Origin of the sequence: Streptomyces sp. AK010 (assembly GCF_014207295.1) — a bacterium.
GTDB classification, from domain to species: Bacteria; Actinomycetota; Actinomycetes; order Streptomycetales; family Streptomycetaceae; genus Streptomyces; species Streptomyces massasporeus.
Genome location: NZ_JACHCX010000004.1, coordinates 57,672 through 114,391 on the forward strand (window position 1 = coordinate 57,672; position 56,720 = coordinate 114,391).

General features: G+C 72.2%; 51 protein-coding genes, 2 pseudogenes and 1 riboswitch (2 of these 54 cut by a window edge). Of the genes and pseudogenes, 18 read left to right on the plus strand and 35 right to left on the minus strand.

What is annotated here, in order from left to right; translation table 11 throughout:
• Nucleotides 1-1,621, plus strand: the 3' portion of a protein-coding gene (locus HDC93_RS09025; protein WP_185008996.1) for a hypothetical protein. 77 nt of this gene lie to the left of the window's left edge; the window shows 1,621 of its 1,698 coding nt (coding positions 78-1,698); its start codon lies beyond the left edge, outside the window; its stop codon occupies nt 1,619-1,621.
• Nucleotides 1,622-1,678: 57 nt separating this feature from the next.
• On the opposite strand, the gene HDC93_RS09030 is transcribed toward HDC93_RS09025, so the two are convergent.
• Nucleotides 1,679-3,178, minus strand: a complete 1,500-nt coding sequence (locus HDC93_RS09030; protein WP_185008998.1) for a PLP-dependent aminotransferase family protein — start codon at nt 3,176-3,178, stop codon at nt 1,679-1,681.
• Nucleotides 3,179-3,242: 64 nt separating this feature from the next.
• On the opposite strand from HDC93_RS09030, the gene HDC93_RS09035 reads away from it, so the two are divergent.
• The 4 genes from HDC93_RS09035 (at nt 3,243) to HDC93_RS09050 (ending at nt 6,737) form a co-directional block, all read left to right on the plus strand.
• Nucleotides 3,243-3,932 carry a YitT family protein gene (locus HDC93_RS09035; protein ID WP_185009000.1) on the plus strand — a complete coding sequence of 230 codons (690 nt, stop codon included), beginning with the start codon at nt 3,243-3,245 and terminating at the stop codon, nt 3,930-3,932.
• Entirely contained in the window at nt 3,929-4,696 is a 768-nt protein-coding gene (locus HDC93_RS09040; protein WP_185009002.1) for a glycerophosphodiester phosphodiesterase, read from the plus strand. Before HDC93_RS09035 ends, HDC93_RS09040 begins: the two co-directional genes overlap by 4 nt.
• Before the next feature lie 53 nt (nt 4,697-4,749).
• On the plus strand, nt 4,750-6,096 hold the full coding sequence (locus HDC93_RS09045) for an MFS transporter (protein ID WP_185009004.1): 1,347 nt from the start codon (nt 4,750-4,752) through the stop codon (nt 6,094-6,096).
• 266 nt (nt 6,097-6,362) lie between these two features.
• On the plus strand, nt 6,363-6,737 hold the full coding sequence (locus tag HDC93_RS09050; protein WP_030247095.1) for an RNA polymerase-binding protein RbpA: 375 nt from the start codon (nt 6,363-6,365) through the stop codon (nt 6,735-6,737).
• Between the two features lie 192 nt (nt 6,738-6,929).
• On the opposite strand, the gene fxsA is transcribed toward HDC93_RS09050, so the two are convergent.
• From fxsA to HDC93_RS09070, 4 genes are all read right to left on the minus strand, one after another.
• A complete protein-coding gene (gene fxsA, locus HDC93_RS09055; RefSeq protein ID WP_185009006.1) occupies nt 6,930-7,502 on the minus strand; it encodes an FxsA family membrane protein in 573 nt (190 codons plus the stop codon).
• 89 nt (nt 7,503-7,591) lie between these two features.
• Complete coding sequence (locus tag HDC93_RS09060; RefSeq protein ID WP_185009008.1) at nt 7,592-8,395, minus strand: polyprenol monophosphomannose synthase; 804 nt, start codon at nt 8,393-8,395, stop codon at nt 7,592-7,594.
• A 520-nt stretch (nt 8,396-8,915) separates the two neighbouring features.
• Entirely contained in the window at nt 8,916-10,517 is a 1,602-nt protein-coding gene (locus HDC93_RS09065; protein WP_185009010.1) for an amidohydrolase, read from the minus strand.
• Nucleotides 10,518-10,612: 95 nt separating this feature from the next.
• Complete coding sequence (locus HDC93_RS09070) at nt 10,613-11,053, minus strand: Lrp/AsnC family transcriptional regulator (RefSeq protein ID WP_004002750.1); 441 nt, start codon at nt 11,051-11,053, stop codon at nt 10,613-10,615.
• Nucleotides 11,054-11,256: 203 nt separating this feature from the next.
• On the opposite strand from HDC93_RS09070, the gene HDC93_RS09075 reads away from it, so the two are divergent.
• Complete coding sequence (locus HDC93_RS09075; protein WP_031108160.1) at nt 11,257-11,691, plus strand: hypothetical protein; 435 nt, start codon at nt 11,257-11,259, stop codon at nt 11,689-11,691.
• A 165-nt stretch (nt 11,692-11,856) separates the two neighbouring features.
• Nucleotides 11,857-12,105 carry a hypothetical protein gene (locus HDC93_RS39595; protein ID WP_078615159.1) on the plus strand — a complete coding sequence of 83 codons (249 nt, stop codon included), beginning with the start codon at nt 11,857-11,859 and terminating at the stop codon, nt 12,103-12,105.
• Here the strand turns inward: HDC93_RS39595 and HDC93_RS09080 are convergent.
• On the minus strand, nt 12,068-13,240 hold the full coding sequence (locus HDC93_RS09080) for an acyl-CoA dehydrogenase family protein (protein ID WP_185009011.1): 1,173 nt from the start codon (nt 13,238-13,240) through the stop codon (nt 12,068-12,070). The two genes, HDC93_RS39595 and HDC93_RS09080, sit on opposite strands and share 38 nt — an antisense overlap.
• Nucleotides 13,241-13,572: 332 nt before the next feature.
• On the opposite strand from HDC93_RS09080, the gene HDC93_RS09085 reads away from it, so the two are divergent.
• Entirely contained in the window at nt 13,573-14,838 is a 1,266-nt protein-coding gene (locus HDC93_RS09085) for a glycoside hydrolase family 18 protein (protein ID WP_185009013.1), read from the plus strand.
• Between the two features lie 49 nt (nt 14,839-14,887).
• Here the strand turns inward: HDC93_RS09085 and HDC93_RS09090 are convergent, their stop codons facing one another.
• The 3 genes from HDC93_RS09090 to HDC93_RS09100 form a co-directional block, all read right to left on the minus strand.
• Nucleotides 14,888-15,544: a TetR/AcrR family transcriptional regulator gene (locus tag HDC93_RS09090; RefSeq protein WP_185009015.1), complete on the minus strand. Its 657-nt coding sequence runs from the start codon at nt 15,542-15,544 to the stop codon at nt 14,888-14,890.
• 75 nt (nt 15,545-15,619) lie between these two features.
• Nucleotides 15,620-15,760 (minus strand): SCO1431 family membrane protein, encoded by a 141-nt coding sequence (locus HDC93_RS09095; protein ID WP_107426733.1) that lies wholly within the window; start codon nt 15,758-15,760, stop codon nt 15,620-15,622.
• A gap of 92 nt (nt 15,761-15,852) precedes the next feature.
• Nucleotides 15,853-17,232, minus strand: coding sequence for a peptidase C39 family protein (locus HDC93_RS09100; protein ID WP_185009017.1), 1,380 nt, complete (start codon nt 17,230-17,232; stop codon nt 15,853-15,855).
• 194 nt (nt 17,233-17,426) lie between these two features.
• Here HDC93_RS09100 and HDC93_RS09105 point away from each other — a divergent pair, with 194 nt between their 5' ends.
• Both HDC93_RS09105 and HDC93_RS09110 read left to right on the plus strand, forming a co-directional pair.
• Nucleotides 17,427-18,083 (plus strand): uridine kinase, encoded by a 657-nt coding sequence (locus HDC93_RS09105; protein WP_185009019.1) that lies wholly within the window; start codon nt 17,427-17,429, stop codon nt 18,081-18,083.
• A 430-nt stretch (nt 18,084-18,513) separates the two neighbouring features.
• Nucleotides 18,514-20,373: an AAA family ATPase gene (locus HDC93_RS09110; RefSeq protein WP_185009020.1), complete on the plus strand. Its 1,860-nt coding sequence runs from the start codon at nt 18,514-18,516 to the stop codon at nt 20,371-20,373.
• A 107-nt stretch (nt 20,374-20,480) separates the two neighbouring features.
• Here HDC93_RS09110 and HDC93_RS09115 read toward each other — a convergent pair whose 3' ends face one another.
• From HDC93_RS09115 to HDC93_RS09160, 10 genes are all read right to left on the minus strand, one after another.
• Entirely contained in the window at nt 20,481-21,566 is a 1,086-nt protein-coding gene (locus HDC93_RS09115; protein ID WP_185009022.1) for a hemolysin family protein, read from the minus strand.
• Nucleotides 21,563-22,897: a hemolysin family protein gene (locus HDC93_RS09120; RefSeq protein WP_185009024.1), complete on the minus strand. Its 1,335-nt coding sequence runs from the start codon at nt 22,895-22,897 to the stop codon at nt 21,563-21,565. The genes HDC93_RS09115 and HDC93_RS09120 overlap by 4 nt, the downstream gene beginning before the upstream one ends.
• 246 nt (nt 22,898-23,143) lie before the next feature.
• A complete protein-coding gene (locus HDC93_RS09125; protein WP_185009026.1) occupies nt 23,144-23,599 on the minus strand; it encodes a PH domain-containing protein in 456 nt (151 codons plus the stop codon).
• A 14-nt stretch (nt 23,600-23,613) separates the two neighbouring features.
• Nucleotides 23,614-24,462: an ATP phosphoribosyltransferase gene (hisG, locus tag HDC93_RS09130; protein ID WP_185009028.1), complete on the minus strand. Its 849-nt coding sequence runs from the start codon at nt 24,460-24,462 to the stop codon at nt 23,614-23,616.
• 45 nt (nt 24,463-24,507) lie between these two features.
• Nucleotides 24,508-24,780, minus strand: a complete 273-nt coding sequence (locus HDC93_RS09135; protein ID WP_019983911.1) for a phosphoribosyl-ATP diphosphatase — start codon at nt 24,778-24,780, stop codon at nt 24,508-24,510.
• Nucleotides 24,781-24,814: 34 nt separating this feature from the next.
• A complete protein-coding gene (gene ribH, locus HDC93_RS09140) occupies nt 24,815-25,300 on the minus strand; it encodes a 6,7-dimethyl-8-ribityllumazine synthase (protein WP_185009030.1) in 486 nt (161 codons plus the stop codon).
• Nucleotides 25,301-25,320: 20 nt separating this feature from the next.
• Complete coding sequence (locus HDC93_RS09145) at nt 25,321-26,610, minus strand: bifunctional 3,4-dihydroxy-2-butanone-4-phosphate synthase/GTP cyclohydrolase II (RefSeq protein WP_185009032.1); 1,290 nt, start codon at nt 26,608-26,610, stop codon at nt 25,321-25,323.
• Nucleotides 26,607-27,248, minus strand: a complete 642-nt coding sequence (locus tag HDC93_RS09150; RefSeq protein ID WP_185009034.1) for a nicotinamide mononucleotide transporter family protein — start codon at nt 27,246-27,248, stop codon at nt 26,607-26,609. The genes HDC93_RS09145 and HDC93_RS09150 overlap by 4 nt, the downstream gene beginning before the upstream one ends.
• Nucleotides 27,245-27,853: a riboflavin synthase gene (locus tag HDC93_RS09155; protein ID WP_185009036.1), complete on the minus strand. Its 609-nt coding sequence runs from the start codon at nt 27,851-27,853 to the stop codon at nt 27,245-27,247. Before HDC93_RS09155 ends, HDC93_RS09150 begins: the two co-directional genes overlap by 4 nt.
• Nucleotides 27,854-27,997: 144 nt before the next feature.
• Nucleotides 27,998-28,128: riboswitch (FMN riboswitch) on the minus strand.
• A gap of 303 nt (nt 28,129-28,431) precedes the next feature.
• The gene (locus HDC93_RS09160; protein ID WP_185009038.1) at nt 28,432-29,853 is read right to left on the minus strand and encodes an ROK family transcriptional regulator; all 1,422 of its coding nucleotides are present in this window, start codon (nt 29,851-29,853) and stop codon (nt 28,432-28,434) included.
• Nucleotides 29,854-29,989: 136 nt separating this feature from the next.
• Between HDC93_RS09160 and HDC93_RS09165 the strand changes: the two genes are divergently transcribed.
• On the plus strand, nt 29,990-31,195 hold the full coding sequence (locus HDC93_RS09165; protein WP_185009040.1) for an MFS transporter: 1,206 nt from the start codon (nt 29,990-29,992) through the stop codon (nt 31,193-31,195).
• An 88-nt stretch (nt 31,196-31,283) separates the two neighbouring features.
• Nucleotides 31,284-32,663, plus strand: a complete 1,380-nt coding sequence (locus HDC93_RS09170; RefSeq protein WP_185009042.1) for a uracil-xanthine permease family protein — start codon at nt 31,284-31,286, stop codon at nt 32,661-32,663.
• Here the strand turns inward: HDC93_RS09170 and HDC93_RS09175 are convergent.
• Nucleotides 32,642-33,769: a glycoside hydrolase family 6 protein gene (locus HDC93_RS09175; RefSeq protein WP_185009638.1), complete on the minus strand. Its 1,128-nt coding sequence runs from the start codon at nt 33,767-33,769 to the stop codon at nt 32,642-32,644. The two genes, HDC93_RS09170 and HDC93_RS09175, sit on opposite strands and share 22 nt — an antisense overlap.
• A gap of 175 nt (nt 33,770-33,944) precedes the next feature.
• On the opposite strand from HDC93_RS09175, the gene HDC93_RS09180 reads away from it, so the two are divergent.
• Nucleotides 33,945-34,655 carry a DUF5995 family protein gene (locus HDC93_RS09180; protein WP_185009044.1) on the plus strand — a complete coding sequence of 237 codons (711 nt, stop codon included), beginning with the start codon at nt 33,945-33,947 and terminating at the stop codon, nt 34,653-34,655.
• Nucleotides 34,656-34,762: 107 nt separating this feature from the next.
• Here the strand turns inward: HDC93_RS09180 and HDC93_RS09185 are convergent, their stop codons facing one another.
• Together HDC93_RS09185 and HDC93_RS09190 are read right to left on the minus strand one after the other, a co-directional pair.
• The gene (locus HDC93_RS09185) at nt 34,763-36,460 is read right to left on the minus strand and encodes an NAD(P)/FAD-dependent oxidoreductase (protein ID WP_185009046.1); all 1,698 of its coding nucleotides are present in this window, start codon (nt 36,458-36,460) and stop codon (nt 34,763-34,765) included.
• Nucleotides 36,461-36,512: 52 nt separating this feature from the next.
• On the minus strand, nt 36,513-37,301 hold the full coding sequence (locus HDC93_RS09190) for a carbon-nitrogen hydrolase family protein (RefSeq protein WP_185009048.1): 789 nt from the start codon (nt 37,299-37,301) through the stop codon (nt 36,513-36,515).
• 199 nt (nt 37,302-37,500) lie between these two features.
• Here HDC93_RS09190 and HDC93_RS38255 point away from each other — a divergent pair.
• Nucleotides 37,501-37,655: pseudogene (locus HDC93_RS38255) on the plus strand (Repetin); the annotation flags it as partial.
• On the opposite strand, the gene HDC93_RS09195 reads toward HDC93_RS38255, so the two are convergent.
• The 5 genes from HDC93_RS09195 to HDC93_RS09215 form a co-directional block, all read right to left on the minus strand.
• The gene (locus HDC93_RS09195) at nt 37,624-38,820 is read right to left on the minus strand and encodes an MFS transporter (RefSeq protein ID WP_185009050.1); all 1,197 of its coding nucleotides are present in this window, start codon (nt 38,818-38,820) and stop codon (nt 37,624-37,626) included. The pseudogene HDC93_RS38255 and the gene HDC93_RS09195 overlap by 32 nt on opposite strands.
• Nucleotides 38,821-38,956: 136 nt before the next feature.
• The gene (locus tag HDC93_RS09200) at nt 38,957-39,409 is read right to left on the minus strand and encodes an Lrp/AsnC family transcriptional regulator (protein WP_185009052.1); all 453 of its coding nucleotides are present in this window, start codon (nt 39,407-39,409) and stop codon (nt 38,957-38,959) included.
• A 10-nt stretch (nt 39,410-39,419) separates the two neighbouring features.
• Nucleotides 39,420-40,889, minus strand: a complete 1,470-nt coding sequence (locus HDC93_RS09205) for an amino acid permease (protein WP_185009054.1) — start codon at nt 40,887-40,889, stop codon at nt 39,420-39,422.
• Nucleotides 40,890-41,166: 277 nt separating this feature from the next.
• Entirely contained in the window at nt 41,167-41,337 is a 171-nt protein-coding gene (locus HDC93_RS09210; RefSeq protein WP_185009055.1) for a hypothetical protein, read from the minus strand.
• A gap of 239 nt (nt 41,338-41,576) precedes the next feature.
• Entirely contained in the window at nt 41,577-43,043 is a 1,467-nt protein-coding gene (locus tag HDC93_RS09215; RefSeq protein ID WP_185009057.1) for a GuaB1 family IMP dehydrogenase-related protein, read from the minus strand.
• Nucleotides 43,044-43,511: 468 nt separating this feature from the next.
• Between HDC93_RS09215 and HDC93_RS09220 the strand changes: the two are divergent.
• Together HDC93_RS09220 and HDC93_RS09225 are read left to right on the plus strand one after the other, a co-directional pair.
• Nucleotides 43,512-43,802: pseudogene (locus HDC93_RS09220) on the plus strand (MFS transporter); the annotation flags it as partial.
• A gap of 271 nt (nt 43,803-44,073) precedes the next feature.
• Entirely contained in the window at nt 44,074-44,463 is a 390-nt protein-coding gene (locus HDC93_RS09225; protein WP_185009059.1) for a hypothetical protein, read from the plus strand.
• 28 nt (nt 44,464-44,491) lie between these two features.
• Here HDC93_RS09225 and HDC93_RS09230 read toward each other — a convergent pair whose 3' ends face one another.
• The 3 genes from HDC93_RS09230 to rpe all read right to left on the minus strand — a co-directional run bounded on the left by HDC93_RS09230 (nt 44,492) and on the right by rpe (nt 46,651).
• A complete protein-coding gene (locus tag HDC93_RS09230) occupies nt 44,492-44,839 on the minus strand; it encodes a barstar family protein (RefSeq protein WP_185009061.1) in 348 nt (115 codons plus the stop codon).
• Nucleotides 44,840-44,842: 3 nt separating this feature from the next.
• Entirely contained in the window at nt 44,843-45,886 is a 1,044-nt protein-coding gene (locus HDC93_RS09235; protein WP_185009063.1) for a sugar-binding transcriptional regulator, read from the minus strand.
• A gap of 78 nt (nt 45,887-45,964) precedes the next feature.
• A complete protein-coding gene (gene rpe / locus HDC93_RS09240) occupies nt 45,965-46,651 on the minus strand; it encodes a ribulose-phosphate 3-epimerase (RefSeq protein ID WP_030843203.1) in 687 nt (228 codons plus the stop codon).
• A gap of 163 nt (nt 46,652-46,814) precedes the next feature.
• Here rpe and HDC93_RS09245 point away from each other — a divergent pair, with 163 nt between their 5' ends.
• Complete coding sequence (locus tag HDC93_RS09245) at nt 46,815-48,956, plus strand: MMPL family transporter (RefSeq protein ID WP_185009065.1); 2,142 nt, start codon at nt 46,815-46,817, stop codon at nt 48,954-48,956.
• Here HDC93_RS09245 and HDC93_RS09250 read toward each other — a convergent pair.
• Entirely contained in the window at nt 48,937-50,355 is a 1,419-nt protein-coding gene (locus tag HDC93_RS09250) for a transcription antitermination factor NusB (RefSeq protein WP_185009067.1), read from the minus strand. The genes HDC93_RS09245 and HDC93_RS09250 overlap by 20 nt on opposite strands.
• A 152-nt stretch (nt 50,356-50,507) precedes the next feature.
• Nucleotides 50,508-51,440 (minus strand): methionyl-tRNA formyltransferase, encoded by a 933-nt coding sequence (fmt, locus tag HDC93_RS09255; RefSeq protein ID WP_185009069.1) that lies wholly within the window; start codon nt 51,438-51,440, stop codon nt 50,508-50,510.
• 337 nt (nt 51,441-51,777) lie between these two features.
• Here fmt and HDC93_RS09260 point away from each other — a divergent pair, with 337 nt between their 5' ends.
• Entirely contained in the window at nt 51,778-52,329 is a 552-nt protein-coding gene (locus HDC93_RS09260; protein ID WP_185009071.1) for a hypothetical protein, read from the plus strand.
• Between the two features lie 131 nt (nt 52,330-52,460).
• On the opposite strand, the gene HDC93_RS09265 is transcribed toward HDC93_RS09260, so the two are convergent.
• The 3 genes from HDC93_RS09265 to coaBC all read right to left on the minus strand — a co-directional run.
• Nucleotides 52,461-54,614 carry a primosomal protein N' gene (locus tag HDC93_RS09265; protein WP_185009073.1) on the minus strand — a complete coding sequence of 718 codons (2,154 nt, stop codon included), beginning with the start codon at nt 54,612-54,614 and terminating at the stop codon, nt 52,461-52,463.
• A gap of 473 nt (nt 54,615-55,087) precedes the next feature.
• On the minus strand, nt 55,088-56,296 hold the full coding sequence (gene metK, locus HDC93_RS09270) for a methionine adenosyltransferase (protein ID WP_185009075.1): 1,209 nt from the start codon (nt 56,294-56,296) through the stop codon (nt 55,088-55,090).
• 237 nt (nt 56,297-56,533) lie between these two features.
• Nucleotides 56,534-56,720 carry the 3' portion of a bifunctional phosphopantothenoylcysteine decarboxylase/phosphopantothenate--cysteine ligase CoaBC gene (gene coaBC / locus HDC93_RS09275; RefSeq protein ID WP_185009077.1) on the minus strand. The gene runs 1,016 nt beyond the window's last position, so 187 of the gene's 1,203 nt are visible here — the last part of the coding sequence; its start codon lies beyond the right edge, outside the window; it ends in the stop codon at nt 56,534-56,536.

The window sequence follows — 56,720 nt, forward strand, 5'->3', positions numbered from 1 at the left end:
GGCCGCCGACAGCGCCACGGACGTCCTTCACCCGCTGATCACGATCACGCGGGGTCTGCGCCGGCTGGCAGCGGCCGGGCGGCGCAGATGGGCCGAGACCCCCAAGGAGAGACGGGGGGCGCTGCTGTTCCTGGTGGCCTCCGTGGTCCTGGTCGTGGCACTGGTGCCGTACGGACCGCTGCTCGCCGCCATCACCCTCATGGCGGCGGCGGCCTGGCAGGGCCGGGACCGCTCTCCGGCGGCGTCCGACGGGCCCGACGAGTCGCAGACCCAGCGGCTGAAGTCGCTGTACGAGGCGCTCGTGCCCTACTTCTCCGCCGCCGAGGACCCCGAGCCGCTGTACTTCCACGGCGGCGCGTGGGACAAGGCCTTCCCCACCTACGCCTTCGACGGCGGGGGCCGGATCTCGCAGCTGGTGGTCCGCTACCCGGCGTACTTCACCGACGGCGAGGCCGAGGCCCGCGCCCGGATCGAGCACCTCCTCGCGGCCAAGTCGGGCCGGGGCCGCGAATACCACTTCACGTGGGACGAGGAGGGCAATCAGTTGACGGTCGGCGTGCTCCTGCCGCTGCCCGTCGACATCGCCGCGCAGCGTTTCGTCACCACCCCCGGCGAGACGGTCCTCGGCTTCACCGACCCCACCCGGGTCCAGCGCACCCTCCCCCTCACCATCGGGGAGAAGCAGCGGGACGTGCCGCCGGTCGTCTGGCGCACGGGCCTGCGCTCCACCGAGCCGCACCTGCTGGCGCTCGGCCAGCCGGGCAGCGGCACCTCCACCCTGCTGCGGTCCATCGCGCTGCAGGCCCTGCAGTACGGCGACGTGGTGATCGTCGACGGCGGGGGCACCGGCGAGTACGCCTGCCTGACCGGCCGGGACGGCGTCCTGGCCGTGGAGGCCGGGCTGGCCGGGGTCACGGCCAGTCTGGAGTGGGTCGCGACCGAGACGGAGCGCCGCCTCATCGCCGCCAACCGGGCCCACCAGGCGGGCGACCCGCCGCCCGACGACACCAAGCGGCCCCTGTGGGTCCTCCTCGACCGTCCGACGGCCTTCACCCATCTGGCCACCGCGGACGGCCGAAAGGACCCGCAGTACCTCCTCCAGGTCCCCCTCCGGCACGGCCGCCCGGCGAACGTGACGGTGGTCGTGGCCGACCAGCTGGACAGCCTCGACGCGCTCAGCGAGCCGGTACGCCAGCACACCCGCGCCCGCGTGGTCCTGGGCCCCGCGACGGCGGAGCAGCTCGAGTCGGTCCTGGGCGCACCCCCGCACACGACACCGATCGACGAGGTCCCACCCGGCCGTGGCTACGCCCGGCTGGGCTGCGGCCCGGTCCACCGCCTCCAGGTCCCCGCCACCCCGAACCCCTACGACGACGCCACGCCCGACGCCCTGTGCGAGGCCGTCCTGGACCTTCTCCCGCCGCGCACGACCCCGGCGGACGGGGAGACGATCCCGGAGCAGGACCAGTCGGAGGGCGAGCCGGGGCGGGTAGCGGCCGAGGGGGAACCGGAATCCGTGCCAACGGCTCCGGAGGCGCCGGAATCAGAGCCGGAGGCGACCCCCGTCCTGACCAAGGAGCCCCTGCGGAACCCGGGACCGGTGCTGACCGAGGAGAAGTAGCCACGGGCCTCGGGCCGGCGGCGGGCACGCTCCCCCGGCGGCCACCCCCGTCGCCTCTCAGGCCACGAACGTACGCGGCGCCTCCGCGTTCCCCACCGCGCCGCTCTCCACCAGCCCCGCCGCCGCCGCCAGCCGCACCGCCGCCTCCTCGGCCACGGCCCCGCCGACGGTGAACGGCAGCCGCACATACCCCTCGAACGCCCCGTCCACCCCGAACCGCGGCCCGGACGGCACCCGGACTCCCACGCGCTCCCCCGCTTCGGCCAGCCGCGAACCGGACAGGCCCCCCGTGCGCACCCAGAGCGTCAACCCGCCCTGGGGCACCTCGAACTCCCACTCGGGCAGCTCCCGCCGCACCGCGGTCACCAGCTCGTCCCGGTTCGCCCGTGCCTGCGCCCGCCGCACCTCCACGGCCTGCTCCCAGCCCCCGGTCCCGAACAGCCAGTTCACCGCCAGCTGCTCCAGGACCGGTGTGCCGAGATCGGCGTACGCCCGGGCGGCGACCAGGCTGCGGATCACGTCCGGCGCGGCCCGCACCCAGCCGATCCGCATCCCGGCCCAGAACGCCTTGCTCGCCGAACCCACCGTGATCACGGTGGATCCGGCCGGGTCGAACGCGCACACCGGCCGCGGCATCTCCACCTCCGGATCCAGCCACAGCTCGCTCATCGTCTCGTCGGCGATCAGCACCGTCCCCGCGGACCGCGCCGCGTCCACCAGCCGTCGCCGCTGGTCCTCGTCGGCGAGCGCCCCGGTCGGGTTGTGGAAGTCGGCGACGACGTACGCGATGCGGGGCGCGGCGTCCCTCAGGACCTGCCGCCAGCGGTCCATGTCCCAGCCGGTGAGCCCCTCGGCCATGGCGACGGGCACGAGCCGGGCCCCGGCCTCCCGCATCAGCTGGAGGATGTTGGCGTAGGAGGGCGACTCGACCGCGATGCGCTCGCCGCGCCCGGCGAACAGATGACAGATGGCGTCGATCGCGCCCATCGCCCCGGTCGTCACCATGATCTGCTCGGGCATGGTCGGGATCCCGCGCGCGGTGTACCGCTCGGCGATCATCGCCCGCAGCGCGGGGAGTCCGGCGGGGTAGTCGCCGTGCGTGTGCGCGTAGGGCGGCAGTTCCTCCAGCGCGCCCTGGACGGCCCGGGTGAGCCAGGGCTCGGGAGCGGGCAGTGCGGCGCACCCGAGGTCGATCAGCGACCCGAGGGCCTCCGGCGGAAGGGGTTCCAGCCCCCGCGCGGGCAGCGGGTTCCCGGCCGGGACTGCGGTCCAACTGCCCGCGCCCCGCCGGGACTCCAGGAACCCCTCGCTGCGCAGCGCCTCGTAGGCGGCGGCCACCGTCGTACGGCTGACGGAGAGGGAGAGGGCCAGTTCGCGTTCGGCGGGCAGCCGGGCGGCCACCGGGACTCGCCCTTCGAGCACCAGCAGCCGGATGCCGTCGGCGAGCGCGCGGTACGCCGGCGGCCGGCGCGTGCCGGGCCCCGCCGGGCGGTCCTGCTGGGAGCTGAGAAGCCGGGCGAGCTGCGCCGCACCCACGGCCGAGGTCCACTCCGCCATCGAAATCAGTCCACCTTCCCCGGATTGGCCATGGATGGCCTCTCCATCCAAGCCACATGGTGGCATGCATCAGTCCACTACCACCACAGGGGGGCACATCATGTCCACGCGGGGGCGTCTCGCCCGGCGGCTCGTCCAGCTCTACGCCGGTCTCGCGCTGTACGGCGCCAGTTCGGCACTGCTCGTCCGGTCGGGGCTCGGACTGGAGCCGTGGAACGTGCTGCACCAAGGGCTCGCGGAGAAGACCGGGCTGTCGATCGGTGTCGTGCTGACCATGGTGGGCGCCGCGGTGCTGCTGCTCTGGATCCCGCTGCGCCAGCGGCCGGGCCTGGGCACGATCTCCAACGTGCTGGTCATCGGCATGGCGATGGACGTGACGCTGGCCCTGGTGCCCGACGCGCACGGCCCTGCGCCGCGCATCACGCTGATGGTGGCGGGGATCGTCCTGAACGGCGCGGCGACCGGTCTGTACATCGCGGCCCGCTTCGGACCGGGCCCGCGCGACGGCCTCATGACCGGACTGCACCAGCTCACGGGCGTCTCGATCCGCATGGTCCGCACGGGCATCGAGCTCACGGTCGTGGCGTCGGGCTTCGCGCTGGGCGGCACCGTCGGGATCGGAACGCTCCTGTACGCCCTGGCGATCGGCCCCCTCGCCCAGGCCTTCCTGCGCGTGTTCGCCGTCCCCCCGGCATCCGGCGGCAGCACGGCCGTTGCCACCGGTCAACCCCGAGGAGCGATACTGCGTCCGTGACCCCGCGGATACGCCACCCCTACCTCGACCATCCCGGCCCGATCGCCTTCGCCCACCGGGGCGGGGCCGCGGACGGCCTGGAGAACACCGTGCGGCAGTTCCGGTGCGCGGTCGAGGCCGGATACCGGTACATCGAGACGGACGTCCACACCACCCGGGACGGCAAGCTCGTCGCCTTCCACGACGCGACCCTGGACCGGGTGACGGACGGCGCGGGCGGGATCGCCGACCTGCCGTGGCAGGAGGTCCGGCAGGCGCGGGTGGCGGGCGGGGAACCCCTCCCCCTCTTCGAGGAGCTCCTGGAGACGTTCCCCGACGTGCGCTGGAACGTGGACGTCAAGGCGGAGGCCGCCCTCCTGCCCTTCCTGGACCTCGTCGGGCGGACGAACTCCTGGGACCGGATCTGCCTCGGTTCGTTCTCGGAGGCGCGCGTGGTGCGCGCCCAGCGGTTGTCCGGCCCCCGGCTGGCCACGTCGTACGGCACCCGGGGCGTGCTCAACCTGCGGTTGCGTTCCTGGGGGCTGCCGGCCGCGGTGCGCCGCTCGGCGATAGCCGCCCAGGTCCCCGAGATCCAGTCCGGCATCCAGGTCGTGGACCGGCGCTTCCTGCACGCGGCCCACGCACGCGGCCTCCAGGTGCACGTGTGGACGGTCAACGACCCCGAGAGCATGCACCGGCTGCTCGACCTGGGCGTGGATGGCATCATGACCGATCACATCGACACGTTGCGCAAGGTCATGGAGGACCGCGGCGTCTGGGTCTGAGCCTCCGCCGGGCCCGTCCCCGCTGCGCGTTCACGGGGAAGCGAGGGGCACGGGTGGGCCACGACACCGTGCGGACACCGCCGGCCGACGGGGCCGCGGAGCGCAGGAGCGAGCAGCGCGGCTGGTACGTCTACGACTGGGCCTGCTCGGTCTACTCGACGAGCGTGCTCACCGTGTTCCTGGGCCCCTATCTGACGTCGGTCGCCACGTCGGCGGCCGACGCCGACGGATACGTCCACCCGCTCGGCATCCCGGTGCGCGCCGGCTCCTTCTTCGCGTACTCGGTGTCCCTGTCGGTGATCGTGGCCGTGCTGGTGATGCCCCTGGCGGGCGCCGCCGCCGACCGCACCGGCCGCAAGAAGCCCCTCCTCGCGGCCGCCGCCTACACCGGGGCCACGGCCACGGCGGCCATGTTCTTCCTGGACGGCGACCGCTATCTGCTGGGCGGTGCGCTCCTGGTCGTCGCGAACGCCGCGCAGTCCGTGGCGATGATGCTGTACAACTCCTATCTGCCGCAGATCGCCCCGCCCGAGGAGCGGGACGCGGTCTCCTCCCGCGGCTGGGCCTTCGGTTACGCGGCGGGTTCGCTGGTCCTCGTCGTCAACCTGATCCTCTACACCGGGCACGAGGGCTTCGGCCTCTCGGAGAGCACGGCGGTCCGCATCTGTCTGGCGTCGGCCGGCCTGTGGTGGGGCGCGTTCGCCATCATCCCGCTGCGGCGGCTGCGCGATCGCAGAACCGCCGGGCGCGAGGCGGCCCTCCCGGGCTTCCACCAGCTCGCGGCGACCGTCCGCGACATGCGCCGCCACCCCATGACGCTCGCCTTCCTGCTCGCCTACCTCGTCTACAACGACGGCATCCAGACGGTGATCTCCCAGGCCTCGGTCTACGGCTCCGAGGAGCTGGGCCTGGAACAGTCCACCCTCATCGGCGCCGTGCTGCTGGTGCAGGTGCTGGCGGTGGCGGGCGCGCTGGCCATGGGCCGGCTGGCCCGGGTGTACGGGGCCAAGCGCACGATCCTCGGCTCGCTGGTCGCGTGGACGGTGACGCTGGCGGCCGGGTACTTCCTGCCGACCGGGGCGCCGGTGTGGTTCTTCGTCCTGGCCGCCGGGATCGGCCTGGTCCTCGGCGGCAGCCAGGCGCTGTCCCGCTCCCTGTTCTCCCATCTGATCCCGCCGGGCAGGGAGGCCGAATACTTCTCGGCGTACGAGATGAGCGACCGCGGGATGAGCTGGCTCGGGCCGCTGCTGTTCGGGATCACCTACCAGCTGACCGGGAGCTACCGGGACGCGATCATCTCGCTGGTGGTCTTCTTCGTGCTCGGCTTCGCCCTGCTCGCGCGGGTCCCGGTGCGGCGTGCGATCGGCGAAGCGGGGAATCCGGTTCCTGACAGGATTTAGCACTCGGAGCGAAAGGGCTGTAGTGTACGCGTTTGGCCTGCCAGGCGGACCGTTACTGCGCGTCAAAGATGCCGAAATGCTGGGTTATATCTGCTATCAGATGTGACAAACCGGGCGCTGGTGGGTACAACAAGGGCGGCTACGACGGCGACGCATGACCCGGAACGGGACTCGGAACGGGAATTTTTACCGCCGACCGGACGTTGACCGGATGACGACGACAGCGACACCTGTCCTGTGGGCGACAAGCCCGGGAGGCACGATTCATGAGTGAGCGAGCTCTTCGCGGCACGCGCCTCGTGGTGACCAGCTACGAGACGGACCGCGGCATCGACCTGGCCCCGCGCCAGGCCGTGGAGTACGCATGCGAGAAGGGGCACCGCTTCGAGATGCCCTTCTCGGTCGAGGCGGAGATCCCGCCGGAGTGGGAGTGCAAGGTCTGTGGGGCCCAGGCACTCCTCGTGGACGGCGATGTCCCTGAAGAAAAGAAGGGCAAGCCCGCGCGTACGCATTGGGACATGCTGATGGAGCGGCGCACCCGTGAGGAACTCGAAGAGGTCCTCGAGGAGCGCCTGGCGGTTCTGCGCTCCGGTGCGATGAACATCGCTGTTCATCCCCGAGACAGCCGCAAGTCGGCATAGTCCCTCACAGGGTCTGGCCGAAGTAACAGCGCAGCAGAAGACCGCGGGCGCCGTACGAGAAGTACGGCGCCCGCGGTCTTCCGCATGTCCACGGCCCCGGTGCGGCTCGTGCCGGAAGGCTCGCCGGATGGGCGAGCCCGGGAAGGCTCGCTGTGGACGCGTCCCGGGACGGCTCCACGTGCCCCGGCCGGCTCAGTGCGTCAGCGGCGGGCGCGGCGGCGGGGTGTCCCCCGGCTCGTCCCTGATGACCTCGCCCTGGACGACCTTGCCGTCGGGCTGGTGCATACGGGCCTGCTGGAAGGCGCCGCCGAGGGTGCCCGGGCGTGCTTCCCGGAGCTTGCGCTCGAAGGTGCGCTCCGCCGAGCGGCTCACGATCTTCTGCACCGGCGGCAGCAGCAGGAGCAGGCCCACCGCGTCCGAGGCCAGGCCGGGGATCATCAGGAGCAGACCGCCCAGCATCATCAGGCCGTTGCCCTCGCGGCCCGGCCGGGCCGCTTCCGGCATCATCCCGCCCTGCTGCTGTTGCAGCGCCTCGGAGAGCTTGCGGAAGGCCCGCCGGCCGGCCCGCTTGATGACGACCGAGCCGGCCACCAGACCCGCCAGCAGGACGAGGAAGACCACCAGCCCGCTGGTCGCCCCCGCGACCAGCGTGAGCAGCCAGATCTCCAGCACCAGCCACGCGGCGACGCCGAGCGGCAGGAACGTACGCAGCCGGGAGCGCTTGGGCCGGGCAGGGGGCAGCGGGGTCTGAGCGCCAGTCGTCATGCGTCCAGTGTGCCTGGCCCCGGCTCAGCACGGGATAAGGCCACCATCAGCTGCTTCTGTGAACGGCCGCCCCTGGAGCGGGTCCGCCGCTACGGCTTCGAGGGCTTGCCGCCGCGCCCCGTGACCTTGCCGACCCGCTCCCCCACGCCCCACGCCGTGACGCGCCACAGCGCCTCGACGAGGATGTCGCGGCTCATCTTGGAGTCGCCGAGTTCGCGCTCGACGAAGGTGATCGGCACCTCGATGACGTGGTAGCCGGCCTTGACCGCGCGGCGGGCGAGATCGACCTGGAAGCAGTACCCCTGGGAGGCGACCTCGTCGAGGCCGAGCCCCTGAAGGGTCTCGCGGCGGAAGGCACGGTAGCCGCCGGTGATGTCACGCAGCGGCAGGTCGAGCGCCAGCCGCGAGTAGAGGCTGCCGCCGCGGGAGATCACCTCGCGGGACTTCGGCCAGTTCACCACCCGGCCGCCCGGCACCCAGCGCGATCCCAGCACCAGGTCGGCGCTCTTGAGGGCGGTGAGCAGACGCGGCAGTTCCTCGGGCTGGTGGGATCCGTCGGCGTCCATCTCGATCAGCACGCCGTAGTCGCGCTCCAGGCCCCAGTGGAAGCCCGCGAGGTAGGCGGCTCCCAGGCCCTCCTTGCCCTTGCGGTGCAGCACGTGGACGTGGTCGTCCTCGACGGTCAGCTCGTCGGCCAGCTTGCCCGTGCCGTCCGGGCTGTTGTCGTCGGCCACGAGCACGTGCGCCTCGGGGACGGCCTTGCGTACCCGGCCGACGATGCTCTTGATGTTCTCCGCCTCGTTGAAGGTGGGGATGATCACCAAGGCCGTGCCGAGCGGGCCGAACTTCCTCACCTGGGCTTCTGCCGCGAGGATTCCGTCGCCGTCGTTCACTACTGCCCCTTCATGTCCATACGCAGAGGTCCACCATAGTGGGCCCGGCCTGCGCCGACGTGACAGGACGTTCGAATCGTGGTGTCGAATCCGCAAGACGCGGGTAAGAGCGCGTGTCCGGCGGATGGGGGCCCGGCGCCCTTCGGGCCGACCTGGGATCCGCCGGCTGCGGATCGACCTGAGGCCGTTGTCTACTGAGCGCGCGGGCCCCTCCCGGGTCGCACCTCCCCGACCAACCGGAACGTTCCCTCGGCGCTGCGCCGGCCTGAGCCTGGCTCCCAGTGGCGGTGCCCCGGTGCGGCACACCGTCCCTGACCCGGCGGCGCCGCGGCGAGTGCTCGGACGTTCCCCGGTCGGGCCTCCGGTGGTGGACTCGGCAGAACCTACCGGCCTCCTGCGGCCGCCTGTCAACAGCCGTTTGACCTGCGCATTCAGCGGCAAAGCCCTGGTCAGAGCCGAGGATGCGCAGGTCGCGCGCCGGGGGCGCGGCGCACGACTTCATGCGCGCCACCCCCGTAGATCACTCGCCCGGCCGTACGAAGACCGTGCGTCCGCCCACCACGGTGCGCAGACAGACGGGCAGGTCGCGGCCCGGAGTGAGGTCGGGCAGACCCGGGGTGCCGGAGCGGGGATCCGTCGACCAGCGGGCGACGCGGTCGTCCGGAGCCTGGACGACGAGTTCGCCGGTGCGCCAGACGGCGTAGTCGGCGGGGGCGCCCGGGACCAGAACGCCCGCGTCGTCCCGTCCGACGGCCCGCCAGCCGCCGCGGGTGTGCGCCGTGAACCCGGCGCGCACGGAGACGCGGTGCTCCGGCGTGCGGTGGAAGGCGGCGGCCCGGACCGTGCCCCACGGGTCGAGCGGGGTGACCGGGCTGTCGGAGCCGAAGGCGAGCGGGACACCGGCGCGCAGCAGGGCCGCGAAGGGGTTCAGGGCCCGGGCCCGTTCCTTTCCGAGCCGCTGGGCGTACATGCCCTCCTCACCGCCCCACAGGGCGTCGAAGGCGGGCTGCACGGAGGCGGTGAGGCCGAGTTCGGCGAAGGCGGCGACGCTCTCCGGGGTGAGCATCTCGGCGTGCTCCACGCGGTGCCGGGCGGCCCGGATCCGGCCGAGCCCGAGCTTCTCGGCGGCGGCGCGCACGCCCTCCACCACGGCGTCCACGGCCGCGTCGCCGATGGCGTGGAAACCGGCCTGCAGGCCCGCCTCGGTGCACGCCACGACGTGCGCCGCGACCGCGTCGGCGTCCAGGTAGGCGATGCCCGTCTGCCCGGCGTCGGCGTACGGCTGGTGCAGGCAGGCCGTGTGCGAGCCGAGGGCGCCGTCGACGAACAGGTCCCCCGCGGCGCCCACGGCGCCCAGCTCCCGCGCCTTGGCGACGTCCTGCTCGGCCCAGTAGCCGACGACGCGCGCTCCGTGTTCCGCCGCGGCGAGGCGCAGCAGGCCGGTGAAGTCGTCCTCGGATGAGATCTCCGGCCCGGCGCACTCGTGGAGGGTGCCGATCCCCAGCGAGACGGCGTGGGCGAGCGCGGTGCGCTGCGCCTCGGCGCGCTGCCCAGGCGTCACGGCGGCGAACGCGGCGGCCCGCACGGCGTGATGGGCGTCGGCGGTGAGGGGGCCATCCGTACGGGTGACATCGGGAACCGCGTCGAGCAGGGCGGTGCTCACGACCGCCGAGTGGACGTCGATCCGGCTGAGGTAGAGGGGCCGGTGCCCGGTGGCCTCGTCGAGCTCGGTCCGCGTCGGAGGCCTCCCTCCGGGCCAGCGGGCGGCGTCCCAGCCGTGCCCGAGCAGCACCCGGTCGTCGGGCCGGGCGGCGGCGAAGTCCCGGACGAGGGCGAGGGCGGCCTCCAGCGTGGGGGCGCCGGAGAGGTCGAGCCCGGTCAGGGCCAGGCCCGTGGCAGTCGTGTGCACATGCGCGTCGGTGAACGCCGGGGTGACCAGCGCCCCGTCCAGGTCGACCACCTCGTCGACCCCGTCCGCGAAGGCGTCGGCGGCCCCTTCGGACCCCACCCAGGCGATCTGTCCCCGCTCCACGACCATCGCGGTGGCGAAGGGGTCGGCGGGGCTGTGGACCTCTCCGCGGCGGAGAAGGACGGTCTTGGGCGGGGCGGTGGACTCACTCATGGAGCACAGTCTCACAGGGGCGGGGGCGAGGCCCGCATCAGGGGCGCGGTGAGCTGCGGGAACATCCCCGCACGACCCGCGCCGGAAACCGGCGTTCAGATCCGCGGCGGCCGCGCCTCGTACGGCGTGGACAGCACCACCGTCGTCCGCGTGGACACCCCGGCCAGCGACCGCAACCGGGCCAGCAGCTCCTCCAGTTCGTGGGGCGTGGCCACGCGCACCTTGAGGATGTAGTTCTCGTCCCCCGCCACGCTGTGGCAGGCCTCGATCTCGGGCACGCCGGCCAGCCGGTCGGCGATGTCGTCGGGCGCGCTGGGGTCGAACGGCTTCACCGAGATGAACGCGGTCATGGGCAGCCCCACCGCCTCGGGGTCGACGACCGCCGCATAGCCGCGGATCACACCGCGCTGCTCCAGCCGCCGCACCCGCTGGTGCACGGCCGAGGTGGACAACCCCGTGGCCTTGCCCAGGTCGGTGTAGCTCATCCGCCCGTCCTTGACGAGCAGCTGCACGATCTGTCGGTCCAGCTCCTCCATGGCGCAAGAACCTACAGTGCGGTTGATCTCCTCGGATACCTGAGGAGCCCAGGAGGGCATCCGCGCAGGGCATGTGACGAACGCCACAGGCCTCGAACAGCCTCCGTGATGTTCTCGTGATTACCACCCAGGGGGGACGGGAAGTGCTTGCTGTGGCCGAGGCCGCAGTGCCTGTGACGGCCCAGTCCGAGGGGGAGAACCCAATGCAGAGTCTTAAGCGCCCTGGTCGCACCGCACCCAAGCGGCAGCAGCTCGTTGTCGAGCCCGAGCCGGAGGGTGTCGAACCCGACGCCTTCGACGACGAACTCGACGCCTACGACACGTTCGAGATGTTCCGGGTGGTCTGCCCGGACTGCGCGCAGCCCATCGCCCTGCTGGCGGACGAGGAGGTTCTGCCGGAGCACGCGATGTGCGCCTCGCCGTGGAACCCCTTCGGACTCACCGTCTGCGCCGGAACCGGCCGCAGGGCCACGGACGCCCGCCCCGCGGACGAGTCCGTGGAACCCCAGGAGCAGGACACCGCACTGCTGTTGACGCTCCCTCAGGGGCTCGACTGGCGGACCCAGCCCTTCTCGCACGTCGGCGGCCCGGGCTCACGCCCCATCAGGGTCCCCGTCATGCGCCGCCAGGCGGCCTGAGCGCGGGCTCTCCTCGCCCGCCGCTCCACTCCCGTAGCTGCCCCGCACCACGGCCCGCAGACGGCCGTGGTGCGGTTCGGTGTGTCCAAAGCCGTGTGCGGCACTGAACGAACGCCCGAATCCACCTTCCGGTGACCTGTCGGGGCTCTGCCGCGTTGCCCTGGTATGACCCCCATCTCCTCAGCGACCGGGCGTCAGCGCCTCCTGTACGTCCCGCCGCCCGCAGAATCGGTTCGGCCGGCTCCGCCCCGCTATCAGGACCCGCCGATCTACCGCGACTTGATGCGGACCTGGGCCGAGGGCGGCCGCACCCTCCCGGGCCGGCACGACCCGGAGTGGATGCGGCTCGCGGCCCCTTGGCGGGGCCTCGACCAGTTCAGCGTTCCTCTGGACCCACGAGATGGCGGGCGATGACCATCCGCTGGATCTGGTTGGTGCCCTCCACGATCTGCAGCACCTTGGCCTCGCGCATGTAGCGCTCGGCCGGGAAGTCGGCGGTGTAGCCGTAGCCGCCGAGGATCTGCACGGCGTCGGTGGTGACCCGCATCGCCGTGTCGGTGCAGTGCAGCTTGGCCATGGCGGCCTGCTTCGCGAACGGCCGGCCCGCGTCCCTCAGCCGTGCCGCGGCGAGGTAGAGGGCGCGGCCCGCCTCGATCTGCGTCGCCATGTCGGCGAGCATGAACCGCAGCCCCTGGAAGTCGGCGATCGGCTTGCCGAACTGGCGTCTCTCGGCCGCGTAGGTCACCGCCGCGTCGAGCGCGGCCTGTGCCACGCCGATCGCGCACGCCGAGATGCCGAGCCGCCCCGAGTCGAGCGACGACAGGGCGATCGCGAAGCCCTGCCCCTCCTCGCCGATGCGCCGGGCGTCCGGCACGCGGACGCCGTCGAAGTGGACCTGGGCGGTGGGCGAGCCCTTCATGCCCATCTTCTTCTCCGGCACGGCCGCACTCAGCCCCGCCGCGTCGCCGGGCACCAGGAACGCGCTGATCCCGCGCGGGCCCTCGTCGCCGGTGCGGGCCATCACCGTGTAGAAGTCGGCGATCCCGCCGTGCGTGATCCAGGCCTTGGTGCCGGTGATCACCCAGTCGTCGCCGTCCCGCACGGCCCGGGTGCGCAGGGCCGCCGCGTCCGATCCGGAGTGCGGCTCGGAGAGGCAGTACGCGCCGAGCATGCCGCCGCCGAGCATCGCGGGCAGGTGCTCGACCTGCTGCTCCTTGGTGCCGTAGGCGGCGAGCGCGTACGAGGCCAGGGAGTGGACGCTGACGCCGAGTCCGACGGTGAGGCGGGCCGCGGCGAGCTCCTCCAGGACCTGGAGGTAGACCTCGTAGGGCTGGTCGCCGCCCCCGTACTCGGAGTCGTACGGCAGGCCGAGCAGTCCCGACTGGGAGAGCAGGGTGAACAGCTCGCGCGGGAAGCGGCCGGCGTCCTCCTCCTCGGCCGCACTCGGGACGATCTCCTGCGCCGCGATGTCGCGGACGAGTGTGATCAGGTCCCGGGCCTCCTCCGTGGGCAGTTGTCGGTCCACCGGCTGCGGGGCGCGGTCGGGCATGGCGACGCTCTCCTCCCTGTCGGGCACTGGCGGACGGGCCCATGGGTGGGGGCGGCGCCGCCGGGTCGTTCTGGTGCCTTGCCGATGCTTGCAGTCCCGGGTCTCGGAAGCTGCTGACCAGCGGCTGTGCGCTGTGAGTATGCCCGATCGGAGGCACCCAGTCACCAGTTAACGACCGCTTACTTCAAGAAATGACCGAGCACGTACGGAGCGGCGAAATTGGTCCGAACCATTGACCCAACTGGTCTAGTCCTCCTACTGTTTCGCTCCACCGATTCACCGCGTTCATGCCAATGAGCGCGCGTTCCCCTCTCCGCACGAGGAGACACCGGATGCACACCCCCCACCCTTCCCGCTTCCGGGCCATCGTGTCGGCGGCCTGTTGCGCCGTCCTCGGCGCCGGTCTGCTGGCCGGCGCGGGCACCACCGCCACCGCGGCGACCCCGGCTCAGGAGGCCGCCGCAGACTCGAAGGCCGCCCCCGACGCCAGGGCCGCCGGCTCCAAGGTCATCGGCTACTTCACCGAATGGGGCACCTACGACCGCAAGTACTACGTCAAGAACATCGAGACGTCCGGATCGGGCGGCAAGCTCACCCACATCAACTACGCCTTCGGCAACGTCACCGGCGGCAAGTGCGCCATGGGCGACGGCTACGCCGCCACCGACCGGGCCTACACCGCCGCCGAATCCGTCGACGGCAAGGCCGACACCTGGGACCAGCCGCTGCGCGGCAACTTCAACCAGCTGCGCAAGCTGAAGCAGAAGCACCCGAACCTCAAGGTCCTGTGGTCCTTCGGCGGCTGGACCTGGTCGGGGGGCTTCGGCGAGGCAGCGAAGAACCCGGCCGCCTTCGCCCAGTCCTGCTACGACCTGGTCGAGAACTCCAAGTGGGCCGATGTCTTCGACGGCATCGACATCGACTGGGAGTACCCCAACACCTGCGGCGCCACCTGCGACACCAGCGGAAAGGCGGCCTTCCGGAACCTGATGCAGGCGCTGCGGGCGAAGTTCGGCTCGAAGAGCCTTCTCACCGCGGCGATCACCGCCGACGCCACCCCGGGCGGCAAGATCGACGCGGCGGACTACGCGGGCGCCGCCCAGTACGTCGACTGGTACAACCCGATGACGTACGACTTCTTCGGCGCCTGGGACGCCACCGGCCCGACGGCTCCGCATTCGCCGCTGACCTCGTACGCCGGCATCCCGAAGGCGGACAGCCACAGCTCGGCGACCATCGCCAAGCTCAAGGGCCTCGGCATCCCCGCCTCGAAGCTGCTGCTCGGCATCGGCTTCTACGGCCGCGGCTGGACCGGCGTCACCCAGGCGGCCCCCGGGGGCACCGCGACCGGCCCGGCGGCGGGCACGTACGAGCAAGGCATCGAGGACTACAAGGTGCTCAAGACCAGGTGCCCGGCGACGGGGACCGTGGCCGGCACGGCGTACGCCAAGTGCGGCGGCAACTGGTGGAGTTACGACACCCCGGCGACCATCGGCACCAAGATGAACTACAAGAACCAGCAGGGCCTGGGCGGCACGTTCTTCTGGGAGCTGAGCGGCGACACCGCGAACGGTGAGCTGATCAAGGCGATCAAGTAACGCCCGGAGCGGGGGGGCGGAGGTCCGCTGCGGACCCTCCGCCCCTCTCTCATGCGCCCCGGCACGCGGGCTGCGGAGCCGGGTAGGCCGGGTCGAGTTCCTCGATCGCGCGCAGGGCACCGCCGAGGGTCTTCACCAGCAGCTCGCACATGGTGTCGCGGGGCAGTTCGGGCCGGTCGATCCATTCGAGCGTGGCGCCCTCGACACTGCACACCCAGGCGAGCAGGGCCATCCGCGCCAGCGGGGCGATGTCGGCCCGCTCGTAGGCGCCTTCGGCGATGGTGGTCACGACGGCCTCGCGCACACCGTCGCGGATGGCGTGCACCTCGGTGTCGAAACCGACGCCGCCGCTCACGATCGTGCGGTACGCGGCCTGGTTGTGCTCGGCGTAGCGCAGATAGCTGTCGACGGTGCGCTGGACCCGGTCCACCGGGGGCAGTTCGAGACCGCTCGCCGCCAGGGTGACCAGCTCGGTGACCGAGTCCTGGATGATGGCCAGGTAGTAACCGCGCTTGGACTGGAAGTAGTAGTAGATCAGCCCCTTGGCGACGTGCGCCTGCCGGGCGATGTCGTCCATCGACAGGGCGTCGTAGGAGGTGTCGGCGAACAACCTCCGCCCGATCGCGATGAGTTCGGCGCGGCGCGCCATCGAGCGCTCGGTGCCGCGGGCCCGGGGACGGGCGGCAGGCTGGGGGCTGATATTCAATTTCGACCCTGGTCTCAACGGGCGGGGTGGGACCTCCGCAGTATGGCAGGCCTCACCTCCGCGCCGTGGGTCAGGTCACAGCAGCCCGAGCTGCGTCACGAGCATCGCGACGACCACGACGAGGGCCCACCCCATGACGTGCTCGACGATCTTCGGGCCGTCGTCCTGAGGGCCGCCGGTGCGGACGCGGGTGGCGGTGGCTGAGTGCACGGTCATGGCTTCTCGCTGGGTCGGTGGTGCGGACGGACTCCCCCCGGGCTTTCCGTCCACCTTGCCACCGGGCGCGGCTTTTGCGGCCGAGAGCTTGCTCACACGCGGACGCCCACGGCCGCCAGGGCCTTGCGCTGGGCCGCGCTCGGGCGTGCCGGGAAGTACAGGTAGCAGATGCCGCCGGTGCCCGAGGCGACCTTGCCGGAGGCGTTGTACCGCTTGGTCCTGAGCCAGATGTTCTCGAACTCGCGCCGCCGGTAGACGCGCCGCACGGCCTCGTTGCTCGCCGAGAAGGGGTCGTTGGCGATCACGTCGCCGTCGGCCGTGAAGCCGACGACGGTCATCAGGTGCCCGGCGGTGCCGTACCCGGCGCCGGTCAGCTCCTCCTTGAGGAACGACTGGGACGTTATGGCCGGGATGCCCGCGGCGATCAGCGTCTCCAGATCGGTGAGCGAGCCGAGCCGGGTGACGACGCCCTGGAGGTCCTTGAACGTGGCGGCGTAGGCCGCGTTGAAGGGCCAGTTGCCGCAGCCCGCGTACTGGTAGTCGTAGGTGAAGCGGGCCGCGTGGCACACCTGCGGGTCGGCGTACGCGGGATCGACCCAGTCCAGCTGCCCGTCGGTGAGCCGGCCGCCCCAGTACTCGACGATCATCTGGGAGGACGTCGGGCTGCACCAGGCCTCGCCGCCGTTGTCGTACTCGGGGTACTGGCCCTTGTGGATCTCCTGCGAGTAGCGCGGGACGGCCAGTTCCTTCGCGAGGCCGGGCTCGGACGCCGGGACGGTGAACCGGTCGGGCACGTCGGAGCCCATGGCGCCGAGCCGCCACACGGTGGGTGTGGCCTTGGTGCCGGGCTTGCGGTAGAGGGTCAGGCGCAGCCGGTACGAGGCCAGGCGCAGGCCGGTCGACGCGTCGTCGATGGCCAGGGTGTCCGTCCAGACGGTGCTCTTGCCGTCGCTCTGGTCGTCGACCGAGGTGCGCCGGATGTCCTGGTCGCCGGAGGCCCAGCGGGCCATCACGTACCAGGGGGTGCTGGTGCCGTCGGTATAGGTGCCCTTGATCTGGGCCTGGATCCAGGTGCCGGCCGGGGTGCGCGCGTTCCAGGAGACGATCGCCTCGGTCGCGGGGACGGCGAGCCGGTGGACGGGGGAGGTCCAGGTGCCGTACTCCCACGTGGCGGTCCTGCCCGTGTGCGGATCCGTGTAGGCGGTGGTGCCGGCGGGTTTCGCGATCGCCAGGCCCGGGCGGGTGCCCGCGACGGCCCGGGTGCCCTTGGCGGTGCCGCCGGACCAGTCGGTGTACGAGATCCAGGACCGGTTGTCGACGGTGCGGGCCGGGACCGCCCGGGCGGGGTCTGCGGCGTCGGTCTTCATGGGGGCCTCGGGGTCGGCGGCCGCCGGACCCGCGCCCGCGGTGACGGCGGCGGCGACCGCGGCGGCCAGGACGGTTCTGCGTGACGGCTGTTCGGCGCTGCGCATGGCGAAGACCCCCGGATGTCGGAGTCGGGCAGGTGCGGGGCAGGTCCGTGCACGGTCGGTCGTATCCGTGCGTGCGCCACATATGAGCACAGCCCGCCGTGTCCTGCCAGCACTTCGACGCGCGCCGCGCCCACCAATATTGGCGTCGACCAGTGGCATCCGCGGCGGACCCCGTGGTTAGAGTGCCGATCGAGATGAATTCGTCCTTCCGCCCCGCACCGGGCCACGCCGTCCGCGACCTGGCCGCCCGGGTCCGCCACCTGTCCCCCTCCTGCGGCCCGGTCCGGCTCGTGGGTGTCGACGGGCACGCCGGGTCCGGGAAGAGCACGTTCGCCGAGCGGCTGGCGGCGGCCCTGGACGGCGCGCCGGTGCTGCGCCTCGACGACATCGCCAGCCACGACGCGCTGTTCGACTGGACGGAACGGCTGCTGGACCAGCTGATCGAGCCGCTCTCGCTCGGCCGGACCGCGCACTACGCCCCCTACGACTGGCGGGCCCGCCGCTTCGGCTCCCCGCGCCCGGTCCCGCCCGCGCCGGTGATCCTCGTGGAGGGCGTCGGCGCGGGGCGCCGGGCGCTGCGCCCGCACCTGGCTCTGCTGCTGTGGATGGATCTGCCGCAGGAGGAGGCCTGGCAGCGGGGACGTTCCCGGGACGGGGAGGAGCAGCGGGAGTTCTGGGACGGGTGGGTTCCGGCGGAGCGCCGGCATTTCGCCGACGATCCCTCGCGGCCGTTCGCCGACCTCCTGGTACGGCAGCGAGACGAGGGGTACGAGGTGCTCGCGGGACCCGCTGGGACCGTCGGACCGGACCAGCCCCTCACGCACGGTGACGGACCGCCCGCAGTGTGCTGAACTTGGGAAGGGCCTTGCGGGACAACTTGCCGGAGTGCTTCAACTCGGCTTGACCGTCGGACCGTACAGGTCTTACGTTCTCAATGTGCGGCATCGGAGCCGCCCGCAGACGCGAAGCCCCCGGTTGTTCCCCCGTGATCGGGGGCTTCGTTCTGCCTTCTTCCGGTTTTCCGGCCGCCGCCGGGCGCCGAGCGCTCACCCTGGGTCACCGTCCTCGGCGCCGCGGCATCCGCTCCCACCTCGCCGAACGGCGCGTGCGGCCCTCTACGGGGGCGCCGCGCCCGCAGGTACGATGCCCTCGTCGCGACCTACGGACGGTTGCTTCGCGCACTGTGCAACTCCGGTCCGTGGCACAGCGATTCGGGCAGGGCAGCCGGCTGGGGGACGGCGCGTTGGCATTCCGACGGGGGCACGGTTTGTGGGGGACGTGATGGACTTCGGCACGCAGGGCCCACAGGCCCCGGCCGACCTCGCCTGGCTGCGAGGCGTGGACGCCTACACCATGGGCGCGTATCCGCAGGCGGAGGAGGAGTTCCGCGCCGCCGTGCGGATGGACTCCGGGATGGCCGACGGCTGGCTCGGGCTGCACGCGCTGCGCGTCGACACGACGACGGCGCTGCTGCGCATGTTCCAGCACCGGGACCGGTTCGGGGAGCAGCGCACCCGCTACCGTCGCACGCTCAACTCCTGGTACTGGCTGGGCTGGTGGGTACAGCCGGTGCTGGAGAGTCCCCGTGATCTGCTGCTCGCGCACGCCTCCCACTGGCTGGACGGCCGCCACGTCCCCGAGCTGGACCGGGCGCTCGCCGGGCTGCCGCCCGTGGACACCGACCACCAGGTCCGCTTCCTGCACTCCTGCCGTGCCTATCTGGTCAAGGACTGGGAGCAGCTGGTCCGCCACACCGACCCGCTGCTCGACGATCCGATGCTCGGCATCGAGGCGGGCCTGTTCGGCGGCATGGCCCGGGTCCGCCTGGAGATGTACGGCCAGGCCGAACCCCTGCTGTCCGCCGCGCTGATGCGCTGCCGCAGCGAGCAGCCCCAGCGCAAGGAGCTGCGCTACTGGCTGGCCCGGGCGCACGAGGGCACCGGCCGCAGCGCCGCCGCGCTCCCCCTGTACCGGGCCGTGCACCGCGTCGACCCGGCGTTCATGGACACCTCAGCCCGGCTGGCCGCCATCGCCGAGGGCGACGGCTACGACGACGCCACCGGCCTCGCGGCGATCACCCTCACCGGTGCGGGCCAGGACGCGGTGGACGGTCCGGACGGGTTCGACCCGCTCTTCGGTCTCGAAGGGCGCGACCTGCGGCTGCCCGACCCCGAGCCGCCGCTCGCTCCCCTGCCGCCGGTGACCGGAGCGCCGGTCCGCGAGCGGACCGGCCCCGTCCCCTCGCTGCCCGCCGGGCCCACCGACCCGGCGTTACTGGACGAGGCACTCGCCGAGCTCGAACGCATGGTGGGTCTGGAGCCGGTGAAGCGCCAGGTCAAGGCGCTGTCGGCGCAGCTGAACATGGCCCGGCTGCGGGCCGGGCAGGGCCTGCCGGTCCAGCCGCCGAAACGCCACTTCGTCTTCTCCGGCCCCTCCGGCACCGGTAAGACGACCGTCGCCCGCATCCTCGGCCGCGTCTTCTACGCCCTCGGGCTGCTCGGCGGCGACCACCTCGTGGAGGCCCAGCGGGCCGACCTGGTCGGCGAGTACCTCGGGCAGACGGCCGTGAAGGCGAACGAACTGATCGACTCGGCCCTCGGGGGCGTCCTCTTCGTCGACGAGGCCTACTCGCTGTCCAACTCGGGCTACGGCAAGGGCGACGCGTACGGCGACGAGGCCCTGCAGGTGCTGCTGAAGCGCGCCGAGGACAACCGCGACCACCTCGTGGTGATCCTGGCCGGCTACCCGGAGGGCATGGACCGTCTGCTCGCCGCGAACCCCGGGCTGTCCTCCCGTTTCACCACCCGCGTCGACTTCCCGTCCTACCGGCCCCTCGAACTCACCGAGATCGGCAAGGTGCTCGCGGCGGAGAACGGCGACCTGTGGGACGAGGAGGCCCTCGACGAACTGCGGTCCATCGCCGGGCACGTGGTCGACCAGGGGTGGATCGACGAGCTGGGCAACGGACGGTTCCTGCGGACGCTGTACGAGAAGAGCTGCGCGTACCGGGATCTGCGGTTGTCGGTGTATCCCGGGGTGTTGGGCAGGGCGGACCTGGCGACCTTGCGGCTGCCGGACCTGATGCAGGCGTACGGAGAGGTCTTGTCGGGGCGGGGGCCAGGGAATCCACCGGGGTTGTGAAGAACTGGCGTTGCCGCTGACGTCGGGTGGGCGCGCAACCCGGCGGAGCGGGGTGCCGCTGCGCCCACCCGTGCCGCCCCCAGCGGCACGCATGCCCGCAGCTGGGACTACGTCGCCAGTACCTCCTCCGACGCCCCGCTGCTCCTCGGCTCGGTCAGCCTCACCTCGCGCACCTGCCGGTGCGCGGGGTCCCGCACCTCCCCCACCAGCAGCTCCAGCACGTCCTCCAGGGCGACCAGCCCGAGCACCTTGCCGGACGCGTCGGCGACCTGGGCCAGGTGCGTCGCCGCTCGACGCATCACCGTGAGGGCGTCGTCGAGGGGCAGCTCGGGCCGCAGGGTCGTCATGGGGCGCCACAGGTGCTGCGGAACGGCCCGGTCCGAGTCCTCCGCGTCGAGGACGTCCTTGACGTGCAGGTACCCCATGAAGGCGCCGTTGTCCGCGGCGACCGGGAACCGGGAGTAGCCCGTACGGGCCGTGAGCTCGACGATCCGCCCGGGGGTGACCGAGGGGCTGACCGTCACCAGGGACTCCCGCTTCAGCAGGACGTCCGTCACCGGGCGCGAGCCCAGCTCCAGGGCGTCCTCGAGGCTCTCGGCCTCCTCGGGGTCGAGCAGGCCCGCCTGGCCGGCGTCCTCCACCAGCCGGTTGAGCTGCTCGCTGGTGAAGACGGCCTCGACCTCGTCCTTGGGATCGACGTGGAAGAGCCGCAGGATGCCCTGGGCGACGGCGCCCAGCGCGGCGGTGATCGGCTTGCAGAAGCGCGCGAACCAGACCAGGCCGGGGCTGAGCCACAGCGCGACCTTCTCGGGGGCCGCCATCGCCAGGTTCTTCGGGACCATCTCGCCGATGACGAGGTGGAAGAAGACCACGGCGGCGAGGGCGATGACGTAGGTCAGCGGGTGGATCATGCCGTGCGGCAGGTGGATCCACTCGAAGACCGGCTCCAGCAGGTGCGCGACCGTCGGTTCGGCGACCGCGCCGAGGGTGAGGGAGCAGATCGTGATGCCGAACTGTGCCGCCGCCATCATCTGCGGCAACCGCTCAAGACCGTAGAGGACCTGCCGGGCACGGGCGGTGCCGAGCGGCTCGATCTGGCTGCGGCGTACGGAGACCAGCGCGAACTCGGCGCCGACGAAGAAGCCGTTGGCGAGCACGAGCAGCGCGGCGAAGAGGAGCTGGAGCACGCTCATCGGACGGCCTCCGCCATGGAGACCACCGGGGCGGTCCGCACGAGCCGGACCCGCTCCGCGCGGTAGTGGCCGACCTGGCGCACCGAGAGCCGCCAGCCGGGCAGCTCCGCCTTGTCGCCGACGGCGGGGATACGGCCCAGCAGGTCGGCGATCAGGCCCGCGACCGTCTCGTACGGGCCCTCGGGCACGTCGAGGCCTATGCGCAGCAGGATGTCGACCCGGCAGCCGCCGTCGACGTCCCAGGCGGGCCTGCCGTCCTCCGGGGGCGCGGAGGCCAGCTCGGGCAGGTCGTGCCCGTCGTGCTCGTCGCGGACCTCGCCGACGATCTCCTCGACGATGTCCTCCAGCGTGACGACACCGGCGGTGCCGCCGTACTCGTCGACGACGACCGCGATGGGCTGCTCACTGCGCAGACGCGTGAGGAGCGGCCGGACGGGCAGCGTCTCGGGGACGAGCAGCGCCGGACGGGCGATGTGGCCGACGGGGGTGCGCAGCCGGTCCTGCACGGGCACGGCCAAGGCGTCCTTGAGGTGGGCCATGCCGACGACCTCGTCGATCTTCTCCCGGTAGACCGGGAAGCGGGACAGGCCGGTGGCGCGGGTCAGGTTGACGACGTCCTCGGCGGTGGCCGAGGACTGCAGGGCGCTGACCTTCACGCGCGGCGTCATCACGTGCTGCGCGGTGAGCTCACCCAGCGACAGGGTCCGGACGAACAGGTCGGCCGTGTCCTGCTCCAGGGCGCCGGCCCGGGCCGAGTGGCGGGCCAGGGAGACGAGTTCGCCGGGGGTGCGGGCGGAGGCCAGCTCCTCGGCGGGTTCGATGCCCAGGGCGCGCACGAGCCGGTTCGCGACGGCGTTGAGGCCGGCGATGACCGGGCGGAACAGCCGGGCGAAGACATGCTGCGGGCCCGCGACGAAGCGCGCGACCTGCAGCGGCCGGGACACCGCCCAGTTCTTGGGCAGGAGCTCGCCGATCACCATCTGCACGGCGGAGGCCAGCAGCATGCCGACGACGACCGTGACACCGGAGACGGCTCCCTCGGGGATGCCGATCGAGGTGAACGGGCCGTGCAGCAGTTCGGCGAGCGCCGGTTCGGCGAGCATGCCGACGACGAGCGAGGTGATGGTGATGCCGAGCTGGGTGCCGGAGAGCTGGAAGGAGAGTTCCTTGAGTGATTCGACGACCCGGTGGGCGCGCCGGTCGCCCTCGGCGGCGGCCTTCTCGGCCTCGGGCCGTTCGACCGTCACGAGTCCGAATTCGGCCGCCACGAAGAATCCGTTGGCGAGAATCAGCAGGAACGCGGCTGCGAGGAGCAGCAGGGGGGTGGTCATGATGCCGCCGCCTCCACACGGTCACGTACCTCGGATACGAGGTCCGCGCTATGTCGGCAGGGGGCGGCGCAGATACTGCAGGACGATCCGTCCATCGCCGGAGGGGGTCACTCCTCGGTTAGCAGGAAGCCTCTGCGCGCCGGTCGGGGCGACAGAGGCGGAGGCGCATCCATCACGCCTCCGCCAACAGATTAATCAAGACATGGCCCGGTACGGCAGTGGCGGCCGTCCGGAGGATGTCCCCGGTCAGCCCTGACGCCGCTCGGGGTCCGCCACGGAACGGGCCGCGACGAGCGCCCGCAGGGCCCGGGCGTCGGCGATCGCACGCCGCTTGGCCAGGCCCGGCTGGATGCCCAGAGCAGGCAGGCTGGTGCCGTCGCTGAGGTTGAGGAACACCCAGGGGTCGCCGGGCCGGAGGGTCACCTGGAGGATCTCCGCCCACTCCAGCCGGCGCTTGTTCGTGAGATTGACGACAGTGACGCCGTCCTCGTCGACGACGACCTTGGGACGCGCCAGGAGGAGCAGCACGGCGTCCAGCAGGAGTGCCGTGAAGACGAAGCTGACGCGCTCGGCGGGGCTGAGCTGCTTCAGCAGCATCGCGACCGCCGTGATCACCACGAAGATGGCGACGGCCGCGGTGAGCAGCACCACGCGGGTACTGCCCGGCCGGAACGTGACGGGCAAGTTGGGCAGATCGGGCATCTTGCGTCCGCCCCTCAGAGGCGGCAGGCGTGGATGGCCGTGGTCAGGATGGCCCGGGCGCCGATGTCGTACAGGTCGTCCATGATCCGCTGGGCTTCCTTGGCCGGGACCATCGCGCGCACGGCGACCCAGCCCTCGTTGTGCAGCGGGGAGACGGTCGGGGACTCCAGGCCGGGCGTGAGGGCGACGGCCTTCTCCAGCTGCTCGACGCGGCAGTCGTAGTCCATCATCACGTACGTCCGGGCCACCAGGACGCCCTGGAGGCGGCGCAGGAACTGCTGCACCTTGGGGTCGTCGGCGTCCGCGCCGGTGCGGCGGATCACGACGGCCTCGGACTGCATGATCGGCTCGCCGGCGACCTCCAGGCCCGCGTTGCGCAGCGAGGTGCCGGTCTCGACGACGTCGGCGATGACCTGGGCGACGCCGAGCTGGATGGCGGTCTCGACGGCGCCGTCGAGGTGGACGACGGAGGCGTCGATGCCGTGCTCGGCGAGGTGCGCCGCGACGATGCCCTCGTAGGAGGTGGCGATCGTCTTGCCCGTCAGGTCCGCCAGGCCGCCGATCGTGCCGGGCTTGGTGGCGTAGCGGAAGGTGGAACGGGCGAAGCCGAGGGCGAGGATCTCCTCGGCTTCGGCGCCGGAGTCGATGAGCAGGTCCCGGCCGGTGAGGCCGATGTCCAGCTGCCCGGAGGCGACGTAGATCGCGATGTCGCGGGGGCGGAGGTAGAAGAACTCGACCTCGTTCACCGGGTCGACGATCCGCAGTTCCTTGGACTCGCGGCGCTGCTGGTAGCCGGCCTCATGCAGCATCTCCGCCGCAGGGCCGGACAGGGAACCCTTGTTGGGGACGGCGATGCGCAGCATGAGGTCGGCTTCCTTTGCGTGGTGCGGGACGGGAACGGGTGCGGCTCAGAGGTGGGCGTAGACGTCGTCGAGGGAGATGCCGCGGGCGACCATCATCACCTGGACGTGGTACAGCAGCTGCGAGATCTCCTCGGCGGCGGCTTCCTTGCCCTCGTACTCGGCGGCCATCCACACCTCGGCGGCCTCTTCGACGACCTTCTTGCCGATGGCGTGGACGCCCTTGCCGACCAGTTCTGCGGTGCGGGAAGTGGCGGGGTCGCCCTGGGCGGCCTTGTGCTGGAGCTCGGTGAAGAGCTCCTCGAACGTCTTCTTGGACATGGTGACGCTCAGCCTATGCCACACCCGGCTTCCGTCAGCGCCAGGGTTCGGATACTGAGCGGAGGGTGGCCGCGGTCGCCACCGCCGCCGTCACCGCCTCGTGCCCCTTGTCCTCGTTGGAACCTTCGATTCCGGCGCGGTCCAGGGCCTGCTCCTCGGTGTCGCAGGTCAGCACGCCGAAGCCGACGGGGACGCCGGTGTCGACGGAGACCTGGGTGAGGCCCTGGGTCACGCCCTGGCACACGTACTCGAAGTGGGGCGTGCCGCCGCGGATGACGACGCCGAGGGCGACGATCGCGTCGTAGCCGCGGCCCGCGAGGACCTTGGCGACGACCGGGAGCTCCCAGCTGCCGGGGACCCTGAGGAGGGTCGGCTCGTCGATGCCGAGGTCGTGCAGGGCGCGCAGGGCGCCGTCGACCAGACCGTTCATCACCTTCTCGTGCCACTGTGCCGCGATGACGGCGACCCGGAGGTCACCCACATTGCGTACGGACAGCTCCGGTGCACCCTTGCCGCTCACGTTGCTCCCTCTGTGCTCTCTTACTGGTTGCCGCAGGCCGGCACGGTGGTCGTGTCCAGCCAGGGCAGGTCGTGGCCCATCCGGTCCCGCTTGGTGCGCAGGTAGCGGAGGTTGTGCTCGCCGGCGCTCACGGGCATCGGCACGCGGGCCTGGACCGCGATGCCGTGGCGGACGAGCGCGTCGGTCTTGTCGGGGTTGTTGGTCAGCAGCCGGACGCCGCGCACCCCGAGGTCGGCGAGGATCTGCGCGCCTGCGGCGTAGTCGCGGGCGTCGGCGGGCAGGCCGAGTTCCAGGTTGGCGTCGAGGGTGTCGCGGCCGCGCTCCTGGAGTTCGTAGGCGCGCAGCTTGGACATCAGGCCGATGCCGCGGCCCTCGTGTCCGCGCAGGTAGACCACGACGCCCCGGCCCTCGTCCTGGATGCGGGCGAGGGAGGCGTCGAGCTGGGGGCCGCAGTCGCAGCGGGCCGAGCCGAAGACGTCGCCGGTGAGGCATTCGGAGTGGACGCGGACGAGGACGTCCTGGCCGTCGCCGATCTCGCCGTGCACCAGGGCGACGTGCTCGACGCCGTCGACGGTGGAGCGGTAACCGTAGGCGGTGAAGGTGCCGTGGGCGGTGGGCAGTTGGGTCCTGGCCTCGCGGCGGACGGTGGGCTCGCTGCTGCGGCGGTAGGCGACCAGGTCCTCGATGGAGATGATCGTCAGGCCGTGCTTGCGGGCGAAGGGGATCAGCTCGGGCAGGCGCAGCATGGTGCCGTCCTCGCCGGCGATCTCGACGATGGCGCCGGCCGGGCGCAGGCCCGCGAGGCGGGCGAGGTCGACGGCGGCCTCGGTGTGGCCGTTGCGGGTGAGGACCCCGCCGGGCCGGGCGCGCAGCGGGAAGATGTGGCCGGGGCGGACGAAGTCCTCGGGCCCGGTCACGCCGTCGGCGAGGAGCCGGAGGGTGGTGGCGCGGTCGGAGGCGGAGATGCCGGTGCTCACGCCGTGCGCGGCGGAGGCGTCGACGGAGACCGTGAACGCGGTCTTCATCGACTCGGTGTTCTCCTCGACCATCTGCGGCAGCTTCAGCCGGTCCAGCTCTTCGCCCTCCATGGGGGCGCAGATCAGGCCGCGGCACTCGCTCATCATGAAGGCGACGATCTCGGGGGTCGCCTTCTCGGCGGCGATGACGAGGTCGCCCTCGTTCTCCCGGTCCTCGTCGTCGACGACCACGACGGGGCGGCCGGCCGCTATGTCGGCGATGGCCTGCTCGACGGGGTCGAGCGTGAGGTTCTCGACGTCGTCGGTGCTGTACAGGGTGGTTGCGGCGCTCATGCCGGCGCTCCTTCCAGGGTGGGCCGCGCGGCCTGCCGCGAGCGCAGCCACCAGTCGCGCATGCCCCACAGGACGAGCGCGCCGTAGATGACGTAGACGAAGCCGGAGAAGGCGTAGCCGTTGGCGAAGTTGAGGGGGACGCCGACGAGGTCGACGAGGAGCCAGGCGAACCAGAACTCGACCATGCCGCGGGCCTGGGCGTACATGGCGACGATCGTGCCGACGAAGATGTACGCGTCCGGCCAGGGGTCCCAGGACAGGGTCGGGTACGCCGTGAACAGCAGGGCCACCGCGATCGTGCCGGCGGCGGCCGCCGCGGCCATCGCGCCGCGCTCGCGCCAGGTGGCGAACCGGACGGCGATGTGGCCGTCCTCTCCCTGCCCCTTGCCGCGCTGCCACTGCCACCAGCCGTAGAGGGCGACGATCATGACGACCGCCTGCTTGCCCGCGCTGCCGGTGAGGTGGCCGAAGAAGGCGCCGAAGAGGATGAGGCCGGCCAGGAACTGCACGGGCCAGGTCCAGATGGAGCGCCGCCAGCCCAGGGCGAGGGCGGCCAGGCCGAAGAGGTTGCCGACCATGTCGGACCAGAGGATGTGCTGGCCGAAGAGGACGAACGCCTCGGAGTTCAGCGTGCTCACCGGCCGGCCTCCTGCGCGCGGTCGCCCAGCATCCGCTCGACGTACTTGGCGATGACGTCCACTTCGAGGTTGACCGGGTCGCCGGGCTGCTTGTGGCCGAGCGTGGTCAGGTCGAGGGTGGTGGGGATGAGGCTGACGGTGAAGTAGTCGGGGCCGGCGTCGACGACGGTGAGGCTGATGCCGTCGACGGTGATGGAGCCCTTCTCGACCACGTACCGGGTGAGGTCCGCGGGGAGGGAGATCTTGACGATCTCCCAGTGCTCGGAGGGCTTGCGCTCCAGGATCTCGCCGGTGCCGTCCACATGGCCCTGCACGATGTGCCCGCCGAGGCGCTCGCCGACGGCCATGGGGCGTTCGAGGTTGACGCGGGATCCGGCCTTCAGGGCGCCGAGGCTGGAGCGTTTCAGGGTCTCGGCCATGACGTCGGCCGTGAACTCGTCGCCCTCGTGGTCGACGACCGTGAGGCACACTCCGTTCACTGCGATCGAGTCGCCGTGCTTGGCGCCTTGGGTGACGACCGGGCCTCGCAGGCGGAAGCGACAGGCGTCGTCGAGGGTCTCGACGGCGGTGACCTCGCCCAGTTCTTCGACGATTCCGGTGAACACTTCCCGGGTCCTCCTGCCTCTTCGGGCACGGACTCCGGGGCTGTCGATGACGACAGAAGGTACGAGCAGGGACACCGGGGACGACGCCGGACGGAGCCCGTCACTGGGACGGACTTCTCGGCGGCGCGCACGAATGCCCGCTCGCCGCGCACTGCCTCCCATCCGGACTTTAACCGTCGGTCCAGGAATTTCACCTGGTCAACCGGTCGCTGGAGGCGACCGGGTCGCGGACTGTAACCGCCGGTTCGGACTTTCACCGACCCCGGAGTGCGCTGCTACTGGTACAGGGCCAGTGTGCCACGCCCCGTCGCTGGTCCGAGGGGCGAGGTGTGTGGGCTGCCTCACAGACCGTGTCGCACCCCTTCCCGAGCGCGACCGGTGCCCCAACTCGCGCGCCGGGCCGACCTCTTGAGGTCCGGCATTGGTACACACCTATTGACGATGTGGTCTAGTCCTTTCTAGGGTCATGGTCAGGGTCGGCTTCACCCCCACGGACCGGCCCGGCGGCGGTGACGACGGCCCTTGCCCGCCGTCGGGCCTTCCCACGCCGGGCCCCGTGCCGTTCCGGGCCTGACGGCCTACCAGCCCGGGGAGGGCCGGGGTGGGGGCTCTCCGGGCGTGAACAGTTCCTCCTGGGCGCGGTCCCGGGCCGTCAGCAGTGCGCCGCGCAGGACGGCGCCGCCGCCCAGGGTCGTCGCCCGTACCTCCGTGGGCAGGGGCGTCATCCGGGCGATGCGGTCCCGCACCCGTGACGCGAGTTCCTCGCCGCCGGCCTGACCGACCTCACCGCCGAGCACCACGCACCCGGGATCCAGGATCGCCACGACGGAGGCGACCCCGACGGCGAGACGATCGGCGAGGGCGTCAAGGAAGCGGGCGGCGGGGGCAGGGGCCGGGCGTGGGGGCGCCTCGGCGCCGGGGGTGCCGGATTCGGCCCCGGGCACGGGCGCGGCCCCTCCCGGCAGCAGCGGCGCCGGACTCCCTGGTGTTCGCGCGCCCCGTCCCGGGGTCAGCGTGGAGCTCCCCGTTCCGCTCGCCCGCACCGCTCCTGCCGTGTCGTTCGCCGACGGCCCCTCCTCCGGCCCCCCGCCCGCCGTCGCCCGCACCGCGGCGACGGCCGCCCGCACCACCCCCACCGCGGGCGTCTGCTCCCCCGGCGTCGCCGGAAGGCCGCACTCGGCCGCGAGGGACACGACCGCCGCCGAGGAGGCCAGCGAGTGGAAGCCGCCCTCGCAGTCGGTCGACGTCGGCAGTGCGGTGGTGCCCGGGACCGGCAGGAAGCCGATCTCGCCGGTGCCGCCGGAGGCGCCTCGGCGCAGGGCGCCGTCGAGGACCACGGCCGCTCCCGTCCCGTGGCCCAGCCACAGCAGGACGAAGGTGTCCCGGTCCCGGGCCACCCCGTCGCGCTGCTCGGCCAGCGCCGCGAGGTTGGTCTCGTTCTCGACGCTCACGCGGGCCTCGGGCAAGCGCTCCTGGAGGGTGGCGACGAGCCGGCGGTGCCACTCCGGCAGCCCGGTGGAGTCGCGGAGTTCGCCACTGGACGGGTCGACCAGGCCGGGCGCCCCGATCCCCACGGTGTGCAGGCGTTCGGCGCCGGCCTCCTTCGCCACGCGCTCGACCAGCGTGACCGCCTGCTCCAGGGCGGGACCCGTTCCCGTGTCACCGGCGATGGGCACCGACGCCTCGGCCAGCACCCGTCCCACCAGGTCCGCGACGGCCACGGCGACGCCCTCGGTGCGCACGTCGAGAGCGGCCAGGTGCGCCCGGTCGGCGACGATGCCGTAGACCTTCGCGTTGGGGCCGCGTCGCTGCTCCCCCGCTTCGCCGACGACCGCGATGAGTCCGGCGGCACCGAGGCGTTCGACGAGGTCGGCGACGGTCGGCCGGGACAGACCGGTCAGCTGCTTCAACTGCCCTGCCGTCAACGGGCCTTCCTGCTGGAGCAGACGCAGGGCGAGCCGGTCGTTGATGGCCCGGGCAGTGCTCGGGGATGCGGGCATGCCGGGATCCTTCCAGATCGGTGGGACCGTCGGCCGGGGCCCTCCGGGGAACCCTCTTATTATCAGGCAGGGTTCCTGATAGTTTACGCCCGCACTCGGATGCGGGCACGGAAGAGACCTGGAGGGGGACCGCAGAATGGGCAACGTGGTCGACGAACAGCGTGAGGTGAAGCGGTCCCGGTACGCCGTGGCCGCCGTCTTCGCCGTGCACGGCGCCGTGACCGGTTCGTTCGCGACCCGCGTGCCGTGGATCCAGGACCACGCGGGCGTGAGCGCGGGCCAGTTGGGCATCGCGCTCGCCTTCCCCGCGCTCGGTGCGTCCGTGGCCATGCCGCTCGCCGGCAGCATCAGCCACCGCTTCGGCGCCCGCAACGCGCTGCGCGGACTGATCGCGCTGTGGACGCTGTCGCTGGTCCTGCCATCCCTCGCCCCCAACCTCCTGACCCTCTGCCTGGCCCTGTTCACGTACGGCGCGACGGCGGGCATGGCGGACGTGGCGATGAACGCCCTGGGTGTCGAGGTCGAGAACCGCCTCGGCCGGTCGATCATGTCCGGGCTGCACGGCATGTGGAGCGCGGGCGCCCTGGTCGGCTCGGCCGCCGGCACGCTCGCCGCACACCTCGGCTCGGACGCCCGGCTGCACCACGTCCTGGCCGCCGCGGTCCTCACCGTCGTCGGCGTGCTGTCCTGCCAGTGGGTGCTGGACCTGCAGCCCGCCGAGGACGAGGAGCCGCCGCCGCGCTTCGCCCTGCCGCCCCGCTCGGCACTGCTCATCGGCGCGATCGGGTTCTGCGCGGTGTTCGCGGAGGGCGCGAGCCTGGACTGGTCGGCGGTCTATCTGCGCGAGCAGCTGGAGACCTCGGCCGGTCTCGCGGCGGCGTGCACGACGGGCTTCACGCTCACCATGGCCGTCGCCCGGCTCGCCGGTGACCGGGTCGTGGACCGCTTCGGTGCCGTGCGGACCGTGCGGGCGAGCGGGGTGTTCGCCGTACTCGGCGGGCTGCTGATCGTCGTCGCGGACCATCCGGTGGTGGCCATGAGCGGCTTCGCGCTGATGGGGCTGGGCATCGCCGTCGTCGTGCCGCTGTGCTTCGCCGCGGCCGGCCGCAGCGGTTCCAACCCCAGCCTGGCCATCGCGGGTGTCGCGACCATCACCTACACCTCGGGCCTGATCGCGCCGAGCGCGATCGGCATGCTGGCACAGGCGACCAGCCTGATGGTGTCGTTCTGCCTGGTGACGGCGCTGTCCTGCGGCCTGGTGGCGTTCGCGGGTGTGCTGCGCCCCGGCGAGCGGACGAGGATCGGCCGGACGGACGCGGCGGTCCCCGAGCCGCGCCCCTGAACGGACGCCCGCCCCGGTCATCAGCACGGTGGGCGCACCCCGACAATGGTCCGGACACGCACAGGCACGACGAAAGCGAAACCGCACCATGGATCTCGGCGTCCGCTGGAAACTGCACGGCGACGGACGCACCCCGGCGCCCGGCGCGGTGGTCCGCCCCGACGAGCGGCTCTCCTGGCCCCGCACGGCCGGACTCGGAGCCCAGCACGTGGTGGCGATGTTCGGGGCGTCCTTCGTCGCACCGGTCCTGATGGGCCTGGACCCGAACCTCGCGATCATGATGTCGGGCGTCGCGACCGTCGTGTTCCTGCTCGCCACCCGAGGCAGCGTGCCCAGCTATCTGGGCTGCTCGCTCTCCTTCGTCGGCGTGGCGGCGGTGATCCGGGCGCAGGGCGGCAGCAGCGCGACCGTCACGGGAGCGGTGTTCGTCGTCGGGGGCGCGCTGTTCCTGGTGGGGCTCGCCGTGCGGCGGTTCGGGGCGCGGATCATCCACGCAGCGATGCCGCCGATCGTGACCGGCGCGGTGGTGATGCTGATCGGCTTCAACCTGGCGCCGGTGACGGCCTCGACGTACTGGCCGCAGGACCAGTGGACGGCCCTGCTGGTGATGCTGTTCACGGGTCTGGCGGTCGTCTGCCTGCGGGGATTCTGGTCCCGGATCGCGATCTTCCTGGGGCTGGTCTTCGGCTACGGCATCTCCTGGGTGTTCGACCTGGTCTTCGGCAAGATCCACTCCGTGGACGCGGGCGGCAGGCTGACCGACCACTGGCGGCTCGACCTCTCCGGCGTGGCCAAGGCCGACTGGATCGGGCTGCCCACCCTGCACGCCCCGTCCTTCGAGTGGTCGGCGATCCTGGTCGCCCTGCCGGTCGTCATCGCACTGGTCGCGGAGAACGCCGGGCACGTCAAGGCGGTCGGCGAGATGACCGGCGACTCGCTGGACGACAAGCTCGGCACGGCCATCGCGGCCGACGGCGTCGGCTCGATGCTGTCCACCGCGGTCGGCGGCCCGCCCAACACCACGTACTCCGAGAACATCGGCGTGATGGCCGCGACCCGCGTGTACTCGACGGCCGCCTACTGGGCCGCCGCCTGCTTCGCCCTGCTGTTCGGCCTCTGCCCGAAGTTCGGCGCGGCCGTGGCGGCGATCCCGGGCGGTGTGCTCGGCGGCATCACCGTCATCCTGTACGGCATGATCGGCCTGCTGGGCGCGCAGATCTGGATCAACGCCAAGGTGGATCTGCGTAATCCGCTGAACCTGGTCCCGGCCGCGGCGGGCATCATCATCGGCGTCGGCAACGTCTCCCTGAAGTTCTCGGACACGTTCTCGCTGAGCGGCATCGCGCTCGGCACGGTGGTCGTCATCACCGGCTACCACGCCCTGCGGGCCTTCGCCCCGGCCCACTTGAAGACGCAGGCGCCGCTGCTGGACGAGGGCACCTCCTCCTACGACGACGCCAAGTCGTAGGCGTACGACGCCGTGAACGTCCCCGGCCTGCCCTTGCAGCCGTCCGACTCCCCCGGCAGCTTCACCCACAGGTAGGCGTCGATCCGGGACTCGCCGGTGCTCAGGGTCGGGGTCCGGCCGAGTCTGCGGCCCGAGGGGTCGCACCACTCGCCGTCGGCCGGGGCGCCGTTGCCGTTGCGGCTGGTGTCGATGACCGCGCCGAGGCCCGCCGGCCCGCCGAGCGCGTCGAGAACCCGCCGGTCATAGGCGACCTCGTCGGCGGTGGTGTGGAAGTTGGAGACGTTGCTGAAGACGCCGTCGGAGGACTCGGGCGAGGCGGCCCCGGCCTGCCGGAGCCAGGCCGCCTGTGTGGCGGGCGGGTTCCAGCCGGAGTGCCCCGCGTCGAAGTACACGCGGGCCCGGGGGTTGGCGGACTTCAGGACGCGTCCGGCCCGGGCCAGCGAGGCGAAGCGGTCGGCCCGGTCACCGGCGGAGAGGCACTCGGTCTGGGCGACCGAGTCCGGCTCCAGGACGACGATGACCTCACCGGAGCCCAGCCCGGCCGCGAACCGGTCGATCCAGGCGTCGTAGGCGTCCAGGTCGGGCGCCCCGCCCTGGGAGCGGCCGCCGCAGTCGCGGCCGGGGATCGCGTAGGGCACCACGACGGGCACCCGGCCGAGCGCGGCTCCGCCGGAGGTCACGGCGGCGACCCGGGCGGTGACGGTGTCCGGTGCGTAGTCGGCGAACCAGACGGCCGCGGGCTGTTCGGCGATACGGGACGCGATGACCGCGTGCCGGGGGTCGCCGGAGTGGGAGCGGACCCAGGCGAGCACCTGGGAGTCGGGGTGGCGGTAGAGCCGTCCGGACACGGCGGTGGTGCGCTCCCGTTTCGTGTCGGTCCTCGACGGCGCGGGGCTCTGCGTCCGGCGTGCGGACGAGGACGGCGAGGGCGAGGCGGACCCGGCGGTGACCGGCGCGGACGGCGGGGGGACGGCCGGCAGGGGCGCGAGGCGGGGCGACGCCGACACCTCGGGAGGCGCGGCCTCGTCCGCCCGCCGGTCGCCGAACGCGGCGAGGACGCCCGCGACCGCTCCGGCCGCCACGACGAGCGAGGCCGCCGCGACCATCGCGCCACGCCGGGCGGCTCGCCTGCGCCCGGCCCTGCGGACGGCCAGGCGCTGGGCACGCGAACCTGACACAGTGCTGCTCCCCCTCCCCCTGCGGCGGGCGGTGTTCCCCCGTTTCGGGGAAGCGCCGGGCCCGCCGGCACTCCCGCCAGCCTAGAGCTGCGACTCTGCCCGCATGCCGCGATGCGAACAACTCCCCCCAGCCGTGGACACTCCGGTCGACGCCGTCATCTCCCGTATGCGCGCCCTCGACGCGGCGTTGCACCCGGGGGACGGGGTGGCGGTGTTCAACCGCGTCTACCTCGCGGTGACGGAGGAGGTGGACCGGTGGGTCGACACCGGACGGTTCGCGGACGCCCACGCGGCGATCACGCTGGACGTACGGTTCGCGCAGCGGTACCTGGCGGCCGTCGAGGCGGTCGCGGACGAGCGGCGCCCGCCCGCCTGCTGGCGGCCGCTGTTCCAGCTCCGCCGCCATCCCGGGGTACGGCCGTTGCAGTTCGCGCTGGCGGGCATCAACGCGCACATCGGGCACGATCTCGCGCTGGCCGTGGTGGACGCCTGCCGTACGCTCGGCTGCGCTCCCGTCGATCTGGAGGACGAGTTCGACATGGTGGGCGATCTCCTCCTCTCGCTGGAGGAGCGCATCCGCGAAGATCTGATGCCGGGCCCCGATCTGTTCCGGATCGCCGACCCGCTGACCCATCTGCTCGGCTCCTGGAGCCTGGACCGCGCCCGGGACGCCGCGTGGACGGCGGCCCGGGCACTGTGGGCCCTGCGTGAACTGCCCGATGTCGCGGGCGAGTTCATTGAACGTCTGGACACGGCGGTGGGCTTCGCGGGGCGCATGCTGCTCACGCCCCTGACCGAGCCCGGGTGCCGCTAGAGGGCTTCTGACAAATCTCCGCGGAGGAAGGAGCGGCGTCCGGTGCGGCGAGAGCGCGTGCCGGGCGTCGCGACGCCGCGGAGATCCGTCAGAGGCCCCCTGGTTCCCTAGTCCTCCGGCAGTTCGACGGGCGCGATCTCGTCGTAGACGTCGCCGGGGCCCGGGTTGGTCGCGTCGGTCGCGCCGCCCAGGTGGTGCATGACGCCCCAGACCGCGTTGAGGGCGGTCTGGATCGCGCCCTCGGCCCAGCCGGCCGTCCAGGAGATGTCGTCGCCGGCGAGGAAGATGCCGCGCTTGTCCTCGGGCAGCCGGTCCTGCATGAAGTGCGTGAACAGGCGCCGCTGGTAGCGGTAGTGGCCGGGCAGGTTGGCCTTGAACGCGCCCATGAAGTAGGGCTCGTTCTCCCAGGAGACGGTCACCGGGTTGCCGATGATGTGCTTGCGGATGTCGACCTTGGGATAGATCTCGCCGAGCGACTTCAGCATGACCTCCATCCGCTCGTTCGCGGACAGCGGCAGCCACTTCAGGCTGTCGTCGCACCAGGTGTAGGAGAGGCAGATGACGGCGGGCTTGTCCGGGCCGTCGTCGAGCAGGTAAGTGCCGCGCGTCATGCGGTCGGTGAGCGTCATCGACATGACGTCCCGGCCGGTCTCCTCGTCCTTGTCCAGCCAGAACGGCCGGTCGACCGGCACGAAGAGCTTGGAGCTCTCCATGTAGTGGGTGCGCTCGATCGCCGTCCAGTGGTCGATCGGGAAGAGCGAGTCGTCACAGGCGATCTTCGACAGCAGCATCCAGGACTGGGCGGTGAAGATCGCCGCCTGGAAGGTGCGGATGTCGCCGTTCGCGTCGGTCACCGTGATGCGGTTGCCGGCGGTGCGGTGCAGCCGGGTCACGGCCGGGCGGGGCTCGCCGCCCTCGTGCAGGGTCGCGAGCGAGGTCCCCTGGGCCCAGTGGACGATCTTCTGCGGCTCGCGCTCCCACAGGCGCAGCGGCAGCTGCTGGGAGCCGCCGACGATGCCGCGGTGGTGGTCGTCGGCCTCGGTGTAGACGACGCGCAGGATCTCCAGGATGGAGTTGGGGAAGTCGGTGTCCCAGCCGCCCGTGCCGAAGCCGACCTGGCCGAAGATCTCGCGGTGCCGGAACGACTTGAACGCCTCGGAGTCGCAGAGGAAGCCGTAGAAGGTCTGGTTGTCGAGCTTCTCGACGAGCTTGGACCAGATCTCGCGGATGCGCGGCACGTCCCGCTCGCGCAGGGCGCGGTTCATGTCGGAGAAGTCGGCGCCCTCCTCCAGGCAGCGGTTCCACGCCTCGGCGACGTCCCGGTAGACCTGGGGCAGGTCGCCGACCGTCTCGGCGTAGTGCGACTCGCCCTTGAGGTCGACGACGGTCGACGGGGTCGCCTCGGCGAGGGGGTTGGGGAACGGCCGCGTCTCAAGGCCGACAAGATCGATGTAGTGCTGGAGGGCCGTGGAGGACGGCGGGAAGCGCATCGCGCCCATCTCGGCCGTGAGGGACTCGTCGCAGCCGTCGAAGCCCACCGTCCGCAGCCGGCCGCCGATCTGGTCGGCCTCGTACACGACCGGCTTCAGGCCCATCTTCATCAGCTCGTACGCGGCGACGATGCCGGACAGGCCACCGCCGATGACCGCGATTTCCGTGCCGTGCTCGGTCGCGGGTATCTGCCCGAGGCCGGCCGGGTGGGCCAGGAAGTCGTCGTAGGCGTACGGGAAGTCCGGGCCGAACATGGTGATCGGCGGCTGCTGCGCGTCAGCGTGCTCGACGGCGTTGGGCACGGTGGACGTCATGGGGTACGGACTCCTTGCACGGGGACGAACGGGCGGTTCGGGTTCAGGGGGGTCAGACGAGCGGGCCGTACAGGCCGGGCCGCCGGTCCCGCAGATACGGGTTGTTCTCGCGGGACGCGGCGAGGAAGGCCGGGTCGACGTCGGCGAGCACGAGTTCCTCACCGCGTCCGGCCCGGGTCCGGGCGACCCCGTCGGGGCCGGCGAGCGTGGACAGGCCCACGAACTCGAACTCGCCCTCCCGGCCGGCCCGGTTGACGTACGCGACGTACATCTGGTTCTCGAAGGCGCGCACCGGGATCATCGACTCGGCGACGAACTGGAACGGGTGCATCTGCGCGGTGGGGACGACGAGCAGATCGGTGCCGGCCAGGGCGTGGGCGCGGACGTTCTCCGGGAACTCCACGTCGTAGCAGATCAGGATGCCGACCCGCAGGCCGTCGATCTCGGCCTGGACGACCGGAAGGTCGCCCGGCGTGAAGTGGTCGCGCTCGAAGCAGCCGAAGAGGTGGGTCTTGCGGTAGTTCGCGAGCCGGGTGCCGTCGGCGGAGATCAGCTGGGCGGAGTTGAACACCGTGTCGCCGGCCCGCTCGGGGTAGCCGTAGGCGATCGCCAGGCCGTGGTTCGTGGCAATCTCGGCGATCGCGTCGGCGCAGTCGCCGTCGGCGGGCTCGGCGAGGCGGCCGATGTCGTCGCCGATCGCGTAGCCGGTCAGGAACATCTCCGCCGTGACGAGCAGCCCGGCCCCCGCGGCGGCGGCCCGGCCCGCGGCCTCGTCGAGGACCTTGAGGTTCTCGACGGTGGAGCCGGGGCGGCCGGAGCTCTGGAGCAGGGCGGTGCGCATGCGTGTTCCTCACCGGGCGGAAGGGTGGTTGGGGGCCTTTGGGGGGCCATGTAGACGGTACGGGCGGCTGACCAGGGCGGACAAGCAGGAGCCGTTGCGCGCCGGTGAACGGTTCGTTGCGTGCGTGGAGGACCCGGCGGCGATTCGTTGTGCGACTGGGGTCGGACTCCCGCTCCTCCTCGGAGCACAGCCGCCCCTCCTTGGACGCCATGACCGGCTCGGCTACAGCTGGGCCTCGACGGGCAGCCCCGTCGACACGAGGAGCTGCCCAAGTGCGTGAGCTCCGTCCCCTCCGAGAAGGTCGCGAAGGGGACAGGCGACTTCACGGTCGTGCCGTGGCAGCCCGAACTCTAGCCAGGGCCACGGCCGTCACCAGGTAGGGAACCGCGAACACCGCGAAGACGGTGCTGTGCGCCATGCCGGTGCCGAGCAGCGCGTACACGCCGAACGCGGCGACCGTGGCCAGCTCGGTGCCCAGGCCCGCCACGGAGGTGAGCGTGGCCCGGCGGGAGTCGTCGATGCGGTGCTGGAGCCGGACGTCGGCCAGTACCTCGGCCAGCTGGAACCCGGCGAAGGCGAGGCCCAGGAGGACGACTCCGGTCACCGAGCGGGCCAGGGCTCCCACCGCGAGGGCGAGGGCGGCGCCCGCGAGCAGCACCGCGAGCCCGGCCCGGCCGAGGCGCTCGGCCGGGCCGGTGAGGAGACTGCCGATGGTGACGCCCGCCCAGATCAGCATGACCAGGTAGGGCACCGTCGCCTCGGCGAAGCCGATCTGCCGGATCAGCAGTGGGGTGTACTCGTCGAGCGCACCCCACACAGCGGCCACCGCCGGGATCAGCAGCACGGCGCCGCGTACCGCGCGGTCTCCACGGACCTCGGCGACGCCGGCCCGCACGGTCGTCACCCAGCCGTCGTCGGCGCTCCGCGGCCGCACCCGGTGCTCGGGGAGCCGGGTCGCGGTGACGGCGGCCAGCACACACGCCAGGACGCTCGCGGCACCGACGGACGGGTAGCCGCCCCTGGCGAGGACGGGCCCGGCCAGGCCGATGGAGGCCACCGTGCCCAGCAGCCGTGCGGCCCGGGCCCGGCCCATGACCCGCGCGTACCGTCGGGTGGCGCCGAGGCGGTCCAGCTCGTCGTAGACCAGTGCCTCCAGCGCGCCGGAGCCGAGCGCCCCGCCCGCGCCCCACAGGACGAAGCCGGCGGCGAAGGCCCCGTACGACGGGACGGCCACCCACAGCGCGAAACCGGCGGCGGTGAGCAGCGGGCCGGCCCACAGCAGTCTCCGGCGCGACATGGTGTCGGCCCAGGCGCCGGAGGGCACTTCCAGCACCACCGACGTGATCGACCACAGGGCGAACAGAGAGGAGATCTGCCAGAGCGACAGGCCGGTGTCGGTGAACAGCAGCGCGTACACCGGATAGAGCAGGACGAAGTCGTCGAGGAACGCGTAGCCGTACAGCGTGCGCGTCAGACGGCGGACGCCGCTCGGGGGCACGCGTGCGGGTGGGAGTGTCATGAGGCCTTCCCGGAAGGACGGATCGGACGCCGGAGGTACGGCGGCCGAGGCGGTCCTCGGGAGGCACGGCTGGTGGATCAATGTCGCCAGGTCATGACACCCAGGCTAGGGGTGTCGGGTGCGCCGGGCCACGGAGTTACGTGGGCGAACCCGACGAGAAGCGCCGCAGCAGCGGCGAGAGCACGAGCACGGACTTGGTCCGCTCGACGAACGGCTCGCCGGCGATCCGTTCCAGGACCCGTTCGAAGTGCCGCATGTCGGAGGCGAAGACCTGGGCGATCGCGTCCGCGTCCCCGGTGACGGTGGACGCGGCCACGACCTCCTGGTAGCGCTCCAGGCCTCGCTGGATGGTCTCCGGGGAGGTGTTCCCGCGGCAGTAGATCTCGACGAACCCCTCGGTTGCCCAGCCGAGGGCGCCCGGGTCCACGCGTACGGTGAAGCCGGTGATGGCTCCGGTGGCCCGCAGCCGGTCCACGCGCCGCTTCACGGCGGGCGCGGACAGGCCGACGAGTGAGCCGATGTCGGCGTAGGAGCGGCGGGCGTCCTCGGCGAGGGCGTGCACGATGCGTTCGTCGAGATCGTTCAGCACAGTGGGTCGTTCACTTCTCGGATGGTGCGAGTCGGGACCGGCGGTAGCCGTACAGGAAGTAGAACACGAGCCCGGCGGCCATCCAGACACCGAAGACCACCCAGGTCACGGTCGACAGGCTGCCCATCATCCAGACGCAGAAGGCGAAGCCCAGCGCGGGCAGGACCGGCGAGAGCGGCACCCGGAAGGTGCGCGGCATGTCCGGCTTGGTCCGGCGCAGCACGACGACGGCCACGTTGACCAGCGCGAAGGCGAACAGGGTGCCGATGCTGGTGGCGTCGGCGAGCTGCCCGAGCGGGATCGCGGCGGCCAGCACACCGCAGAACAGCGACACGATCAGGGTGTTGGCACGGGGCGCGCCGGTCTTCGGGTGGACCCGGGCGAACACCTTCGGCACCAGACCGTCGCGGGACATGGCGAACAGGATGCGGGTCTGGCCGTACAGCACGGTCAGCACCACGCTCGCGATGGCGATGACGGCGCAGAAGGCCAGCAGCGTGCCCCAGAAGGTCTGCCCGGTGACCTCGCGCATGATCTGGGCGAGGGCGGCCTCGGAGTCGGTAAAGCCCTTCCAGGGCTTGGCGCCGACCGCGACGGCCGCGACGAGGACGTACAGGGCGGTGACGATGACCAGCGACAGCATGATCGCGCGCGGCAGGTCGCGCTGGGCGTTCTTGGCCTCCTCACCGGCGGTGGAGGCGGCGTCGAAACCGATGTAGGAGAAGAACAGCGTGGCACCGGCGGCGCTGACGCCGGCCATGCCGAGCGGCATGAAGTTCTCGTAGTTGCCGGAGCGGAAGCCCTGGACGCCGATGGCGCAGAACATCACCAGCGCGGCGATCTTCACGACGACCATGACGGTGTTGGCGCGGGCGGACTCGCGGGCGCCGCCCAGCAGGAACGCCATCGCGAGGAGCACGACGATCAGCGCGGGCAGGTTGAACACGCCGCCGTCACCGGGCGGGGCGGACAGGGCGGCCGGGATGGTGACGCCGATGGTGCCGTCGAGCAGCTCGTTGAGGTACTCGCCCCAGCCGACGGCGACGGCGGCCACCGACACGCCGTACTCCAGGACCAGGCACCAACCGCATATCCAGGCGATCAACTCGCCCATCGTTGCGTACGCATACGAGTACGAGGAGCCGGAGACCGGGATGGTGCCGGCCAGCTCGGCGTAGGACAGGGCCGAGAACAGGGCCGTAAGACCGGCGATCACGAAGGAGAGGGTGACGGCCGGGCCCGCCTTGGGAACGGCCTCGCCGAGAACCACGAAGATGCCGGTGCCGAGCGTGGCGCCGATACTGATCATGGTCAGCTGCCACAACCCGAGGGTGCGGCGCAGTGACCCACCCTCGCCCTGGCCACCCTCCGCGACCAGGCGTTCCACCGGTTTGCGGCGCATGAGGCGCGCGCCCAGGCCGGGGGGTGCGGAGGCCGCCGTGGGGCCTGGGTTCTGCGGGGGTGCGCCTTGGTCGAGCACGCGCTGGCTCCTTATCGCTGCCGGTCAGGGCGGCGGGGACCGCGGGCACCCTTGAGCAGGGACCCACCGAGCGGAGTCCCCGCCACGCCACGTACGAGGCGACAGCCTACGAGCATCGGCGTTGCTGGTGAAATGCAGCAACCTTGCGCATACGTGCAAGATCATTGCGTTACCGGGGAATGGGCGGGTGTTCGTTGCGGGGCGGCTGTCGAGTGTTGCATCCGGGGCGTCAGAGGGCCTTCACGAGGAGCACGCAGGAATCCGCCCGCTCCTGTCGTTACACCGTCGGCGGCAGCCGCCCGACGGTGTGCACCAGCGCGGTGGCGACGCCCTGGCAGCGGAGCGCGGCGGGCCGGCCGAAGAGGCCGTTGATCTCGGGGCACCCCGGAGAAGCGGCTTGCACCTGCGGCGCCCCGCGTCCGGTCCAGCGAATCTCCGGGTGGCCCACCGGACTGCCCTCCCGCCCCTCGATCGGATACGTGCTCTCCCCCGCCCGCTGCCGCGCGAGCGGGTGGCGTGACTGCCGTCGGCGCTGTGCGACGGCATGTGGCGCTCCAGTGCCTCGACGTCCTCGGTGCCGCACCGGGCGATCTCCATGCGCCGACGGCAGGGCCCTCGCACGCGAAACGGCCCCCGCTTGTCCCGCGTGGCGGGTGAACGGGGGCCGTACGAAGGCGCTTCGGGGCGTCAGGTCCAGCTGGCGTGCAGAGGCTTGCCCTCCGCGTAGCCGGCGGCGCTCTGGATGCCGACGACGGCCTTCTCGGCGAACTCCTCCAGGGAGCCCGCACCGGCGTAGGTGCAGGACGAGCGGACGCCCGCGATGATCGAGTCGATCAGGTCCTCGACGCCCGGCCGGGACGGGTCGAGGAACATCCGGGAGGTGGAGATGCCCTCCTCGAAAAGCGCCTTGCGGGCGCGGTCGTACGCCGACTCCTCCGAGGTGCGGTTGCGCACGGCCCGGGCGGACGCCATGCCGAAGGACTCCTTGTAGGCGCGGCCCTGGGCGTCGTGCTGCAGGTCGCCGGGGGACTCGTAGGTGCCGGCGAACCAGGAGCCGACCATCACGTTGGACGCACCGGCCGCGAGGGCCATGGCCACGTCACGGGGGTGACGGACACCGCCGTCGGCCCACACGTGCTTGCCGTACTTCTTCGCCTCGGCGGCGCACTCCAGGACGGCGGAGAACTGCGGCCGTCCGACGCCGGTCATCATGCGCGTGGTGCACATGGCGCCGGGGCCGACACCGACCTTGATGATGTCCGCACCGGCCTCGATCAGGTCGCGCACACCCGCGGCGGCGACCACGTTGCCCGCGACGATCGGCACCTGCGGGTCGAGGTCGCGCACCAGCTTCAGGGCGCTGATCATCGACTCCTGGTGACCGTGCGCCGTGTCGATGACGAGGGCGTCGACGCCCGCGTCCAGCAGCTGCTGGGCCTTGCCGGCGACGTCGCCGTTGATGCCGACGGCGGCGGCGATGCGCAGCCGTCCCTGTGCGTCGGTGGCCGGCTGGTAGAGCGTGGCGCGCAGGGCGCCCTTGCGGGTCAGGATGCCGGCGAGCGTGCCGTCCTGGTTGACCGCGGGGGCGTAGCGGCGGTTGGCGTGGTCGAGGGTGTTGAAGGCCTCGCCCGGGTCCATGTCCGCGTCGATGAGCAGCAGGTCCCGGGACATGACCTCGGCGAGCTGCGTGAAACGGTCCACGCCGGACAGGTCGGCGTCGGTGACCACGCCGACCGGCTTGTGGTCGCCGTCGACGACCACACCGGCGTTGTGCGCCCGCTTGGGCAGCAGGGCCAGCGCGTCGGCGACCGTCTGGTGCGGCGACAGGATGATCGGGGTGTCCAGCACCAGGTGCCGGCTCTTCACCCAGGAGACGACGTCGGTGACCACGTCGTTCGGGATGTCCTGGGGTATCACCACCAGGCCGCCGCGGCGCGCCACGGTCTCGGCCATGCGGCGCCCGGCGATGGCGGTCATGTTGGCGACGACGAGCGGGATCGTGGTGCCCGTGCCGTCCGGGGAGCTGAGGTCGACGGCCTGCCGCGAGCCCACCGAGGAGCGGCTGGGCACCATGAACACGTCGTCGTATGTCAGGTCGTACGACACCGGGGATGACTCTACGTAGCGACCGGTACCGGCCTCGATGAAGCGCATAGCCTCACATTTCCACACGAAATCACGCAGGTCACTCCCACGAAGACACAAGGAAACGCCCCCGTGATCATGTAATCCTCCGAGGAGGGTACGGGGGCTCCCGAGCCGGGACAGGCACCTGCCTTACGACGAAACGTTACCCGTGCAGCTAGGTGCACAACAACTTGCTGCACGCGGCACAGCTGGCGGGCCCACTTCCGAATGCGGCACGGTAATTCTCGTGCCTGCCGGGTGGTTGTACCTCGAATTCACCTTCGCCACACCCCTCCGATCGACTTCTCGGAATGGGCACTTGGCAGGTCACGAACGCCGATTGATTCGTTGCCGACGCACGACTTCTGCGCTGTTATACGTTCGATTCCATGTTCGACGTTCTGTTCTCGCCGGGCGCCCCACGGACAAGTCCCGGCAGGGACGGCACACAGACGAGTCCCGGCAGGGACGACACAACGAGAGGAGCAGTGCACGATGAGCGCGACGCAGTCCGGAACCGACGGGAGTACGGGTATCCGGGGTGAGCCGGAACCGGCGGGTTCGGCCAGGGCCGCCCTGGCCGCCGCCGTCCTCGGCTTCTTCGTGATCACACTCGACGTCTCCGGCGTCAATGTCGCCCTGCCCGCCGTGGGCAACGACCTGGGCGGCTCACTGTCCGGCCTCCAGTGGGTCGCGGACAGCTACACCCTGATGTTCGCGGCGCTGATGCTGTCGGCCGGCTCGCTCTCGGACCGGGTCGGCGCACGGCGCGCGTACGGCTGCGGCGCCCCTCACCAGCCTGGTCAGGAAGGTCGCGGAACCGCTGGGAGCCGGCTTCCTCACCGGCCTGCTGCCCCCGGCTCCGGCCGGGTGCCGCCATCCCCGCCCCGGGAGGCCGGCCCGCACGACCACCCCCGCCCCCAGGACCCCGCGCAAGCGCTGGTCGAGATCTCCGCGGCGCTGCTGGGCATGCCCGCATCGGACCTCGACGAGCGCCGGTCGTTGCGTGAACTCGGGCTCGACTCCCTCATGGCCTCGCAGCTCCGGCACCGCCTGCATGACAGGCCTCGAAGAGAGCGGCACGTTCACTCCCGGCTCGATCGCCCGGCTGCAGCAGTGCATGGCGGTCCTGGTGCGGATCAACCAGGAGGAGCCACGGCTCACCACGGCCATGCTCACGGCCTGGGTCAAGGCGGGCCGGCCGATCCTGGAGGAGCCGTATGTCGCGGAGGTGTTCGCCGAGATCGTCGACAGCGGGGTGGGCCAGGGCGAGCTGAACCCCGGGATGTCGCCCATCGGCGTGGGCAACGTGCTGCGGGACGTCTACCTCGGCGCCCTCTACCGCTGGGCCAGCCGGTCGCCCGACACCACCGGGACACTGGCCGAGGAGCTGCAGCAGATCCTGCAGCTCCTCCTCGACGGCATGACCGCGCCGAAGACGCGCTAGAGGCGCTGTCGGGCCAGGCCCGCGGACCTCAGCCGGAGCCGCCCGGGGCGAGGGTGACGGTCAGGGCGGGCGCCCGGCCCGCCGCCTCGCCGAAGACCTCGCGGGCGATCTCCCACTCGTCCGCGTGCGTCCCGGCGTACCGCTGCCAGTCGCGTACGACGATCAGCAGCCCCTTGGCCGCGGCGCCCTCGGGCCAGACCGTGGGGTCCGCGAGGCTGTCGGCCAGCGCGTCCCAGTTGCGGCCGAACCAGTCGGGCAGGGCCAGGTCGCGGGCGCAGCGGTCCATGAGGCCCGCCTTGTCCGTGACCCCGTCCAGATCCAGGACCAGCACGATCCGGCCCGCCGGGTCGTGCACGTCGTGCGCCTGGCCGGCCACCTGTCAGACCCCGTCCGGGTCGGACCGGTTGAGCGCGGACTTCGGTGCCGGGCCGGCCGTCATCAGGTAGTCCGCGGCCGACGTGTCCGTCACCAGGCTGGTGACGAGCCCGGACCGCAGGACCGCGTCGATCGCCGGCCCCTTGCGCTGCCCGCCCGCGATCGCCACGACCTCGGGGATCCGGCGGAGCTGGTCGGCCTTCACGGTGATGCACCGCTCGCCCAGGTCCCGGCCGACCCGGCGGCCGTCGGCGTCGAAGAGGTGCGCGGACATCTCGGCGGCGACACCGAGCGAGGCGTAGTGCGCGCGCTCCTCGTCGCTGAGCATGTCGTGCACCGTGGAGATGCCCGGCTCCCAGGAGCCGATGGAGACACAGGCGACCGTGACCTTGTCGAAGTGCTCGAAGGCCCGGGCGATCCCGGTCTGGTTGCGCAGCGCCGTGGCCGTGGCCGCGTCGGGCAGCAGCATCGGCGCGTAGATGGGGTGGGCGTCGCCGCCGGACACCTGGGCGGCGCGGCGTACGGCCTCGACCGAGCCGCGCTCGGCGGTCCCGGCGTCGTACACGCCCGTCAGCTGCACCACCGTGCACGGGGGCAGCCGGTCGAGCGCCGCCGCCATGTGGATGGTGGAGCGGCCCCAGGCCAGGCCCAGCACATCACCTTCGTTGACCAGTTCGCCGAGCAGGTCGGCGGCCACCTCTCCCAGGTTCTCGGGGTCGGGCGACTCCTCGGCCTCGGCCGGAGACTCGACCACGACGGCGTGCCTGAGGCCGTAGCGGGCGCGGAGCGCGTCCGAGCGCTCGGCGTCCAGCTCGGCAGGCACACGGATCTCGATACGTACGAGATCCCGTTCGAGGGCGGTTTCCAGGACCCGGGCCACCTTGAAGCGGCTGACGCCGAACTCCTCCGCGATCTGGATCTTGGACTTGCCCTCGAGGTAGAAGCGGCGGGCCATGGCCGCCGCCTGCACCAGCTCAGCGGGTCCCATCCGCATGGCTGACCGGCCCGCCGACATACCCGACACGGCGATCTCCTCACTGCTGTTCACACTCTGGATTCGCCGTTCATCCTTGCAGATGTGGCGCGGTTGATCAGCCCTGATGAGAGCCGTTCACTTTGCTGTGGCTCAGTGGTCGCAGGCCCAGGAGGCCTTCGCCGTGGCCGCCTCGGCCTGTGTGCGTAGTGCACGTACCGCCTGGGCCGGGTCGTTTGCCCCGTAGACCGCCGATCCGGCCACGAAGACGTCGGCTCCGGCGTCCGCGCACCGCTCGATCGTGGAAGCGGAAACTCCGCCGTCGACCTGGAGCCAGAGCTCCAGTCCGTGCTTGCTGATCAACTCGCGGGTGCGGCGAATCTTCGGAAGCATGATGTCGAGGAAGGCCTGTCCCCCGAAGCCCGGTTCGACCGTCATGATCAGCAGCATGTCGAGCTCGGGGAGCAGGTCCTCGTACGGCTCGATGGGGGTCGCGGGCTTCAGCGCCATGGAGGCGCGGGCGCCCTTGGCGCGGATTTCCCTGGCGAGCCGGACGGGAGCCGCGGCGGCCTCGACGTGGAAGGTGACCGAACCGGCCCCCGCTTCCACGTACTGGGGTGCCCACCGATCGGGGGCCTCGATCATCAGATGGCAGTCCAGCGGGGTGTCCGTCGCGCGGGCCAGCGACTCTACGACCGGCACGCCGAGCGTGAGGTTCGGGACGAAATGGTTGTCCATGACGTCGACGTGGAGCCAGTCGGCTCCTTCCACGGCCTTCGCCTCGTCCGCGAGGCGGGCGAAGTCTGCGGACAGAATGCTGGGGTTGATCTGCGCGGCCATGTCCTAAGACTGCCATGCCCTCCAGGGGTTGTGGGCATCGGTCCCGGATGGCCAGGGTGGTTCGTCGGGTGCGGACCGTCCGTGGCTGATCGCGCCCGCCCGGCGGAGCCGCCGATGTCACTGCCCCGCGCCCCTGAGGGGCGCTGCCGCTGAGGGGGCCGTCATGAAGCAGGGTGTCGCTCATCTCGTCTGCGGGCGGCGGGCCAAGTGGCTGGTCCTGGGCCTGTGGGTGGTCGTGCTGTTCATCGCCGCCCCGTTCGCCATGAAGCTCACCGACGCGCAGGACAACGACGCCGCGTCGTGGCTGCCGGGGTCCGCGGAGTCGACGCAGGTGCTGCAGATCTCCGAGGACTTCCGGCCGGAGCAGATCCCGGCGGTGGTGATCTACGCGCGGGAGAGCGGCCTGACGGCGCAGGACCGGGCGGTGATCGCCGAGGACGTGCGGCAGCTGAAGCAGCTGAGCGACCACGGCATCATCGGGGAGCAGACGCGGGGGCCGGTGTTCGACCGGCCGGCCGATCCGCGCGCGGCCCAGGTCTTCGTGCCGATCATGATGGACGAGGAGGGCTGGGAGCGGATCTCACCCGCCGTGGACTCCATCCGGGACGACGTCGGTACGGGCGTCGACGGGATGACCGTGCACATCACGGGCCCGGGCGGCACGTCCGCGGACTTCGCGGAGGCCTTCGAGGGCATCGACTCGACCCTGCTGTTCTCGGCGATGGCCGTCGTCATCGTCATGCTGCTCATCACCTACCGCAGCCTGACGCTGTTGCTGGTCCCCCTGGTCGCGGTCGTCTGCGCGCTGTTCGCCGCCCAGGCGCTGATCTACCTGCTGGCCGAGCACGGGGGCCTGACGGTCAACGGTCAGAGTGCCGGAATCCTCACGGTGCTGGTCTTCGGGGCGGGGACCGACTACGCCCTGCTGCTGGTGGCCCGCTACCGGGAGGAACTGCGCCGGCACGAGGACCGGCACGAGGCGATGGCCCTGGCCCTGCACCGCGCCGGCCCGGCCGTGCTCGCCTCCGGCGCGACGGTCGTGCTGAGCATGCTGGTGCTGCTGGCCGCCGAGATGAACTCCACGAGCGGCCTGGGCCCGGTGGCCGCGATCGGCGTCGCCGTCGCCCTGGTGGCGATGATGAGCCTGTTCCCGGCCCTGCTGGTGATCTTCGGCCGCTGGATCTTCTGGCCGGTCGTCCCGCACTACGGCAGTCCCGACCCGACCGAGAGCGGCGTCTGGGCCCGCACGGGCCGCCGTATGGCCCGTCGCCCGCGGATGATCTGGGCCGCGACGGCGCTCGCGCTGGCGGTCTGCTCGCTGGGCCTGATCCAGCTGCGCGCGGAGGGCATCGGCAACGCGGACGCGTTCACCGGGAAACCGGACTCGATCACCGGGCAGGAGGTGTCGGCGCGCTACTTCCCGGCGGGCAGTGGCGACCCCCTGGTCATCGTCAGCAACCAGGCGCAGGCCGTGCAGGTGGGCCGTGCGGTCGCCGGGACGCAGGGCGTGGTCCCCCAGTCACTCGGTCTGCCACCCGGCACCAGACCGGCCTTCGAGGGCAAGGTCCTCTTCGAGGCCACCATGACCGCCCCGGCGGACAGCGAGGCCGCCAAGCAGACGGTGGAGCGGGTGCGGGACGCCGTGCACGCGGTGCCGGACGCCGACGCCAAGGTCGGCGGCGGTACGGCGGCCCTGCTGGACATGGACGAGGCGACCACGCACGACAACGTGCTGATCATCCCGCTGGTGCTGGTGGTCGTCCTGCTGATCCTGTGCGGCCTGCTGCGCGCCCTGATCGCCCCGCTGCTGCTGATCGGGACGGTGATCCTGTCGTTCGCGGCGGCCCTCGGCATCAGCGCGCTCGCGTTCCGGTACATCTTCGACTACGCGGGCGAGGCGACCGACTTCCCGCTGTTCGTCTTCGTGTTCCTGGTCGCCCTGGGCATCGACTACAACATCTTCCTGACCACCCGCATCCGCGAGGAGGCGACCCGCCAGGGCACCAGACCGGGCGTCATCACAGGCCTCGCGGCCACCGGGGCGGTCATCACCTCCGCCGGCCTGGTCCTGGCCGGCACCTTCGCCGCCCTCGGCACCCTGCCGATGGTCGCCTTCGCCGAGATCGGTTTCACGGTCGCCCTCGGCGTCCTCATCGACACCTTCATCGTCCGCTCGGTCCTGGTGACGTCACTGTTCCTGGACATCGGGCCGAAGGTGTGGTGGCCGCACCGGCTGGCGCACCACGACGGCGGGGCGCCCGACCGGACGGCCGTGGGAGCGGGGGTCAGCCGGTCCGACGAATGAGCGCCAGATACATCGCGTCGGTCCCGTGCAGATGCGGCCACAGCTGCACGTCCGGCCCGTCGCCCAGGTCCGGTACGCCGTGCAGCAGCGGCCGGGCGTCCACGAGCTCCGTGTCCGGGTGCTGCTTGAGCACGTCGGCGACGACGGCCCGGGTCTCGGCGAGGTGCGGCGAGCAGGTCGCGTAGCCCACGACACCGCCGACCCGCACGGACTCCAGGGCGGTGCGCAGCAGGCCGCGCTGGAGCGGCGCGAAGCCCTCCAGGTCCTGCGGGCGGCGCCGCCAGCGCGCCTCGGGGCGGCGGCGCAGCGCGCCGAGGCCGGTGCACGGCACGTCGACCAGCACCCGGTCGAAGCTGCCGGGCCGCCACGCCGGACGCGTCCCGTCCGCGGCGATCACCTGGTACGGCCCCGGGTTGCCGTCCAGCGCCTTCGCGACGAGGCCCGCGCGATGAGTCTGCTTCTCGGAGGCGACGAGCAGGGCCCCTCGCTCCGCGGCGAGCGCACCGAGCAGCGCGGCCTTGCCGCCGGGTCCCGCGCACCCGTCCAGCCAGCGCCGGTCGGGTCCGTCCAGGGGCGCGTTGGCGAGGGCGATCGCGACGAGCTGGCTGCCCTCGTCCTGCACGCCCGCGCGCCCGTCCCGCACGGCCGCGATGGCGCCCGGCTCCCCGCCCTCGGTCAGCCGCACGGCATAGGGCGACCAGTGCCCCTGCACGGCGGCGTCCTCGTCGAGCAGTTCCTGCGGGGTGGCCCGCCCGGGCCGTGCCACCAGGGTCACCTCGGGCCGTTCGTTGTCGGCGCGGAGCAACTCCTCGATGCCGTCCCGCCCGCCGCCGAGGGAGTCCCACAGCGCGGACACGACCCAGCGCGGGTGCGAGTGCACGACGGCGAGATGGTCCTCGGGATCCTCGTCGTAAGGCGGTGCGACCCGCTCCAGCCAGCCGTCGAGATCGTCCTGCGCGACCTTGCGCAGCACGGCGTTGACGAACTTGGCCCGCCCGTCGCCGAGCACCACCCGCGCGAGCTCGACGGTGGCGGACACGGCCGCGTGCGTCGGGATGCGCGTGCCGAGCAGCTGATGCGCGCCGAGGCTCAGCACGTCCAGCACCGGCGGGTCGACCTCGCGGAGCGACCGGTCCACACACGACGCCAGAATCGCGTCGTACGTCCCCTGCCGCCGCAGCGTCCCGTACACCAGCTCGGTGGCGAGCGCCGCGTCCCGGGCGTCGAAGTCGTCCTTCTCGCGCGCCTTGCGCAACAGGGGCGGCAGAACGAGGTTGGCGTAGGCGTCCCGCTCGTCCACGGCCCTCAGCGCCTCGAAGGCGAGGATGCGGACGGGGTCCTTCTTGGGCCGGCGGTAGGGCTTGCCTGACGTGCGGGCTCGACGGGGCTGTTCGCTCACGAAAAAGGTGCTCCGGGGGTGAGATGAAGTGCGCCGTCCAGCCTACGCCGCCGGGAGCGGCACGAAACCCGCCACGGAGCGCGAGCGCCGGCGGGAACCTCTCCGCCGGGTCCAGGTCCCGTACCGCCTCGGTCCTCGGCCCCGCGTCGGCGTCAGCCGCCGAGCCGCTCGCCCTCGACGATCCGCACCCCGCGCGCCCAGTCCGCCGCCCGCATCGGCTTCTTGCCCTGGGCCTGCACCCACAGCAGCTCGACGCCGTACGAGCCGGTGCCGACGTGGACGTTGTTCTTCCCGGCGGCGATCTGCCCCGGGGCGAGGTCCGTCCGGTCGGGCACGGGGGCGACCTGGATGAGCTTCAGGCGCTCGCCCCGGAAGGTGGTCCAGGCGCCGGGGGCCGGGGTGCAGCCCCGCACCATCCGGTCGACGCGCAGCGCGGGCGCGCCGAAGTCGAGGTGCGCGTCCTCGACGTTGACCTTCGGGGCGAGGCTGATCCCGTCGGCCGGCTGCGGCACGGCCTTCAGCGTGCCGTCCTCGATCCCGTCCATGGTCGCCACGAGCAGCCCGGCACCGGCGAACGCCAGCCGCGTCAGCAGATCCCCGCTGGTGTCGGTGGCCCGGATCTGCTCGGTCACCGTCCCGTACACCGGCCCGGAGTCGAGCCCCTCCTCGATCAGGAACGTCGAGGCACCGGTGATCTCGTCGCCGGCCATGATGGCGTGCTGCACGGGCGCGGCACCGCGCCAGGCCGGCAGCAGGGAGAAGTGCAGATTGACCCAGCCCTGCGCGGGGATGTCGAGGGCGACCCGGGGCAGCAGCGCCCCGTAGGCGACGACGGGACAGCAGTCCGGCCCGATCTCCCGCAGACGCTTCAGGAATCCGGGGTCCTTCGGCTTCGCGGGCTTCAGCACCTCGATTCCGGCCTCCTCCGCCCGCTCGGCGACGGGCGACGCGACGAGCCTGCGTCCGCGCCCGGCCGGCGCGTCGGGCCGCGTGACGACGGCGGCCACTTCGTGCCGCCCGGAGGCGAGCAGAGCGTCCAGAGCGGGAACGGCGACCTCGGGTGTACCGGCGAAGACGAGCTTCATGGGGTGGTGGGGGCCTCTCGGGGCGGGAACGTGGACGGGCAGCGCCCAAGTCTATGAGCCCGGGACGGAAAGCCGCGGGCGGCGCTCAGCCCCCTCATCAGCCCCCACAGGAGAGCTCGGCCTCCTGACCGGCTGCCACGGGCGGTGCGCGGGCGGGAGACGAGCGGCGAAGGCCGTGGGCCGAGGCGCACACCCCGCGCAAACGGGCGCACGCATATGCCCCCGCGCCCCCACACCGTGACCAGCGGAGCGAATCCGCGTTGGTCAAGACAGAGTTGACCACAACGGGCCGCGATCGCGGCCCATTCCTTTCAACGCCGGTTCGAGAGGCTTGTTCATGGCCGACCACGCAACCCACGACGCCCAGGCTCGGGCCAGCCTGCACTTGCTGGTGCGGGACATCGAGCGGGTCCGCCGGCAGGCGGACGCACTGCGCACCCTCACCGCCCAGCTGGGGAACGTCTACCGCCCACGCCGCTCCGGCCCCTCCACGGGCTTCGTCGTCTACGGACGCGCCCCAGCCCCGACGGTACGTCTCGCCCAGGAGCTGCGGGACAGTGTCGAGACCCTGGTGACGGCGGCCGTGGACTTCGACCGCTCACTCGGCTTCTCGTGGGACGCGGTGGGCTCCGCCCTCGGAGTCACCAAGCAGGCGGTCCACCGCCGTTACGGCGCCCGCCGTGCCACGGCCCAGTCGGCCGTGCCGGAGCCGGAGCGTACGCCGGAGCCGACGCCTGCGGGCGGCCGCGCGGTCAATGTGACCACCGGTCTGCCCACGGTCCCGACGGTCCCCGCGGCGCGCTCGATGCCCACGCAGCCGACGGCCGGCAGCCCCGTACTCCGCGACGAGGCGCGGCCCACGGCCTTCCCGGGCCCGCGCAACGGCTGACGCGACCTCTCCCTGCCCTCCCGGGACGCCTCCGGGAGGGCAGCCGCGTCTCCGGGCGACACCCGACACCGGCAGACACCCACCACCGCCCTGCGCGGATCGCCGCAGGGTCCTCGACCACCGCCCGCGGATCAGCCGATGTCGGCCGGGTCGACCCTCACCCACACACCTGCGCCGCTTCCGCTCCCCCTGGCCATCCGCGCCGCCTGCGCGGCCTTGAGCGCGGCGGCCAGCGCGGCCCCCCGGCCCGGCGGCACCCGCAGCAGCGCCCGCTCCCACTGCTCCCCCGGCGGCGGCGCCCCGGCCCGCCGAGGCCGCCCGGCGGCGGGGACGGGCAACGGCACCGGCCCCAGCACCTCGGCCTCGGGCGGCAGTTCGGCCGCCCGGAGGAAGTCGGCCACCGCCTCCGCGGGGCCCGACACGGCCGCCATCCGCGACACCGGCGGGAACCCCAGCTCGGACCGCTCGGCGAGTTCCCGCACCGCGTGTCCGACGGGATCCCAGCGGACGAGCGCCTGCACGGGCCGCAGCGTCGGCTCGGCCACGACCACCACCGTGCCGCCGGCCGACTGCGGCCGGACGAGGGACGCGGCCGCGATCCACCGCCGCAACGCGTCCTCCCCGGCCCGCAGATCGGGCCGCCCGAGCATGGCCCACCCGTCCAGCAGCAGCGCCGCCGCGTACCCGCCCTCGGCAACGGGCTCGGCACCCGGTGTGCTCACGACCAGTGCGGGGGCCCCCGGCACCGTGTCGAGCACGTGCTCCCGCCCCGAGGTGCGTACCGGCACGGCGGGGAACGCCCGGCCGAGTTCCTCGGCGGTCCGCCGCGCCCCCACGACCGAGGCGCGCAGGCGGAAGGATCCGCAGTCCGGGCAGTGCCAGCCGCTCTCCTCGCGCCCGCACCAGCCGCAGTTCAGGGCGGAGCCGTCCGGCGCCTCCAGCGGCCCGGCGCACTGCCGGCAGCGCGCGGGCGCCCGGCAGTTGACACAGGCCATGCGCGGCACGTACCCCCTGCGGGGCACCTGCACCAGCACCGGTCCGCTCCGCAGCCCGTCCCTGACGGCCTGCCAGGCGAGGGTCGGCAGCCGGGCGGCCCGGGCGGCCTCGTCCCGGGCGAGATCCTGGTCCCCGACGGTCCGTACCAGCGGAGCGGCGGCCCGCACCTGCTCCCGTCCCGCGACGAGCGGCCGGGCCCAGCCGCTCTCGACGAGCTGTGCGGCCTCCACCGTGCAGCCCCAGCTCCCCAGCAGGAAGCCGCACTTGTCCAGCGCGGCCCGCAGCAGGAGCACCTCCCGGGCGTGGGGCTGCGGGGCGTGCTGCTCGCTGTGGCTGTCGTCGCCGTCGTCCCAGAGGGCGACCAGGCCGAGGTCCTGGACGGGTGCGAACATCGCGGCCCTCGTCCCGATCACGGCCCGTACGGAGCCACGCCGCACCGCGAGCCACTGCGCGTACCGCTTCTCGGGGCCGGCGTCGGCGGTGAGCACCGCGTGCCGCCCCTTTCCCAGCAGCGCGGTCAGCACGGCGTCGACCCGCGCGACCGCCCGGCCGTCGGGCAGGACGGCGAGCGCCCCGCGCCCGGAGGCCAGCGTCGCGGCGACGGCCCGGGCCAGCTCCTCGCTCCACTGCGGACCGGGCAGCGCGTTCCACACAGCCCGGGGCGCCCCGCCGGAGGCCAGGGACTCCAGGAACGCCGCCCCCCGCTCGTACCGCTGCCAGGAGCCCGCCTCCGGCGCCGGGGGCGGTGGCAGCGGGTCGGGTGAGGACCGCTGCTCGGCCCGTGCGTTGCGCGGCGGTACGGCGAGCTGCAGGACGTCGGCGAGGCTGCCCGCGTACCGGTCGGCGACCGCCCTGGCCAGACCCAGCAGTTCCGCGCTGAGCACCTGCTCGGGCGAGACGACCTGGGCGAGGGCGGCCAGCGGGCCGGAGTAGCCGGACTCGGCCAGCCGCTCGACGAGGAACCCGTCGATCAGCCCTCCGCCCTCGCGCCGTCCCTCGCGCACGCGATGCCGCCCGGCCCCGAACCGGACCCGCACCCGCACGCCCGGCTGGGCGTCCGCGTCCAGTTCCTCGGGCACGGCGTAGTCGAAGTACCGGTCGAGATGGAGCACGCCCTTGTCGACGAGGACGCGCGCGACGGGCAGTTCCTTGGCGAGCGCGGCCCCCCGCCAGGTCCGCGGCTTGGCGCGGGGCGTCTTGGCCTTGCGCACGCTGTCCCGGATGAGCGCGAGCTGCTCGGGCGGGGCACCCTCCGCCCCGCCGCCCGCCTGTTCGTTCTCGCTGCTCACGCTTGCATTCTTACCAAACACCACTGACAAGCGGAGGCGCCCGAGTTCCCTCGCGGTGACGGCGCGCACTCGCCTTGGACCACTCGGCCACGCCACCGGGCTCAGCCCGGCCGGCGGCGGGATTCGAACCCGCGGGGGCTGCTTCGAGCCCAGAAGTATCCGTCACCTGCGCACCGGGCGCCCCGGCGCTCTCCACCGTGGAGAGCGCCCGCCACCGCCCGCGAGCCGTTTGAAGGCCCTCAGGGCAGGAACGGCCCGCGCGAGGCGGGGACGGACCCGGCAAGAGGCGGGAGCGGCCCGCGCGAGGCGGAGCGGGCGACGCGAGGCCCGGCGGGAACGGTGAGGCCCGGCGGGAACGGTGAGGCCCGGAGAGAACGGCGAGGCCCGGAGAGAACGGCGAGGCCCGGAGAGAACGGCGAGGCCCGGCCCCCCGAAGGGTGCCGGGCCTCACGCGATGTCCTGAAGGACGGGACTTACAGCCCCGCGGCCGTGCGCAGCGCGTCCACGCGGTCCGTCCGCTCCCACGTGAACTCGGGGAGCTCGCGGCCGAAGTGGCCGTACGCGGCGGTCTGGGAGTAGATCGGGCGGAGCAGGTCGAGGTCGCGGATGATGGCGGCCGGGCGGAGGTCGAAGACCTCGTCGATCGCCTTCTCGATCTTCTCCGTGTCGATCTTGGCGGTGCCGAAGGTCTCGACGAACAGACCCACCGGCTCGGCCTTGCCGATCGCGTACGCGACCTGGACCTCGCAGCGGGTGGCGAGACCGGCGGCGACCACGTTCTTCGCGACCCAGCGCATCGCGTACGCAGCGGAGCGGTCGACCTTGGAGGGGTCCTTGCCGGAGAAGGCACCGCCGCCGTGGCGGGCCATGCCGCCGTAGGTGTCGATGATGATCTTGCGGCCGGTCAGGCCGGCGTCGCCCATCGGGCCGCCGATCTCGAAGCGGCCGGTGGGGTTGACCAGGAGACGGTAGTTCTCCGTGTCGATCTTGATGCCCTCGTCCAGGAGCGCCTTCAGCTCCGGCTCGACGACGAACTCCTTGATGTCCGGAGCGAGCAGCGAGTCCAGGTCGATGTCCGAGGCGTGCTGCGAGGAGACGACGACGGTGTCCAGGCGGACCGCCTTGTCGCCGTCGTACTCGATGGTGACCTGCGTCTTGCCGTCCGGACGCAGGTAGGGGATCGTGCCGTTCTTGCGCACGTCGGACAGGCGCTTCGACAGGCGGTGGGCCAGGAAGATCGGCAGCGGCATCAGCGTCGGCGTCTCGTCCGTCGCGTAGCCGAACATCAGGCCCTGGTCGCCCGCACCCTGCTTGTCGAGTTCGTCCTCGTCGCCCTCGACACGGGACTCGTACGCCGTGTCCACACCCTGGGCGATGTCCGGGGACTGCGCGCCGATCGACACCGACACGCCGCAGGAGGCGCCGTCGAAGCCCTTCTTGCTGGAGTCGTAGCCGATCTCGAGGATCTTGTTCCGGACCAGCGTCGCGATGTCCGCGTACGTCTTGGTCGTGACCTCGCCGGCCACGTGCACCAGGCCGGTCGTGATCAGGGTCTCGACGGCGACCCGGGAGGACGGGTCCTCGCGCAGGAGCGCGTCGAGAATGGTGTCGCTGATCTGGTCAGCGATCTTGTCGGGGTGACCCTCGGTCACGGACTCCGAGGTGAAAAGGCGACGGGACACAACGCTCCCTGGGGTTGCAGCGGCTGCTGGCTGATCATTGGCGGACGGCGGGGGCTGCACCCGGCGCCGTCCGTGGAACAGTTTACGGGTCACGCTTCGGCCACGGGCCCCCTGTCTCGCCACTCGGGAGTGCTGTGACCTGCGGCACGGGCATTCTGCCCAATGCCGAGCGACGTTGGCCAGAGGCGCCACGCCCGGATCGACCGGCTTTCGAGGGCGTGCACGGCGTCCGGGGCATCAGCGCAGGCGCTCGGCCACCAGGTCCCACACGGTGTCGGCCAGGGCTTCCTTGGGTCCGTGCGCCACCGCGGTCTCGCTGCCGTCGGCGCCGAGCACGACCGCCTCGTTCTCCTCGGAACCGAAGGTCTTGCGCTCCCCCACCTCGTTCACGACGAGCAGATCGCAGCCCTTGCGCTTGAGCTTG

Coding starts and splice junctions, on each gene's coding strand:
- HDC93_RS09030 (WP_185008998.1), bottom strand. CDS start 3,178: ATGGCGGAGTGGACCTCGGCCGTGGGTGCGGCGCAGCTCGCCCGGCTT.
- HDC93_RS09035 (WP_185009000.1), top strand. CDS start 3,243: ATGCATCAGTCCACTACCACCACAGGGGGGCACATCATGTCCACGCGG.
- HDC93_RS09050 (WP_030247095.1), top strand. CDS start 6,363: ATGAGTGAGCGAGCTCTTCGCGGCACGCGCCTCGTGGTGACCAGCTAC.
- fxsA (WP_185009006.1), bottom strand. CDS start 7,502: ATGACGACTGGCGCTCAGACCCCGCTGCCCCCTGCCCGGCCCAAGCGC.
- HDC93_RS09065 (WP_185009010.1), bottom strand. CDS start 10,517: ATGAGTGAGTCCACCGCCCCGCCCAAGACCGTCCTTCTCCGCCGCGGA.
- HDC93_RS09070 (WP_004002750.1), bottom strand. CDS start 11,053: ATGGAGGAGCTGGACCGACAGATCGTGCAGCTGCTCGTCAAGGACGGG.
- HDC93_RS09075 (WP_031108160.1), top strand. CDS start 11,257: ATGCAGAGTCTTAAGCGCCCTGGTCGCACCGCACCCAAGCGGCAGCAG.
- HDC93_RS39595 (WP_078615159.1), top strand. CDS start 11,857: ATGACCCCCATCTCCTCAGCGACCGGGCGTCAGCGCCTCCTGTACGTC.
- HDC93_RS09080 (WP_185009011.1), bottom strand. CDS start 13,240: ATGCCCGACCGCGCCCCGCAGCCGGTGGACCGACAACTGCCCACGGAG.
- HDC93_RS09085 (WP_185009013.1), top strand. CDS start 13,573: ATGCACACCCCCCACCCTTCCCGCTTCCGGGCCATCGTGTCGGCGGCC.
- HDC93_RS09095 (WP_107426733.1), bottom strand. CDS start 15,760: ATGACCGTGCACTCAGCCACCGCCACCCGCGTCCGCACCGGCGGCCCT.
- HDC93_RS09100 (WP_185009017.1), bottom strand. CDS start 17,232: ATGCGCAGCGCCGAACAGCCGTCACGCAGAACCGTCCTGGCCGCCGCG.
- HDC93_RS09105 (WP_185009019.1), top strand. CDS start 17,427: ATGAATTCGTCCTTCCGCCCCGCACCGGGCCACGCCGTCCGCGACCTG.
- HDC93_RS09110 (WP_185009020.1), top strand. CDS start 18,514: ATGGACTTCGGCACGCAGGGCCCACAGGCCCCGGCCGACCTCGCCTGG.
- HDC93_RS09115 (WP_185009022.1), bottom strand. CDS start 21,566: ATGAGCGTGCTCCAGCTCCTCTTCGCCGCGCTGCTCGTGCTCGCCAAC.
- HDC93_RS09120 (WP_185009024.1), bottom strand. CDS start 22,897: ATGACCACCCCCCTGCTGCTCCTCGCAGCCGCGTTCCTGCTGATTCTC.
- HDC93_RS09125 (WP_185009026.1), bottom strand. CDS start 23,599: ATGCCCGATCTGCCCAACTTGCCCGTCACGTTCCGGCCGGGCAGTACC.
- hisG (WP_185009028.1), bottom strand. CDS start 24,462: ATGCTGCGCATCGCCGTCCCCAACAAGGGTTCCCTGTCCGGCCCTGCG.
- HDC93_RS09135 (WP_019983911.1), bottom strand. CDS start 24,780: ATGTCCAAGAAGACGTTCGAGGAGCTCTTCACCGAGCTCCAGCACAAG.
- HDC93_RS09145 (WP_185009032.1), bottom strand. CDS start 26,610: ATGAGCGCCGCAACCACCCTGTACAGCACCGACGACGTCGAGAACCTC.
- HDC93_RS09160 (WP_185009038.1), bottom strand. CDS start 29,853: ATGCCCGCATCCCCGAGCACTGCCCGGGCCATCAACGACCGGCTCGCC.
- HDC93_RS09165 (WP_185009040.1), top strand. CDS start 29,990: ATGGGCAACGTGGTCGACGAACAGCGTGAGGTGAAGCGGTCCCGGTAC.
- HDC93_RS09170 (WP_185009042.1), top strand. CDS start 31,284: ATGGATCTCGGCGTCCGCTGGAAACTGCACGGCGACGGACGCACCCCG.
- HDC93_RS09175 (WP_185009638.1), bottom strand. CDS start 33,769: ATGGTCGCGGCGGCCTCGCTCGTCGTGGCGGCCGGAGCGGTCGCGGGC.
- HDC93_RS09180 (WP_185009044.1), top strand. CDS start 33,945: ATGCCGCGATGCGAACAACTCCCCCCAGCCGTGGACACTCCGGTCGAC.
- HDC93_RS09185 (WP_185009046.1), bottom strand. CDS start 36,460: ATGACGTCCACCGTGCCCAACGCCGTCGAGCACGCTGACGCGCAGCAG.
- HDC93_RS09190 (WP_185009048.1), bottom strand. CDS start 37,301: ATGCGCACCGCCCTGCTCCAGAGCTCCGGCCGCCCCGGCTCCACCGTC.
- HDC93_RS09195 (WP_185009050.1), bottom strand. CDS start 38,820: ATGACACTCCCACCCGCACGCGTGCCCCCGAGCGGCGTCCGCCGTCTG.
- HDC93_RS09215 (WP_185009057.1), bottom strand. CDS start 43,043: ATGCGCTTCATCGAGGCCGGTACCGGTCGCTACGTAGAGTCATCCCCG.
- HDC93_RS09225 (WP_185009059.1), top strand. CDS start 44,074: ATGACAGGCCTCGAAGAGAGCGGCACGTTCACTCCCGGCTCGATCGCC.
- rpe (WP_030843203.1), bottom strand. CDS start 46,651: ATGGCCGCGCAGATCAACCCCAGCATTCTGTCCGCAGACTTCGCCCGC.
- HDC93_RS09245 (WP_185009065.1), top strand. CDS start 46,815: ATGAAGCAGGGTGTCGCTCATCTCGTCTGCGGGCGGCGGGCCAAGTGG.
- fmt (WP_185009069.1), bottom strand. CDS start 51,440: ATGAAGCTCGTCTTCGCCGGTACACCCGAGGTCGCCGTTCCCGCTCTG.
- HDC93_RS09260 (WP_185009071.1), top strand. CDS start 51,778: ATGGCCGACCACGCAACCCACGACGCCCAGGCTCGGGCCAGCCTGCAC.